Here is a 57,671-nt window from a genome sequence, read left to right on the forward strand (position 1 = left end):
ATTTAATGCGTCCAAGTTTCGGGGCGCAGTTCAAAAACTCAACGGGGGCTTTTTGTATGTGGCATCCTTCAGAAGCCTATTGGCTCACCGGCTTCCGAGCTGGCAACATGCCGATTACTGACCGGGAATCAGGCCGTGAGCAGTAATCAGGAACGGCGGGTTGTGGTTAACAGCCGGGTTAGTCACGTAACCAACACGAGCCGCACGGGTCGGGTGCTTGGGTGCACGCTTCGGCCAGGGCTTTGCCTGCGGGTTCGGGTCCTTCTTGCCCTGCACCATAGCCAGTGCGCTCGCGGCGTTCACAATGCCGGAACCGCAACCGTTCACATCGCAGGTGAGCGGCTTGGAGCTCTGCTTCAGAATCTGCTTTGCACGCTCAGCGTTCAGCGAGGGATCCACGGACTTCATCAGAGCAATCACGCCAGCAACCTGGGGTGCTGCCATGGAGGTGCCGTCGTACTCGGTGTAGCCTGCGCCGGTGGACACGGTGGTACCCAGATCCACGGTGGACATGATGTTGCTGCCGGGAGCGCTCACATCAACAATCTTGCCGTAGTTGGAGAAGTCGCTACGCTTACCGTTCTGGTCGGTAGCACCCACCACGATCGAACCGCCGCAGTTAGCCGGAGCGACCTTGGAAGTGTCCTGACCATCGTTACCAGCAGCGACAACGAGAATCGCGCCGCGCTTGTTCACTTCAGCAATAGCCTTGGAGTAGGTTGCGGGGCAGGTGCCTTCGCCGCCGAGGGAGAGGTTAATGATCTTGGCGGGGTTGGAGTTCGCAGGAACGCCTTCAACGGTGCCGCCGGCTGCCCAAACCATTGCATCCGCAATGTCGGAGTCGTAGCCGCCGCACATGCCCAGGGCACGCACGGGCAGGATCTTGGTGGAGGGTGCCACGCCGACGATACCGCGCTTATTGTTCATAATCGCCGCGATGGAGCCGGCAACGTGGGTGCCGTGCCAGTTCGACTCGCTTGCCTCTGCATCAGCACCGCAGACGCCCGCTTCTTCCCAGTTGCCCTGGTCGGTCGGGTCGGAGTCGCGGCCGTTGCCGTCACGAGCAATGGAGGGCTCGGTGATGAAGTCGTAGCCGGGCAGGACGTTAGCGTCCAGGTCGGGGTGCTTGACGATGCCGGAGTCAATCACGGCAACGGTCACGCCGGCACCCTGGGTGGTCTTCCACGCTTCGGGGGTAGCCAGACCCTTGGTGCCGTGCAGGTTCCACTGCTGCGGGTAGAGGGTGTCGTTCGGCGCCACAACCTGGTTCGACGCCTGGGCAGCCTGGGCTACCTGAGCGACCTTGGAGTTTGCGGCGGTACGGGTGCGTGCGTTGGAGCGGCGCAGCAGGTCGGGCTCAACCGACGCAACGGAGGGGTTAGAGCTCAGCGCTGCCATGTACTTCTCTGCCTGCTCTGCGGTGAGCTTGGAGGAGAGAGTCACCACGGTTGCCTTCTGGGCGGTGGTGCGTACGTAGTTGGTCTTGATTTTGAAGAGGTCATCGACGCTCTTCACCTCGGAGGTGAGGCCCTGGTAGAGGCCGTCGTTCCAGGTGGCGACCTGGGTGCCTGCGGGGCTTGCCCAGTTGATGCCGCCGGCGTTCAGCGCGCTGTCGGTGTAGGTGATGACGAAGCGGTTGAAGCCTGCCTTCTGCTGTGCGGAGCTGAGGGAGGAAATGGTGGTGTGCGCCTTGGCGCGCTCGGCGCTGTTGGCCTGTGCGGGTGCCGCGAAGGATGCGGGGGCGCCCAGGGTCGTGACGAGTGCTGCGGCGGTACCCAGGCTCAGAGCGGTGCGTGCGACACCGCGCGCTGAGGGGTGAGTGGTAAAAGACATCGGGGTCCTTTGCGTATGTGAGTGCCGGAAGCGGCAAGTGGGTTGGTCATCCACTCACATAAATGCACCTTCGAGAAAATATTTGCATTCTTTTGCATATTTGCTTGTGAGGAGCGAATAGAAAAAGAAAATGCACATCACTGCATTGATGTGTATTTTTCTCTAAACTCCCGTGCGGGAGCTCTTCGGAAGTGGTTTATGTGGTGAGATATCGCTATCCTAGCACCTTTTCCTATGTTTGGCGGGGCTAAAACTCGATAGTGTGGCGTAAATAATGAGATTTTTCTTTCATGTAAATGCAGATAAAGAAATGCCTAGTCGGAATATTCTCGCGACTTAAAGTAGTGATTTAAGTTTTACTCATCTATGCATAAAATGACCTGCATCACAAAGGTTATTTTATTCATAAAGTAACTGAAAAAGGGTGCTAGAGTATCTCACGGTGCGTACCCGTGCACGCACATTGTGGAACCACTTCACAGCACACACAATGCACCAACACCTCACTCTTCCGTATTCACTCGTACCGAGCACACGCCCTCAACGCGAGACGGCAACGCTACGCCGCATCGTGCGCACCCGGTACCACTCACCTCAAGGACGTCCATGCTTCGCATTGCTCGCCCCTCGCAGGCACGCTCCTCACAGCGTTCCCTGCTGAGCTTCGTCACCGCAACCTGCCTGCTCTCGGCAAGCGTGATCCCCGCCGTGGCGGCACCCACCGCGCAGGCCACCCACGCAACCCAGGCTTCTGCGGCGGCACAGGCTTCTAACACCACCCAGTCCGCGCCCGTGGCATACAACCGCTTCATCATCACTTACACCGATGAGGCGAAGAACGCCGCCTCCGCTGACGCCACCGCAGACCAGATTGATTGGTCCGCAGCCGCCGGTACCCAGCAGGCAACCTGGAGCGACGCACTCTACGCGGGCATCAGCTCCGAGGTGCAGAGCATTGACGAGCTGCTGAACATTAAGACCAGCTACGTCCGCTCCACCGCGCTGGATGCCAGCGTGGTCACCACCTCCGCGGAGCTCACCCCCGCGCAGGCGCAGCAGTACATGAACGCCCTGAGCGCGAACTCCAAGGTCGCCTCCGTGTCGCCCGATATGCGCCGCTACGCCACCGTGGACAACACCTCGGAGACCGTCAAGATCAACGACCCGAAGATGAACCGCATGTGGTCCCTCACCGGTGAGAAGGGCGTCTCTGCGCTGGAGGCGTGGGGCACCACCCGCGGTAAGGGCGTAACCGTGGCGGTGCTGGACTCCGGCATTACCGCCCACCCGGACTTGGACGTTAACGTGCTGCCCGGCTACGACTTCATTGCCGAGTCGGCGTTCTCCAACGACGGTAACGGCCGCGACTCCGACCCGACCGATGCCGGCAACTGGACCGTAGACAACCAGTGCTTCACCGGTTCGAAGGCGACCGCCTCCGACTGGCACGGCACCCACGTGGCGGGCACTATTGCCGCTATCGCGAACAATAACGAGGGCATTGCCGGTGTGGCACCCGAGGCGAAGATCGTGCCCGTGCGCGTTCTGGGCGCCTGCGGCGGCTTCGACTCGGACATCACCGACGGCATTATTTGGGCTGCCGGTGGTAGTGTGCGCGGTGTCCCCGCAAACCAGAACCCCGCCCAGGTCATTAACATGTCCATCGGTAGCGAGGGCACTTGCACCACCCCGTACCGCCAGGCGATTGCTCAGGCGAATAAGCGCGGCTCCATCGTGGTCGTCGCAGCGGGTAACAACAACTTTGATGCCTCGAAGTCCAGCCCCGGCAACTGCGAGGACGTCATTAACGTGGGCGCAACCGATAAGAACGGCAAGCGCTCCTACTTCTCCAACTACGGCTCCCGCGTGGACGTGAGCGCGCCCGGTGGCGACCGCCGCTACTGGGGTGGCGGTATCCTCTCCACCCTGAACGCTGGTAAGACCGCTCCCGGTAAGGCTGACTACGCCGAGTACCAGGGCACTTCCATGGCGGCACCGCATGTTGCCGGTATTGTGGCGCTCATGAAGTCGGTCGACCCGAAGCTGACGTACGCTCAGGCGAAGAAGGCCCTGCAGTCCACCTCTCAGGGCGTTGAGTGCGACCAGTCCGCGTGCGGTTCCGGCATTGTGAATGCGGCCCGCGCGGTTCAGCAGGTCCGCTCCGACCGTGAGGCTGCGGAGGCTGCCGCAGCTGAGGCGGCACGCAAGAAGGCTGAGGAGGAGGCCGCACGTAAGAAGGCGGCTGAAGAGGCGGCACGCAAGAAGGCTGAAGAGGACGCTAAGCGTCAGCAGGCCCCTGCACCGAAGGTAACCCCTGCACCGAAGGTGACCCCGGCTCCGAAGGCCAGGACCCGCCCGTCCCGCCCGGTGACTCGCCCCTCGTACCCGTCGCGTCCGCGTCACGGCCACACCCCGCGTTACCGCTCCTGGTACGGTGCTTCTGCGAACACCTACCCGAGCAGCGGTTACCCGAGCAGTGCATACCCGAACACTGGCTACCTGGGCTTTGCGACCGGTAACCGCCGCTAGTCGAAACTCGTTTTAGATACGAAAAGCCCCCGATGAGTTCTCTCATCGGGGGCTTTTACTATGCGCTGTCGACTGGGCCTGATGGGGTGTCGGTAGCGGATAGCTTATTGCTCATTGACCTCGCGGGGCTTCTGCGCGGGGTTGGTGACCAGCGGTTCGTCCTGGGTGATGGGCTCGGCGTCACCGTTCAGGTCGTAGACCTGGGCATCTTCGGGGATTTCCATGGCGGGTGCGCCGGGAAGCCGGTCGTAGTCACCGGTGAGGCTCTCGCCGTTGGTTCCTGCCGTGAGAGCTTCTGTGGTTGCTTCGGCTGCCTCGTCGTCGGCGGCTCTATCGGCAATCTTGGTGTTAGATGCGCCTGCGCTCAATCCCTTAGAGATCACCTTGATGGTCTTGCGCGGTCGCAGGTAGGTCACCCTACCGTTCGCGTCCAGGTTTCCAGCCTTTTTAGCCAGGTTGAAGCTGTTGATAATACCTCGGCTGCAGAAATACTTATCGCACTTGATGCGGTTTCCCCCCGCGAGGGTGAACGCCTCCTCGACCTGCTTAGTGGTCATGGAGGTGCCGTTGACCAGCTGCTGCGCCAGCAGAGCGGAGACGTGCGGTGCCGACATGGAGGTGCCGCTCTCATAGTCGTAGCTGAACTTAGTGTTATCAGGGCGGTCGAGGCTGTTCATGGACAGGGTGAGGATGTTTTCACCCGGTGCCGAGATGTTAACCCTCGTGCCGTAGTTCGAGAATGATGCTCGCGTGCCAGCCTTGGTGGTTGCACCAACCGTGATGACGCCCATGCAGTTGGCGGGCGCGTACTTGGACGCCTCCGTGTTGCCGTTACCTGCCGCGGCGACCACGATTGCGCCCTTGGAGCGTGCAATGTTGATGGCGCGCTGGTACGCGGCGGGGCATTGGGTTACGGTGCCGATGGACATATTGATGATCTTGGCGGGGTAGGCGTTGTCCGGTACTCCGTCAACGTGTCCGCCGGCAGCCCAGATGATGGCGTCGGCAATGTCTGAGGTGCGGCCACCGCATCGGCCCAGTACGCGCACGGGCTGCACGCGGGCGAGGTCGGCAACGCCGACGATGCCCATGCGGTTATTGCCTCGGGCACCGATAATGCCGGCAACGCTGGTGCCGTGCCAGGTGGAGGTGTGGGCGTTCGCCTGGTCCTTGCAGAGGTTGTAGGGCGCGTAGTCGCCTTCATCCCTGGGGTTGGGGTCGCGGCCGTCGCCGTCGCGGGCGCTGAGCGGGTCGCTGACGAAATCGTAGCCGTTCGCCATGCCGGTGACCAGGTCGGGGTGCGGCACATAGCCGGTGTCGAGTACGGCGACCTTCACGTATGCGCCGCGGCGCAGGCGTGCGTTACCGGTGTTCTGAACGCCGGTGGTGGGGTTGGTGAGGTTCCACTGCTTGCTGTACTGCGGGTCGTTGAACTGGAAGGTGATGTCGCCCTCTGCGGCGGGGTAGTTGATGTAGTCGGGCTCGACGGAGGCTACGTCCGGGTCGGAGGCGACCTTCGCCATGAACTCCTTCGCCTCGTTTTTGTTGAGGGTTTTGGAGGTCTGGATGACGGCGTCATCGGTGGAGGTGTTGTGCAGGAACTTGGTATCGACGTTCAGCGCTTCGCTGACGACCTCGACGGTGTCCATGATGTCGTCAACAATGCCGCGGACTGCGTCCCAGTCGCCGTCGCGCTGCATTTTACGCTGCTTGGCTTCGTTGGTGTAGGTGACGATGAATCGGTCGAACACCTGCTGGGGGAGCGTTCCGGGTGCCGCCGCGGTGGGGGTGTTGGGGCGTGCCGCGCCGTTGCGCGCGAGGGTGAGGGGGCTGACGGGACCTTCGATCTGGGGTGCCGCCTGAGCTGCTGCCAGGATGGCTTCGTCGCTGGGTGCCTGCGCGAGGACGGCGGGCAGGTCGCCTCCGAAGAGGATGGCGCTGGCGGCGAGCAGGCTCAGTGCTGCGCGTGCGGGGTGCTTGCGGCGGCGGTTATCGGTGCGGCAGTTATCGGGGTAGCGGCGAGGAGGTGTTTCGGTGCGCTGCGCGCCGAAGTATGGAAGCCTCATCTGGTTCTCCTGATGTAGGTGGTATGCGGACTGTGTGATGTGTACTGGTGTTTCCGTCTGTAGGTGCGCGAGGTGCGTATAGGGTTTTTACGGGGCAGTAAAAGAGGCCTTTTTGGGCGCGCTGAAGTAATGAATGGGGTGAGGGAATAGCGTTTCTTTGACCCTTTTTGCGTACCGGAAGAACTCTTTTTGGACGGTGTGCAACGTACATTTCTAAGGTATCACTTCAAGGTGAACTTGAGGGATTTTTGAGGTGCTTTTCACGGGTTAATGTACAGAAAATCAACCTCTGGAGGCTGAATAGCACCCAATGAATGAGAGTTTATATAAGTAAAGCTTGAGGGTTGGAATATGCGAGGCAGGATATGCGGTACCTCTTGCTGATAGGGGAGAAAAATAAATGTTTTAACACTATGGTGTAAGCACTAGAATGCATTAAAAATGCAATTGATAGCAAAAAATAAAAATAGCCCAAAATACGCGTGAAAATAAATAAAAAGCTGGCATCAAACACACGGGACAACGCGCACCGCCGGTAGACACACACAGACCGGGGCGGCCACCGCATGGGTGACCGCCCCGGTCTATAGAATCATCAGCACCAGCAAGCTGGCGCTCGCTACCTACTGGAGAAAGCGTCCTTAGGAAGCGTAGGAGCCCAGCAGGCGAACCGCGCCGCCGTCCACGCCCTTAGCGCCCTGCACGTAATCGGGGTTGTTAGCCTCGGGCTCACCGGCGGCAACAACGTCACCCATAATCCAGGAGGGGATACCGCGGTCGTTCAGACGCTTGGTAGCAGCCTCAGCCACGGAGGGGTCAACGATAGCAATCATGCCCACGCCCAGGTTCAGGGTGCGCTCCAGGTCGGCAAGGGGCACGTTGCCCAGCGAACCGATCAGGGAGAAGATGGCGGGAATCTGCCAGGTGGAGCGGTCCACACGACCCTCCAGGCCCTGGGGCAGAACGCGAGCCAGGTTAGCAGCCAGGCCGCCGCCGGTCACGTGCGAGAAGCCGCGTACACCGCTGCCGGTGGTGCCGTCTTCGCCGTTGACGGGGAATGCTGCCGCCAGGTCCAGGCAGTCTGCAGCGTACACGCGGGTGGGTTCGAGCAGCTCTTCACCGATGGTGCGGCCCAGCTCGTCCACCTGGCGCTCCAGACCCCAACCGGCAACGTTCAGGACCTTACGGACCAGGGAGTAGCCGTTGGAGTGAATACCGGAGGATGCCATAGCAATCAGTACGTCACCCTTACGCACGCGGTCCGGGCCGAGCAGCTCGTCAGCCTCAACCAGACCGGTTGCCGCGCCCGCAACGTCGTACTCGTCTTCTGCGAGCAGGCCGGGGTGCTCAGCGGTTTCGCCGCCAACCAGGGCGGTGCCAGCCTGTGCACATGCGCCAGCGATACCGCGCACAATGTCAGCGATACGCTCGGGAACGACCTTGCCGGTGGCAATGTAGTCGGTCATGAACAGCGGCTTAGCGCCGCAGACCACGATGTCGTCCACGACCATGCCGACCAGGTCGTAGCCGATGGTGTCGTGAATATCGAGTGCCTGCGCAATAGCGACCTTGGTGCCCACACCGTCGGTGGAGGTAGCCAGGTAGGGCTTGCGGTACTTGACGAGCTCGGAGACATCGTACAGGCCCGCGAAGCCGCCCACGCCACCAACGACGGAGGAGTTGTGGGTCGCCTTGATAGCGCCCTTCATCAGCTCAACGGCGCGATCGCCAGCCTCTACGTCAACACCTGCGCTCGCGTAGGTTACGGTGGTGGTGTTCTCGCTCATTAGGATTCCTTCGGGGTAGCGGTAGCGGAGGAGTTTGCGGGGATGCGGTCCTGCTCGGTGAGCAGTGCCTCGAGGTCGGCGTCGGGGCCGGGGTTGCACATGCCGATACCGGCATCGTCTTCGGCAATCTGTACTGCGGAGGGGTCGAACTTCGTTTCGAGAGTTTCGGTGCCTTCGCGGGTTTCAATAGAGACTGCCTCGGCGTGCTCGGGCTTGGAGGGAACGGGGCGCTCCACGGTCACCTCAGCCGCCTTACCGGCGAGAGGTCCGCCCTTGCCCTTTTCTCCAGCGTCGAAGAGGGACTTGCCGCGTCGTTCCTCGCTGGGCAGCTCAATCGGGTATTTGCCGGTGAAGCATGCGGTGCACATGTTTTCGGCGGGCTGCTCGGTGGCTGCCATCATGCCTTCCTGGGAGATGAAGCCGAGAGAATCGGCACCCAGGGAGGAAGCGATTTCGTCCACGGACAGGCCGTTAGCGATCAGCTCCGCGCGGGAGGCGAAGTCAATACCGTAGAAGCAGGGCCACTTCACGGGCGGGGAGGAGATGCGCACGTGCACTTCCTTCGCGCCAGCTTCGCGGAGCATACGCACGAGGGCACGCTGAGTGTTACCGCGAACAATGGAGTCGTCAATGACGACGAGGCGCTTACCGGCAACCACGGACTTCAGCGGGTTCAGCTTCAGGCGGATACCGAGCTGGCGGATAGTCTGCGAGGGCTGAATGAAGGTTCGGCCCACGTAGGCGTTCTTGACCAGGCCGTTACCGTAGGGGATGCCGGACTCTTCGGCGTAACCAATAGCAGCCGGAACACCGGATTCGGGGGTGGGCATGACCAGGTCAGCTTCAACAGCGTGTTCGCGGGCGAGCTGACGGCCCATTTCTACGCGGGATTCGTAGACGCTACGGCCGGAGATGGTGGTGTCCGGGCGTGCGAGGTAGACGTACTCGAAGACGCAACCGGCGGGCTTAGCTTCTGCGAAACGCTGGGAACGCAGACCGTTCTCGTCAATGGTGAGGAATTCGCCGGGCTCCACTTCACGCACGTAGGATGCGCCGACAATATCAAGTGCCGCGGTTTCGGATGCGACAACCCAGCCGCGCTCCAGGCGACCGAGTACGAGGGGGCGTACACCCTGCGGGTCGCGTGCGGCGTAGAGAGTGTTCTCATCCATGAAGGTGAGGCAGAAAGCACCGCGCAGGGTCGGCAACAGGTCGAGCGCTGCTTCTTCAAGGGAATCGAAGTCATGCTCTGCCAGTAGAGCCGTAACGAGTGCGGTGTCGGTGGTGTTACCCTGAGCAAGCTCACCGTGCTTGGGGGGCTTGCCGCCGTTCTTTTCGAGGATACGGTCGTAAAGGTCAGCGGAATTGGTGAGGTTACCGTTGTGCGCCAGACAGAGCGTGCCGTGCGGGGTGGTACCGAGAGTCGGCTGTGCGTTAGCCCAGTGGGATGCGCCGGTGGTGGAGTATCGGGCGTGGCCGATAGCGTGGTCGCCGGGCATGGAGCTGAGAGTGGCTTCGTCAAAGACCTGGGAGACGAGTCCCATGTCCTTGTACACGTGGATACGTTTGCCGTTACTGGTTGCGATACCTGCTGATTCCTGGCCGCGGTGCTGGAGTGCGTACAGGCCGTAGTAGGTTAGCTTTGCCACGTCCTCGCCGGGTGCCCAGACGCCGAAGACGCCGCAGGCGTCCTTGGGGCCGTGGTCAATCGGATCGAGGTCGTGAGTGAGTTTTCCGTCGGGGCGAATCAATTCACTTCTTTTCGACGTTGGGACTGCGGATGCGTCTGCGCAGGCGCAAGACGGACGTGTGTTTCTGTACTCGCACCTGCCTGTGTGTGCGGTAGCATACACCAGACCTTTAAAAGTGTACCGGGTTTCAATGTAGACGTGGTGAAGGATACGCTAAATACCTCAGTATGGACCACTAGAACAGGCAACAAACACGCCAAATTACGAAAACTGCGTGGACCTGCGGGCTCGTAGCAAATTCTAGAAGAGCGGAAGAAGCGCCGATAAATCACTACGCTCACCCGACGCATCCAGCGCACCGGCACTCACCGCCTGCGCCCACGAACAGGCACCCAGAACCAGCGCCGCCCACACGAGCGGAGGCGCCTCCACCACGGACGGCGGGGTACCGCGCGTATGGCGAGGACCCGCCACGCACTGGGTCACGCCCAGCGGGGGTACGCGCACCTCCACACTATTGCCGGGGGCGAGGGTTGCCAGCTCTTCAAGGGTGAAGCGAACGAAGGTCGCACGCACCGAACGGGGGAGCGCGGCAAACGCCTGCTCCACCTCCGGGCTATTCAGCAAGTAGCTGTTCAGCAGGTACTCGCCTCGGGCATGCGAATCTGCAAGTTCACCGGCTGCCGCACGCTGCGCCTCAAAGAAGGCACGCACTTCGCGTACCGCCGCCATGCCCGCTTCTTCGCTAGTCTTACGTCGAATCGCCACAACTAGTTCCCTTCCTGGGTACCGAGAGTCAGATTCTCGCGAGTGAAGAGCTCCTCATGTACGCGCAGCTCACCCACCACAACAGGCTTGCCGTCCACGTAACCGCCGGTCACCGGGCGAACCACCAGCGCGAGTAGGCGCTCGCATTCCTCGGCGCTCAGGTAGCCGCCAGCAACAAGAGCACGCAGAGCCACGACGTACATGGCGCGGTGCGAACCGTCGCTCATCTTCACCACCACGGACGCGCCCGAACGCAGACCAATGCAGAGCACACCCTCCGCGCCGCCCTTGACGATTGCGTCCAGTTCTTCGCTGAGCACGGTGTCGGGGGAGCCGGGCGCCTGAATCAGTTCGGGGTAATCCACCATGGCGGTCGCGACCGTGGAGGCGCGCGCATCCGCCCCGAGGTTGCGGATTGCCGAGCCGAGGGTCGAGTAGGCGCGTGCGGCACCGGCCAGGGAGACGGCGTGCACGGGTGCGCCGCAACCGTCAACGCCGATGGCGGCTACCGGCTCGCCGGTGAACGCCTCAATTTCTTCGGTGATGACCTGCTGCAGCGGGTGGGCGGGGTCGAGGTAGTTGTGCAGAGTCCAGTTCTGCGAGCCCTCTTCGAGGTCGCCGCGCTCAAGCTTGGCGGTGCACGCCCACAGGAATGCGGCGTGCTTGCCGGAGCAGGGGTGCGCCAGGGCAGTAGCGGCGAGGTTCGCCTGAGTCATTGCCTGGCGTGCCTGCTTATCGGCAGGGAGCGTGGGCTTGAGCGCCAGGTTTGCCGGGGTGAGCGGGTTGGCTTCGGTGCTGCCCTGGGTGAGTACGTCCTGCACGGCGCGCATCTGCTCGAAGGTGCCTCGATGCGAGCCGCAGGCGATGGCGACCTGGGAGCCGCGCAGGGGTGCGCCCGCCTTCATAGATCCGATGGCTTGCAACGGCTTAGCGGCGGAGCGCAGGTAGAAGGGCTCGTGAATGTCGCCGAGGGCAAGCTGTACTTCGCCGTCGGGGCCCAGCAGGATGAGGCGGCCGCGGTGGCGTGCCTCAATGAAGTTGTTGCGGGTGAGCTGCGCGAGTTCTACGTCGAAGGTGCTGCTGTGGTCGGTGGTGTGAGTGGTTGCCTGTGGGGTGGTGCTGTTGGTCATTCTTCTAGTTTAAGGGGTGTATTGTTCTGCCTTATGTACGCGGTTTTACGCGTATAGGGCGGCTCAGAATGGTATCCCCGCAAATATTTCCGTGCAGAACGTTGCTTGTAAGGGTGGGGCGGATTCATCCTTATTTTTGGATGTTTATGTGATATTTTTTGACCGACAGTGAGCTGTATATGTGATACCTCTCATATTAATTGGTGGTAGGGGTTACGTCTTTAGCATGGGGAGGAATAGAATATTCGTGGAGTATACCCGTGAGGTCTGCGCATACCTCTCAAAATGGGAGCGGCCCCTTCCTAGCGCCATGTATCCTAGCGCCACCTATCCTGGAGCCACCTAGAACAGATCCTCCCATCATCTACGTCTCCACTGTTTGCGAGAACGACAGCACCAGATAATACGCACACTAGATCATCAGAAATAGGTAATTTTATGGCAGAGCAGAACAACTCTTCTTCCACCACCCCTAAGAACACCGCAGAAAAAAGCGGCATGAGCGCTGAATCTGAATTTCACGCCAAGTTTTTCCCCATTCTTGCGCGAGTCGCTTCGATTACTGCCGTGCTCATGTATGTCTTCTACTTCCCGCAGATTATCGGTAACCTGAACGGTCACAAGGGCGACTGGATTCAGCCCCTGGTAGCCGCTATAAACTGCACTCTATGGTTGCTGTACGGCCTGTGGCGCCCCAAGAAGGACATACCAATTGTCATCGCTAATGCCCCCGGCATTGTTTTTGGTGGTCTTGCGGCTGTGACAGCATTGGTTTAACCCGAATCAAAGCCACCTATGTTGTGGTGAATACTCACCCGATGCGGTTCTTCTCTGATAGGCATTCTTTTGAGCGTGCCGCTAGATGAGAAGAGCCGCATTTTTAGTGTTCCCAGCTCACATTTTTAGCGTGATAGCGGGTACCCTGAATAGCATGAAGGTTTTGGTACTGGGCCCCGGCGGCCGCGAACATGCAATTATCCGAGCGCTTCTGCGCGACCCTGAGGTAACTGAGGTGCACAGCGCCCCCGGCAACGCCGGCATTGCCCAGGATGTTCCCGTCCACGCAATTGACGCAAATGATCCCGCCCAGGCAACCGCCCTGGCACGCGAACTGAACGCCGACCTGGTTGTTATCGGTCCGGAGGCGCCGCTGGTCGCCGGTGTCTCCGATGCACTGCGTGAGGCGGGTTTTGACGTTTTCGGCCCCTCCGCAGCTGCCGCACAGCTGGAAGGTTCCAAGGCTTTCGCTAAGCAGGTCATGGAAGAGGCTTCCGTGCCGACCGCCCGCGCCTACGTGGCAAAGAACGCCGCTGAGGCGCAGGCTGCGCTGGACGAGTTCGGTGCACCCTACGTGGTGAAGGACGACGGCCTGGCTGCGGGTAAGGGCGTTGTGGTGACCGAGGACCGCGCCGCGGCACTGGAGCACGCTCAGGCATGCTTCAACGCTGGCGGTACCGTGGTCATCGAGGAGTTCCTGGACGGCCCCGAGGTGTCCCTCTTCGTCATCTCTGACGGTAAGAACGTTCTGCCGCTGTCCCCGGCTCAGGATTTCAAGCGCATCTTCGACAACGACGAGGGCCCGAACACCGGCGGTATGGGCGCCTACACCCCGCTTCCCTGGCTGCCCGAAGGCTTCGTGCAGGAGGTCGTGGAGAAGGTGGCACGCCCGACCGTTGCACGTATGGCTGAGCGCGGCACCCCGTTCGTGGGCGTGCTCTTCTGCGGCCTGGCTGTGACCAGCCGCGGCGTGCGCGTTATCGAGTTCAACGCCCGCTTTGGCGACCCTGAAACCCAGGCTGTTCTGGCGCGTCTGCGCACCCCGCTGGGTCAGCTGCTGCGTGCGGCTGCTCGCGGTGAAATTTCTGAGGGCGCCGAGCTGGATTGGGATCCCCGCACCGCAGTGGACGTGGTCATGGCAGCCGAGAACTACCCGGATACTCCCCGCAAGGGTGACGTCATCTCCGGTCTGGATGAGGCGAACGCTCTGGAGGGCGTGCACGTGATTCACGCGGGTACCGTGGTTTCCGGCGAAGAGATTCACACCGCTGGCGGTCGTGTGCTGGCTGTTGTGGCGCTCGGTGAGAACCTGGGCGCTGCCCGCGCCGCCGCCTACGAGGGTGTTCGCGCTATCTCTTGGGCTGGCGCGCAGTACCGCACCGATATCGCGCTGAAGGCTGTGGAGAATCGCATCCAGATTCCCGCCCCGCGCGGCTAAAACCTAAGGTGACCGGCTTCCCCGCTTGAGGGTGGGGGAGCCGGTCGCTTCTTTGCCACTCGCTTCTTAGCTTTGTGCCGCCTCAGCTTTTCCCGGGTTCATTTCCTCAGCTCGGGGTGCTGTCGGCGGCGACCGGGGTAGGTTGGGCTCTCAAGATTGTGCCGTATTGATGACTGATGGCACTATCGGGAGCCGCGCCTGTCGCGGTATTGTAATTACACAGACTTTTTGCATCCACATCACACCACCTCATCAGGAGAAATTCTCATGACTTCTCGTTCTAACCCCGTGGAAATCCCGGGCTGGACTCACATTTATTCCGGCAAGGTCCGCGACCTGTATGTTCCGAATGAGGAACGTTTTGACGCTACCGGCTTGACCGTCAATGATGACGCTGAGCTGCGTGCCGGTTCGGTCATGGTTGTCGCCTCGGACCGTATTAGCGCTTTTGACCGTATTCTGCCCACCGAGATCCCGGATAAGGGCAAGATTCTGACTCAGATGTCCCTGTGGTGGTTTGAGCAGCTCAAGCAGGTTCCGAACCACGTGCTGTCCACTGATGTTCCGGATGTTGTGGCTGGTCGCGCGATGATTTGCCGTTCGCTGAACATGTTCCCGGTGGAGTGCATTGTGCGCGGTTACCTGACTGGTTCGGGCTTGGCGGCGTATAACGAGACCGGTGAGATTGCTGGTGTAAAGTTGCCTGCGGGTCTGGTGGATGGTTCCCGCCTGGACACCCCGATTTTCACTCCGACCGGTAAGGCTGAGGTGGGTGAGCATGATGAGCTGGTGACCCGTGAGGAGCTGTACGCTGAGGTGGGTCAGCCGGTGGGTGAGCGCCTGGAGGAGCTGAGCCTGAGCCTGTACACCACTGCCGAGAAGATTGCTCGCGAGCAGGGCATTATTCTGGCGGATACCAAGATGGAGTTCGGTACCGATTCGTACCGCGGCGAAATCACCCTGGGTGATGAGGTGCTGACCCCGGACTCTTCGCGTTTCTGGGATGCGACCCAGTACGAGCCGGGTCGTGCACAGCCGAGCTTCGATAAGCAGTATGTGCGTGACTGGCTGCGTTCCCCGGAAGCGGGTTGGGACGGTTCGGATAACGTGCCGCACCTGCCTGAGGAGGTTGTGGAGAAGACTCGTGCCCGTTACGTTGAGGCGTATGAGCGTCTGACCGGCACGAAGTTCTAAACTCAATATTTCGGACCGAATAAGTCTTTGAGATAGCTAAAGGGCAGTGCCCCGGAAGGTCATTCTTCCGGGGCACCGCCCTTTAATCCATAAGCTCTTTTACATGCATTCTTATAGGTGCTATACGTCATAAATACATCTTGTGTATCTATTGTTCGGGGGGGTAGCACTCTATCATGTTAGTAATCGGCTCACTACGCTTCTACTCCACGAAACGCAGGTTCACACCATATAGCAGGTCTGTAGATAGCATCCACGATACGCCCGTATCACTGCCGATTCTCGCCCATCAATGATGCTTGAGAAAGGTGAAGTCCATGGCAAAGAAGCCCTTCGCACCCCTCGCCCTTATCGGTATTGCCTGTTGCCTGGGCGTATCGAGTTGCTCCACCACCGTTGAAGTTAAGCAAGACATTCGTAATGTCCTGGCAAGCTACGAGAATCCCTCCCCGGATATTAACGTGGCCCTCGTCAACGAGGTCAAAAAGTGCATGAGCGAGAAGTCCTTCACCTACTCCGGTAACCAGAATATTATTTACGGCGCCTCCGTTCATGAACTTGCGATGAGTGGCGCCCACTTCGCCAACGAAGAAGCGGCCACCCAGGGATACTGGTCCACCCGGCAGGGCAACGCTAGCTCCAGCAATGCACCCGCGATGGAAAACCCGGCATATCAGAAGGCGTTCCTAGGCGACCCTCAAGCCCCAGACAGTAAAACTATCACCATCACCATGAGCAGCGGCGCCCAGGTCGGCATGGCAACAGATTCATGCATCGGACGTGCGGCAGAAGCTGTCTTCGGCTCAGCAGAAAACTACCTCAAATACACCAACTTCGTTAACGAACTCATCACGGGCGGATCCAAAAACAACGCGGTAGAAGAAATGGGGAAATACTACCGTAATGACACCACCTACGGTGCATGCATGAAAGAAAGCGGATACGCCGATATCCAGCACTTCGGAGATGCTCCCAGCTACGCAGAGAAAACCTGGGGTAAGTACAAGGCAGCCAATGTAGCCGCCAATGCGGAAGAGCAGTCCCTAGCTCACGCCGACTACAACTGCCAAAAGTCCACTGGAATCCTGACTAAGGCACAGAATATCTACTACGAAAAGGCTGCGACCTGGCTCAATGAGCATGAGCCGCTCATCCTTGAAGTACGCGATATCGAGCGCCAGGCCCAGGAGCGCGCCGCAGCTCTACTCAACGGCAACTAGCCAACGGCAAATAGTAAATGCTGATTCCTCGTTGGACATTTTCTAGCGAGATTTTTCTACCGGTCCTCTGCTCTCAACCGCTTTCACCCGCGGATGAGAGCAGAGGATACACCCCTTTATTCCCCCCGCCCCATATTTCACCGTAGAAAGGTGAACCCATGAACACGCAGCAGAGTTCAGAAAACCCCCGCCGCGCCGCCACGACGGCAACCATACGCGCCTACCTGGTTCCGGTGCTCGTCATTCTGCTCGTCATCACCGGCGGGTTCTCCATCTACGCCCTTAATACGGGGCTACGCACCAATGTTGAATCCAATGCGCAGCCGTCCCGCGCCGCGCAACTAACAACCCGAATCAGCACTCAGACTGTTACCCGCACCTACTCGGGAGAAGTTAGCGTGTCGTCTGCCCGAAGCTACGCCGTGGGAACCCCTCAAGGAGTGGTGACCAGGGACGGCGCCAAAGCGGGCACCCAGCTGAGTAACGGCTCAATTATCACCACTATCAACGAACGTCCCATCATTGCGTTCAAAGGTAGCATCCCCGCCTACCGCGACCTCGCCGTAGGCGCTCGCGGCGATGATGTTAAACAGCTCCAAGAAGCTCTAGAATCACTCGGCTACAGTATCTGGGATGAGGAAGGAAACTACGGTGAAGCAACCGCCAACGCTGTCTACCGTTTCTACCTGGACCGTGGCTACTACCCTCCCGGGGATACTGACCGAACCGAAGAAGGACGCTACAGCACCGCACTGCCGCTCTCTGAATACCTCTTCGCTGACGGCAATGAATACACCGTAGACAACAGCTGCGGCACCAAAGGCCAAACCTCAACTCCGGCGCTGTGCACCCTATCCGCGGGTGGATACCGTCTGGTACTCTCGGCGGACGGTAGCGCTCTCAGCAATGAACTCGCTGAGGGACAGAAAGTCCAGATTCTTACCGATAACGGAAGCCCGCGCGAAGGCACCCTGGGCGCGGCCCTCACGCCCGAAGGCTCAACTAACGCTGACGGCGGCGCTAACGCAGGTGCCTCCAACGGCGCGCAGAACAGCGCGCGACCTAACAGCGATACCTCCGCACAGGGAGCTACCGCACGGAAACGCTACCCCATCACAATCGACTTGCCGGAAAACACGACGGCATCAACACGTTTTCAAGCAACCGTCACTCTCAACCGAGGCGCTGAAAACGCCCTCGCAGTGCTCGAAGCCGCCGTCAAAACTGAAGAAAACGGAACGCACTCCATCACCCTGGAGAACGGTCAGAGCGTTCCCGTCACCCTCGGTGTATGCTCCGCCGGAATCTGCGAGCTCGTCAACCCCGCAGCAGAACTCAAGGCAGGCACCGTCGTAAAGCTGAAGGAGCGCTAAAATGCCTCATCACGAGACAGAACGCGCCTTCCCCGCAAGCGCTACCGCCTCAAAACCTAATATCGAGTGCCACAATATTGCGCGTTTCTTCCCGCCCTCCACCTGGGCGCTTAAAAACGCAACCCTCAGCATTCATGAAGGCGAATCGGTGGCCATTACCGGCGCCTCCGGAAGCGGAAAATCTACGCTCCTCTCTATCATCGGGCTACTCGATCAGCCCTCTGAAGGTGAGCTGAAAATATTGGGCCAAAACATGGGCACCGCCAGCGACGCCGAGCGAACTGTAGCACGCCGTGAGCACATCGCTTTTGTCTTTCAGGCGTACCACCTCATTGCTCATCTGAACGCCACCGAGAATATTGCCCACACCCTCCGGATGCGCGGCGTACCGGGCCGTCAGGCACATCAGCGTGCGTTGCAGGCACTCGAACAGGTCGGGTTGGGGCACCGTCTGGAGGTTCTTCCACGCAACATGTCCGGTGGTGAACAGCAACGAGTCGCGGTTGCGCGTGCGTTAGCCTGCGCCCCGCGCATCCTACTGTGCGATGAGCCTACAGGAAACCTCGACACTGAAAACTCTCACAAGGTGTTGGATCTGCTCCTCGCCGGCCGCGCGGAGAAACAAAGCCTGGTCATCATCACCCATGAACCCGATATCGCGGCTCGCTGCGACCGGCAGCTACACATGGTCGATGGGATGCTCGTTAGCCCCGAACTCACTCGTCCCGAAGAGCCTGCCCACCAATCGCTCAAAGAACCCGTTGTCAGGGGAGGATAGATGCTAAGGAATAACCTTCACTACGCTCTCCTTGCAGTTGTTCGCCGTTGGCGCCGCAACCTGCTCACGGTACTGGCGATGCTCGCGGGAACAACCACCATCATCATGCTGGTGGGCGTCAGCGAGTCATCGGCGCTCAATACGAGCTCGCAGCTGGCCAGCTACGATTCCACCCGGCTCGGTGTGCGCCTCCAGCCGCAGACCTGGGATATACCGGAGGATGAACTGCTCTGGCGCGTTAACCAAGTTCCAGAGGTCAAAGCTGCCGGTACAGTCACCATCGATACGCAGACAACGCGTCCACAGGTCAACAGGCCGGGGCAGGAGGGCCAACAGACACCCCTCGCAATCGTTTCAGAAGCAGGTTTGAAAGCACGAGGTGCGCACATTGTCGAAGGGCACTTTTCGGAGCCTGCCCGCGAACGCCCCGGTGAGCCTACCGTCTATCTGGGCGTTGCCCTCGCAAAAGAGCTAGGGGTCAGTACTGAGCCCGGGCGGAACATGATTGAGGTCAACGGAATGCGAGCCTACGTGCTCGGCATTATCCGTGACGGCGGCAAAAACGCTGCTCTCAGTAGCGCTCTTATCCTGCCGACCACCTCCACTTTCTTGCCGCAAGCCCACACCCTGCAACGCGGTATGGACGTTATCGTGAATCCAGGAAGTGCAGATACGGTCGCGGAACAGCTCAAGCAGGTACTCGATCCGCAGCGCGCCCCCGTTGATACAAACATTGAGATTCCGCCTTCACCGGTGACTCTTCGTGCTTCCTTGACGAAGGATAGCCGAGCTCTTACGACCATTATTCTGGTGGTTCTTATCGTCTCGACAAGCTTCGGCATTGTGATGACCATGCAGATTTCGGTCTGGGAACGCCGCAGGGAAATCGGCATTAACCGTGCATTAGGGTTGGGACGGCGAGATGTGGCGGTGAGCTTCCTGGCGGAGGCGGCTCTCCTCGGGGCCCTGGGCGCTCTTGGAGGCTTCATCCTCGGTATTCTCGGTTCCTGGGTTGTGTGCCTTCTCAACGGATGGGCGCTATCTCTGCCGCCCCTTATCCTAGGGATTCCTTTCCTCGGCTTGGGTGTGGGCATCGTGGCGGGTGCATTGCCCGCCTACGCGGCAACGAAGGTTCAGCCGCTTGAGCTGCTACAATAACTGCCCAGCGAATAAGGGCGGTGCCCCGGAAGGTCATTCTTCCGGGGCACCGCCCTTTAGCTATGTGGGGTTATGAGGTTGAGTGGCACATCCTAGCCGGCGTGAATGTTCTCGTGGCATAAATCCTCGTGCAGAATATCCCGCGCCGGATGCTGCCGCGCCCGCTCCTCCGCAGCCCGGTCAGACAGCGAATAGAACCACGTAATGTGCTCACACACCCGCTCATAGGCTGCCTGCTCATCGTGAGAGGCAATCGCCTCAATAATGCCGTAATGCTGCTGCTGCAACGTGCGCTTGACCGCTTCCCAATCCTTCAAGAAAGGAACTGCCTCCTGCACATAGCTCATCGTCGCCATGTGCAGAGAGTCAATCACCGTATCAAGCACAATATTGCCGCCGAGCTTCGACAGCTCATAGTGAAAACGCGTATCGCAGAAATGGAAACGCTCATCGCTGATCTGCTCATCCATCTCCGCCAGATGTACGCGCGCCCGCTCCAACGCTGCCGCACGCTCCGGGGTGTCCGGCGCGGCAGCCGCCGCACGCGCCGCAGGGCCCTCCAGTAGCAGACGGGTTGAGACAACGTCCTTCACCGGCAGGCTACGGGTCGCAATGTGCATGCGCAGCGCCCAGCTGAGTGCATCCGACGGCTCCGAAATGATAATCGCGCCCGACTTCGGTCCCGAACCGGTACTGGAACGAATCAGACCCAGTGCGTTCAAAACCCGAAGGCCCTCACGGACCGAGGGACGGGAAATACCGTGCCGTGCCGCCAGCTCACGCTCGGAGGGGAGCTTATCGCCCACACGCAACTCACCCAGGCGCAGGCGCCGCTCAAAGGTCTCCAGAATGATGCTGTAGCTGCGGTCCGCCAGAATCGGCTGGCGCTCAACCACAGGGGGCGCCTCTGCAGGCTGGGTGTCGTCAAAAGAACGAGGCATACTCTCTCCTGATAACGAGGCGGATAACGAAAAGAAGTCTCGACTCAGCATGTTCTCCCAAACTATTGGGGCAACCTATCGAGTCATAAGGGGCATAAAAAGCGGGGCGGCGATACCGGAAAGGTACGCCGCCCCGCTGTGGCCTCCGGTCAAACCGGGGCGAATGTCCTACTGTTCGTGAAGCGGATGCTTCAGGAACTCTCTAAAACCTGAGCTTCAGATTAGGGAATCATGAAGGACAGCACGTTGGTCTGCAGGAAGACCAGGACGCAGACGAACAGGAGCATAGCGAAGGACCAGGGGAGGACAGCCTTGAGGATGTCGGATTCCTTGCCTTCCATGTCCACGGAGGTAGCAGCAATAGCCAGCGACTGCGGGGAGATCATCTTACCGACCACACCACCGGTGGTGTTAGCAGCCAGCATGAGCTCGGGGGTTGCGCCGTGGATACCTGCGTGCTGCAGGTTCTCAGCAGCAGACACCTGCAGCTTGGAGAACAGTGCGTTGGCGCTGGTGTCCGAACCGGTCACAGCGGTACCGATCCAGCCCAGAGCCGGTGCGAGGAACGCGTAGACGGTGCCCAGGCCTGCCAGGAAGGTACCCATGGCAATGGTCTGACCGGAGAAGTTCATGACGTATGCCAGTGCCAGAACCGAAGCAATGGTCAGGATGGACCAACGCATGCGGTAGACAACGGAACCGAACTCGGTGAAGATTGCCGGGAACTTGAAGGCGTAGCGGCCCTTCTCGTTGAAGAAGAAGTAGACGACAGCAACAACCAGACCGGAGATGATCAGCAGGGTGCCGGGGTTGGACATCCACGCGAAGTTGTAGACAGCGTCCTTGACGGGCTTGCCGTCAGCGGTGACGAGGCGGGAGCTCAGAGCCTGGATATCAATCTTGATGACGAAGCTCTTCAGCCATGCCTTCAGGCCAGCGTGCAGGTTAGCAACACCGAAGATTGCAACGACGATGACGTAGGGCAGCAGTGCCATCCAGATGCGAACTGCGGGCAGAGCTTCCTTCTCTTCAGCCTGTGCGGGCAGACCGTAGCGTTCACGAACGCCTGCGACGCCGCGCGGCTTCCAGAACTGCAGGAAGACAACAGCAACACCCATGGAGACGATGCAAGCAACAACGTCGGTCAGGTTGTATGCGGGGGTAGCAGCGGTGACCCACTGTGCAATTGCGAAGGAGACACCGATGACCAGTGCGGGCAGCCATGCGTCCTTCAGACCCTTCATACCGTCAAGGATGACGAGCAGGATGAGCGGAACGAGCATTGCCAGGAACGGAGCCTGGTGACCAACGATGGTTGCGATAACGTGTGCGTCCTTGCCGCCAACGTCAGCTGCGGTGGTGATCGGGACAGCAACTGCGCCGAATGCCACGGGTGCGGTGTTAGCGATCAGAACGGTGACAGCAGCCTTAAGGGGCTTAACGCCCAGGGAGAGAATCATGGTTGCGGTAATTGCAACGGGAGCGCCGAAGCCAGCCAGTGCCTCGAGCAGACCGCCGAAGCAGAATGCGATGAGGATAGCCTGGATGCGCAGGTCGCCGCCGCCGAGGCGGTCGAAGACGCGGCGCAGGTCTTCAAAGCGGCCGGAGAGAACGGTGAGCTGGTAGAACCAGATTGCACCGAGGATAACCCAGCAGATAACCAGGCCGTAGATGCCACCGCGGACGGCGCTCAGACCGGCGAGGTCAGCGGGCATGTGGAAGCCCAGGACTGCTACGAGGATGGATGCTGCCAGTGCCACGAGTGCGGACCAGTGAGCGCGTGCCTTAACGCCCAGTAGCATCACAAAGAAGGTGAGGAGGGGAATGGTTGCCACGAGTGCGCTGAGGCCGAGGCTACCTCCCACTGCATTGGTTACAGCGGTATAAGTTTCCACTGGAACTCCTTTGGTTCAGGGTGTGTCTTGTGTGTGGTCAGACCATAGATAATCCCGCTGGGGAACGGGTCATTGTTTCCCATGCGGGGATGTGGTCAGACCATTGATCGCATGTTTAGAAGAGTACCGGATAATGTGGTGTTTCACCAAAAGTGACCTGACTCATTTTTGTGGAAGGCGACCGGAACCTGGGCTCGCTTCCAGTGAAACTGCCGAAATATTGCGGTTCTGATAGTTAATTCCAGGTTCTGAAACTCGAATATTTTCAGATACATCACGAGTTGGGTGTATGGGTCATTGGTTTACCCAGGGGAGAGTCTTCATTTGGACGCATATACCCGAAAAGAATGTTGTTTTAAAAAGGAAAAGCCCCATAAAACAACCATAAAATCTTCAGAACGGCGGATTTCTAGGGGGTTTATGGTCCACTTCTGTGTGTTTGATAAATGTTCAATCTGCGAAAAGAATATAGGGGTCTTACGGGGGGTGCATGGGAGATGAGGTCACATGTACCGGAAGGTAGGGAAATATACCTTAAGGTCAGGTCGACCTAACCGGTTATTTAACAAGGAAAGTATGTGCTATTCCAACTAGAGAAAAGCCGCCCAACGGTGTTAAATGGCTAGAAAGATAAAAGACATCACCACGGTTTCTGATCCCACCGCATCCCACCTCCACTTGGGGCGCGCACATCAGCCGGAACCTACCGGCCCAGCTTCCCCGACTCAATACATCTGAGTCGCCTCTTTGGAAGACCGAACTTATTCGGACTGTGCCCCGCCTGCCCCAGACGCAGGCGGTGAGACCGAGAAACTCTGAACACAGAGGAAAGGACGGACAAGTCATGCGCATTGCACTCTTCTCCACGTGCATCGTTGACGGCATGTACCCCCGCGTAGCACGCGCCACCGTCGAAATTCTTGAGCGCCTGGGCCACGAGGTTGTCTTCCCCCCGAACCAGACCTGCTGCTCCCAGATGCACGTCAACTCCGGTTACTTCGATGACGGCTACGAAGTCATCAAGAACCACGTCGAGGCATTCGACTCCTGGGACTGGGACGTTGCTGTTGCACCCTCGGGCTCCTGCGTTGCCTCCCTACGTCACCAGCAGGCAATGGTTGCTCGTAGCCGCGGCGACGAAGCGCTGGCTCTGAAGGCAGAGCAGATTGCTTCCCGCACCTTCGAGCTTTCCCAGCTGCTAATCGACATCCTGGGCATCACCAACGCTGCCGAGCAGCTCGGCTCCTACTTCCCCGAGCACGTCACCTACCACAGCTCCTGCCACGGTATGCGTATGCTCGGCCTGGGCACCCGCCAGCAGGACCTGGTCCGCACCGTCGAAGGCATCAAGTACACCCAGCTCGAGGGCATGGACCAGTGCTGCGGCTTCGGTGGTACCTTCTCCTTCAAGAACGCTGACGTCTCCGGCGCAATGGTCAACGACAAGGCAGACAACGTTGAAGCAACCGGTGCTTCCGTCTGCACCGGCGGCGACTGCTCCTGCCTGATGAACATCGGCGGTGCGCTGATGCGTCGCGGCTCGGACGTTCAGACCATCCACTTCGCTGAGATCCTCGCATCCACCAAGGAAAACCCGCTCAAGATTAACTCCGAGCGTGTTGAGCTCTCGATCGGCTAAGGAAAGATAAGACCTCATGACCGCTATTCAGCTTGGTATGCCCAAGGTCGTTCACTACGGCGAGGGCAACATTTTCGAAGAAACCCCCTTCCCCAAGTACGCGAAGGAAGAGCTCAAGAACGAGCAGCTACGCGCCAACCTGCGCTTCGTGACCCACGCGATCCGTAACAAGCGCGCACGCGTCACCGCAGAGGTGCCCGACTGGCAGGACCTGCGTAACACCGGTGAGTCCGTCAAGAACTACGTTCTGGCGAACCTGCCCGAGCTGCTCGAACAGTTCGAGCGTAACTTCACTGCCGCAGGCGGCCACGTGCACTGGGCACGCAACGCCACCGAGGCAAACCAGATTGCTTTGGACCTGATCCGCGAGCAGGGCGTGGACGAAATCATCAAGATTAAGTCCATGGCAACCGCAGAGACCGGCCTGAACGAATTCCTCGAGGAAAACGGCATCAACGCTATTGAGACCGACCTCGCGGAAGAAATCGTCCAGCTCGGCCACGACCGCCCCTCCCACATTCTGGTGCCCGCAATTCACCGCAACCGCCGCGAAATCCGCGACATCTTCCTGCGCGAAATTGAGGGTATTAACCCGGACATCACCGATGAGCCGGCAGAACTGGCAGAGGCATCGCGTAACCGTCTGCGTAACAAGTTCCTGAACACCACCGTGGCAGTCTCCGGCACCAACTTCGGTATTGCTGAGACCGGTACCCTGACCATCGTGGAGTCCGAAGGTAACGGCCGTATGTGCCTGACCCTGCCCGACACCCTCATTACCTTCATGGGTATTGAGAAGATTCTGCCCACCTTCCAGGACTACGAGGCATTCCTGCAGCTGCTGCCCCGCTCCTCCACCGGTGAGCGCATGAACCCCTACACCTCCATGTGGACCGGTGTGACCCCCGGTGACGGCCCGCAGAACATGCACGTCATCCTCATTGACAACGGCCGTACCGCTGTTCTGGCTGACGAGCTCGGTCGCCAGGCACTGCGTTGCATCCGCTGCTCCGCTTGCATGAACGTGTGCCCCGTGTACGAGCGCGCAGGTGGTCACGCCTACGGCTCCACCTACCCGGGCCCCATCGGCGCGATTCTGTCCCCGCAGCTCTCCGGTATCGAGGCTGCAGAGAACAACTCCCTGCCGTACGCATCCTCCCTCTGTGGCGCATGCTACGAGGTCTGCCCCGTGAAGATTAACTTCCCCGAGGTCCTCGTGCACCTGCGCGCTAAGGACGTCGAGTCCAAGCACGCTATCCGCGAGTTCGAGGGCAACAAGAAGGCTCCCTTCTCGCAGATGGACGGCATGATGCTCGGTGCGAAGAAGCTCTTCACCTCCGGCAAGATGATGTCGATTGCAGAACGTGGTCTGCCCATGTCCCGCCTCATTAGCGGCCGCAAGCACAAGATCACCGCTGTTCCCGGTATCGTCGGCGGCTGGACCGCATACCGCGACATCCCCGAGCCCCCCAAGGAATCCTTCCGCAACTGGTGGAAGAAGGAGAAGGGTCAGGCTCCGGCACGCGATAACGCACAGCGCGTTGACATTCAGGCCCTCATCGAGGCTAACAAGGGTAAGGCAGCTGAAGCGGCTGCAAACGCTAAGGCTGCTCAGGAAGCCCGTGAAGCTAAGGAGAACAACTAATGTCCTCTGCTAAGGAAGATATCCTCGCACGTATCCGCTCGTCCCTGGCTGACGCACCCGTCGCCCCCGAGCCCGTACGTAACTACCGCCGCGTCAGCGAGCTGAACGAAGAGCAGACCATTGAGATGCTCGTCGACCGCCTCATTGACTACAAGGCAAACGTGTTCCACGCGAACAAGGAGAACATCTCTGAGGTCATCGCAGAACGCCTGGGCGAAAAGTCCACTTACGTGGTTCCCGAGGGCCTGAACATGGAGTGGCTGCCGGCTGACACCGCTGACCGCAAGCGCGTCACCGACTCCGGTAGCACCCTCAAGCCCGGCTGCCTGACCCTGAAGGAACTGGACGCAGTTGACGCTGTGGTGACCGGTTCGACCGTCTCCTGCGCAGAGACCGGCACGATCTTCTTGAACACCAACCCCGATGAGGGTCGCCGCGCCATCACCCTGGTGCCCGACCACCACATCTGCGTGGTGCCCCGTTCCACCGTGGTGGAGCTGGTTCCCGAGTCGATCGAGCGTATCACCTACACCCGCCCCGTGACCATGATTTCCGGTCCGTCGGCAACCAGTGATATCGAGCTGATCCGCGTGGAGGGCGTGCACGGCCCCCGTACCCTGGACGTCATCATCTACGACGCCTAAGGTAAAGCGCCAGAAGGCAAACCTCTAAAGAAACCGCCCGAGAGCTAAGGCTCCCGGGCGGTTTCTTTATGCCCTCTTGGCTTCTGCATCTTTCAGAGCAGTAGAAAGCGGCGGAGAAGATAAGCGAACGGTGGCGGGCCCATGTTTCCCGCCACCGTTCTGTGCTTTATAGGGTGGTGTATCGACGGTTAGCGTCGTAGCGCCCCGTAAAGGTGCTTAGGCGCGTGCGTCGAAGTGCTGCAGACCGGAGTCCTCGCGGCTACCGCCCTGGCCATCGCCAACATCGTGGTAGTCCTTGATCCACTCGATCTTCTGAACCCACTTGACCATCTTGTAGCCGTGCATGGAGTCCGCACGCAGACGGAGCGGGCCACCGTACACATCGGGCAGGGGCTTGTCGTTCATGCCCCACGCCAGGATGGTCTCATCTTCCATTGCCATGGAGATGTCCAGGCACTCGTAGTAGGGTTCGGTCGGGCGGCCGTCGTAGGTGTGGCCCACGTGGCCGAAGGAGGTCACCATAACGTAGCGTGCCTCGTCGGTCTTCTCGACCAGTGCGAGAACGTCGCGCAGGCGCACGCCCTCCCACTTGGCGATGCCGGTCCAACCCTGCATGCAGGTGTGCATGGTGATGTTGACTTCCTTGCCCAGCTGCTTGAGCTCGTCAATGCTCAGGGACTTGGATTCCTTCACCAGGCCGCCCAGCTCGAGGCGGTAGTCAACGAACTCGTGCTCCTTCAGGCGGTTCCACTCGGTGCTCTCACGCTCTGTCGGCGGGCGAGTGTTAACCCAGTGGAAGGGCGAGATGTCGGCATCGGTGAAGGTCTTCTTCTGCACCTGACGGGAGGTGATACGGTCCAGCAGGACGTTACGAATCGGCTGGGTCAGACCCCAAATGAAGGTCTGGGTGAATCGCAGGTCGCGCAGGGACCAGTACGAAGCGAAAATCCACAGAGCCACAGCGAAGACAATGCCGCCAATGAGCATGGTGACTGCCTGAGCGAACTGTGCTGCGTCGACCTCGTTGTAGGGCTTGTTCAGCATCATGTGGGCGATGTTGTACTGGGGGTGAACCACGAACACCAGCGCCACGTGAATGACGGTGAAGACGCAGTAGAACGCCATGCCCAGGAAGTGGATGGAACGTGCGGTCTGGCGGTTACGGAAGAGGCGCACGTAGCCGGGGAAGCGGCCGCAGAATGCCGGGCTCATAATCGGGCCGGTTGCAATCATCAGCGGTGCCACGATAAACACCACAGTGAAGTACATGATTTGCTGCAGAGCGTCGTACGGCTGGAAGTGCTCAATCGAGGGAATCTGGAAGCCAGCGTAAATCTGGATGGATTCCCACGCCTGCGGGATGATGTCCCAGCTGGTCGGGACGATGCGGCGCCACTGACCGGTCAGGAACAGCAGGGAGACATATACCAGACCGTTAACGATCCAGATGACGGTGACCAGTGCGTGCCATGCGCGGCCCAGACCAATCTGAGCCTTACCGGGCAGAGAAATCAGGGGAGACAGGGTGCGCTGGTCATCGCGCGCAGTAAATGCGCCGGGGGTGGTAGGGACCTTGTCCTTGGTGAACTTAATCCACTCAGAACCCGGGGTGCAGTGGTTGTTCCAGTACAGGCGGGGGTGAGAGGCGAGAACTTCCCAACCTGAACGAATCAGGAAGCCCATCATAATGAAATTGATGAAGTGCGTAATTCGGAGCCAGGCCGGGAAGTCCAGCTCTACGCCACCAGTGCTCGCGGTGAGGAGTAGTTGGTGCATGATATTTCCTTCGGAAATGACTGTGTGTGCAGACAATCTTTAGGATTCAGTGCGAGGCCTTGAGATAAGAGGTTAGAAATAATTACCTTTCTGACCCATATGATCCTCCTCCGTGGTTGGGAGCCGCCGGGGGTATCGTCACGGATACTCCCGAAAGGGGCGCCTCCCGTGTGTGAGAGGGGAGGTGCTCCAGCTCCCGCTGGGGCGGAAGCGACTCTGTGTATGTATGTTGGTTTATGTGTGTTTTAGGGAAATTCCCTGTCCGCTTTCAATTTTATAGGACAAAGTGTCAGTCGTGAAAGCTAAGACACGTCATGTTCTGTAATATTTGCATAAAAAATCCGAATTTAAGGAAGATTCTCATCTTTCCGCGGTTTATAGGGTCTTTCGGGTGCAAAAAACCCACCGCAGCCTCAAGAGGGGATGCGGTGGGTTTTGATCCTATATGTGGGATGCATGTTGGTTTGCAGGGCTTTAACTGCCTGGTATTGTGTGGTTTTATAAATTCAATCCCACATAAGGTTGCGGTGACTGTAAGCGAGATACCCGCTCAAACCGGTTTGTAACCCGACCTTGAAAACGCCGAAGGCAACCGTACCGTAGCCGCTACTAGATCTCTGCAGAACCCGTATTTTCCGCAGAACCCTTACGCTTCTTTGCCTCAGCCCGAGAGGCTGCTCGGGACGCAACACTAGAACCAGCGGAAGTGTCCGTAGCCTCGGCAGAGCCGGGCTGAGCATCGGCCGGGGATTCAGAATCGGGCTGGGACTCAGAATCGGGCTGGGTCTCGGAATCAGCCTGCGACTTCAGCTGAACCACCGGAATCATGCCCGTGGCAAGCTTCGCCTGCGCATTACGCTGAGCCTTCAACGCATTCATCTGCTCCTTACGGCTCGGCTCCTGCTGAGCCGGCTGACCAGAACCAAACGCCTGACGAATACCCAACGCCCACAGCGGGAACAGTAGAACCGTCAGCGCGCCACCGGCAACCAGCAACGATGCCGTGGACTCCTCCAGAAGACCCGAACTGGTCGCAACCTCCGTCACCGCCACAATAATCGGCAGACCCGCAGCTGAATACAACGCCAACTGCGCCTTCTGTGCGCGAGTAGTCAACCCCGAACGGGTATCGAAGAAATGCTCCGCCAAAAGCACCGGAACACCACGGCACAGCAGAATACCCACCACCACGGCAAGCAGACCCAAAGGCTTAGCCACCACGGCAGAGACATCAATACCCATACCGCTGACCACAAAGAACAACGGAATCATGAACGTAAAACCAACCACCTCAAGGCGGCGAGTCATCATATGCAAAGCCGCCGGAGGGGTCAGAGTACGCAGAATCAGGCCCGCCGCGAACGCGCCCAGCACCGCATCCAAATCGAAGAGTGCGGTGCACATGATCAGGGTCGCCAGCAGGAACATCGCAAGACGCAGAACCGTCTGACCGGTAGTGTTCGCCTCCGCAGCCATAATCTGACGCAGACCCGGCACATGCGCAAACAGACGGTGAGGAATCAGCGCCACAATCACCGCAACCACCATAAACGCCAGCAGCACCACAAACGCCATACCCGGCGAACGCGAAGACAGCAGCAACGAAATAGCGAAAATCGGCAGAAGCTCACCCACAGCGCCGTGCACCAGCACCGCATTACCCACCGGCGTGCCAGCGGCACCGTGAGACTTCAACATCGGCAGCAGCGTACCCAACGCCGTGGAACTCAGCGCCACACCCACCGCAACATACGTATTCAGCTCACGCGAGAACGACGTAATCACCGCCGCACCCGCCATACCCAAGGCAAAACACACAAACCACGTGGCAATAGCGCTATAACCCTGGCGGCTACGCAGCGAGGACACGTTAATCTCAAAGCCCGCAATCAAAAAGAGCATGCCCAGACCAAGCTCCTTCAGCAGCGGGATGCCGCCCTCACTGCTGGCAAGATTGAACATATTCGGGCCAATGAGCAGACCAAAAATGAGCAGGAAGACCACATCCGGAATCTTCTTACCCGTCACGCGGGAAAGAATCGGGGAAAGCAACGCAACCAACGTAATCCAGAAAATGGACACAAACTGGCCGCTATCGTGGCTCGACCCTTCCGAGAGGGTCGTACCCGAGGCAAGAAGAGCACCAGACGCCCCCAAATCCGTCAAGAAAAGCGGGGAAAAAGTCGAAAACATAAAACCTCAACGTGGTGTGTGCAGGTGGGGCGCGTTTGGGACAGTAAAAGGAGCGAAATCATGCTCCCGCGGGATTGCCCCACCTTTAAGAACGTACCAATGGTACACACCTAACCTCGTGAACAACACTTGAACAGCACGTATCGAGCGCCTGAACACCGAAAATAACCGCACGAGGAAACCACATGAGAGCAAAACCTCCGCGCCACCACCGGACCAGACACAGCTTCCACCGTTACACTTAACACCTATGCCAGAGCATCCGACACACACCACCGGATGCGGCAGATACCCTGGCAGCGCACATCCCCTGGCACGGGCACACACCCCTGGTAGGGCGCGCAGACTCTCAAACACGGCACTACAAGGAGCGAGGACATGGCAGCAGGGCGCACTCAACCCATCCCCACCGTCAGCAGCGGGGCACGCGCCGCCTCCCTCGGAGGCACCCGACGCGACCTCGGGCTCGACCTTGCCCGCGCCTTCGCCGTGCTCAGCCTGCTCATCCCCTTCGGATACTGGCTGCAACTGATCCCGGTGTCCTGGAAGTTCTGGATCCCTCAGACCCTCGTACCTGCAGAACCGCTCTTCGCCGCAATCCTGGGTGCCGCCGCCTGGCGCTACGCCCGCACCGCAAACTTTCCGCAGCTCTTCGCCGGAACCATCGTGCGATTCCTCGCGCTACTCCTGCTGGGCGTGGCACTCATGCAGGGCATCACCTACCTGCCGCAAGCTGACGTGACCGTACCCGCGCAGGGCTTCTCCTACTCCCTGCCCTTCGACATGCTCGTGCACCTGGCGCTACTCACCCTGCTAACCCTATTCGTCGTGCACCTGCCCCTGTGGGCAATCGCAGTGCTAGCGGTAGTCACCAGCCCCTTCATTACCTGGACCTACACCCTCCTCATGGACGTAGCCGCTCGGGCCGACCAGTGGACCGCTACCCAGCTGCCGTTCCTGGCAAACCACGGCGTCAACCACGCGCAGAGCGCCCAGCTCATCTGGGTCATGTGCCTGGGCATCGTGCTCGTGCGCCTCTACGACAACCTGCAGGCAAAGCTCGCAATCCCCGTAGTACTCGCCGTGCTGGCGCTCGCCGTCTACCGCACCTTCAACCCCTACACCGAGCTCGGCTTCCTCAACAGCCCGCAGGTGCTGCTAACCCTAAACCTCGCGGCAACCCTCTACTTCTGGGCCGAATGCGCGCGCCTGCTCTCCGCACAGGCGGGAATGCTCACCCCCATCGCCCGCCTGGGCCAGATGTCGCTGAGCGCCTCCATTGTGCTGAGCGGAATCATCATCTACGCCGGACCCACCATCAAGGCATTCACCGTCGGCGAGCACTACGTCGCCACCGGAGGCTGGGGAACCGCCGTGTACTGGAGCGCCTTCCTGCTGCTCGGTACCGCAATCGCCCTGGGCTTCTGCACCCTCTGGGCGCGTATGGCGCGCTCCATTGCCGGACGCGGCCCTCTGGAGGCGATTCTCGCCCTCATCTCCGGGCGCGGCTAAACGGAACTGAGCTCGATACGAAAGCGACCCCCTCGCCCGAGTTCCTGCGCGGGTAGGGGGTCGCCTCTATGTGCTCAACATCTGCAACAGAAATACTGCGGGTACGACAAAGCCCCGGTCCAGAGGACCGGGGCTAGCTGTCGGGATGACAGGATTTGAACCTGCGACCTCGTCGTCCCGAACGACGCGCGCTACCAAGCTGCGCCACATCCCGATGTTGACCTATCAGCGAATACCGTAGGCAACTCACCTAGGATAGCCCAAAAAAATTCAGAACGCAACACAGCGGCACGCCACCGGTCGAGGAGTGGCAAATAAAGGTTCTAGGCTTCAGCCTCCTGAACCTGATTCAGCTCATCCCACGAGGCGTACATCGCCGCAAAACGACCGCCGGAGGCAATCAGTTGCTGCGGGGAGCCATCCTCCATTACGGAGCCCTCATGAATCACCAGCACACGATCAGCACCCAGAACCGTCGAGAGGCGATGCGCAATCACCAGCGCCGTACGCCCCGCCAACACGGTTCGTAGCGCCGCCTGCACCGCACGCTCACTCGGGATGTCCAGCGAAGCCGTCGCCTCATCCAGAATCAGCACCCGCGGATTCGCCAAGAACACGCGAGCAAAGGACACCAGCTGACGCTGACCCGCCGACAGGGTAATACCGCCGCGGCCCAGCTGCGACTCGTAGCCCTCACGCAGACGCTCAATGAACGCGTCAGCACCCACCGCCTTTGCGGCAACCTTCACCTGCTCATCGGACGCCTGCGGGTTACCCATGCGGATATTCTCCAGAATCGACGCGGAGAACAGGAACACCTCCTGGGTGAGCATGAGCACCTCACGGCGTAGCTGCACATCCGCCAGTTGGCGAACGTCCACGCCGTCAATACGCACCTGACCGGCTGAAACATCGTAGAAACGAGCTACCAGCTTAGCGATAGTCGACTTGCCAGCACCCGTAGCACCCACCAGCGCCACGGTCGTACCCGGCTCAATGCGCAGGGTCGTCTCCTTCAACGCGTGACGATCCGACGTGTACCCAAAGACCGCCGAATCCAGCTCCACCAAAGCGCCCTGAACCGAGCCGGACGCGCCCTCAGCAGCACTAGACTCAGCAGCAGACTCTACAGCGCGCTCATGCGGATGATCCGGCTCAGCAACCTCCGGCTCCTCAGCCAAGAACGACGACAGCTTCTCCAGCGCGGACATCGCCGACTGGAACATGTTGTAGAACTCGGACAGCTGCATGACCGGCTCAAACACGCGGTTCGCGTAAATCACCAGCGCCAGCAGGGTACCGATCTGCATGGTGCCGCCCAGCACCGCATAACCACCCAGCACTAGCGCACCGGCAATAAACACATTGCCCAAAAGCATCAGCACGGGTGAGTAGACGCCGAAAATCTTAATGGAATCCATCACCGCAAGGCGGTAACGCTCCGACGCCTGAGCGTACTCATAACGCATCTGCGCCTCCGCACCAAACGCCTTCACCGCACGGATACCCGTAAAAGTCTCCACAAAACGGCTCGTCAAATGCGCAGACTCGGTACGCATCGTACGGAAAACCGGCACCGCGGTCTTCTGGAACCAGCGCGTCAAGAAGTAAATCGGTACGCCCATGACCAGCATGAACAGACCAATACGCCAATCCAGAAGGAAAATAGCGACCGCAGAAATCACCATGGACAGCAAGGTAATCGCCAACTGGCTGATGCCGCTGTCCAAGAAGCTGCGGACCGTATCAATATCGCTGGTCAGACGCGAAATGACCTTGCCCGAGGTGTACCGCTCATGGAACGACACGCTCAGCGACTGCGCGTGGCGGAACACCCGCTTACGCAGGTACACCACCACGCCCAGCGACACACGCACCGTGTACGCCACGTTGACCCACGAAAAAATCGCGGTCACCGCGGTAGCCGCCACAAAAAATACCAGCAGGGTCAGCAGGGGAGAAACGTCACCCTGCTTGAGCGGCTCAATGGAACTATCCAGGACGCGGGCAATCAGAATCGGCGCAATCGCCGAGGAACCCGAGACCAAAAGCACCGAAATAATCGACAGAGCCAACGCCCCACGGTGCGGGCGCAACATCTGGCGCAGTAGAGCCATCGAGCGTTCACGGGTCTCCGCGCGCTCCTGCGGGCTCATCTGCTCCCGCGGCTCCGCCGGACGATGATGGGCCATTAGCCCTCCTCCATCGTCATCAGCTGACGGTACTGCTCCGAAGAGTCCATCAGCTCAGCGTGAGTGCCCTCAGCGACCACGGCACCATCAACCATCAGCAGCACGCGGTCAGCCAGAGCTACCGTGGAGGGGCGGTGCGCCGTCAACAGGGTAGTAGCGCCACCCAGGCCCTCCAGACCCTCACGCAGGCCGGTAATAATACGCTCCTCGGTGTTCACATCCAACGCCGAGAACGGGTCATCCAGCAGCAGCACGGAGGGGCGCTTCGCCAAAGCACGCGCCAACGACAGACGCTGACGCTGACCACCCGAAAGGCTCAGACCCTCCTCACCAATGACGGTATCCAGACCCTGCGGAAGCTCCGCCACGAAATCGCACGCAGCCAGCTGCAGTGCGGTCTGGAGGGTCGCCTCCAGCTCTTCTGCGGCGGGGTAGTCCTCATCCTCGGTGCCGCGCTCGTACTGCTCGGCAACGCCCATCAGCACGTTCTCGCGGACCGTGCCGGAGAAGAGCACCGCCTCCTCAAAGACGAACGCGGTCTGGGCGCGCACCTCCTCAATGGACATGTCGGCGGTATCTCGGGTGCCAAAACGCAGGGAACCGGAGGTCGGCTCGTAGAAACGCGGCACCAGCGACAGTACGGTCGACTTGCCGCTACCTGTTGCACCCACCAGCGCCAGAATCTCGCCCGGGAAGACCTTGAAGTTTACGTCCTTCAGCACGGACACCTCGGGTGCCTTCACCTCAGAGTTTGCCTCAACATCAGAGCCTGCGCCGGTAGCCTCTGCAGGAACAGTTGCCGGCGCCTCGACTGCGTCGTAGCTGAACTGAACGTGATCAAAAGTGACAGATACTGCGCCACCACTGGGGTACTGCATAGTTTCCTTCCCGGAGCCGCCCTCGGCAGACACTCCAGCTACTGTTGACGAATCAGAAGCACCCTGCGGATGCACGGGCTCAGACACAGCCCCGGAGCCACGAACCAGCGGCACGGCCTCAAAGCCGGGCTCGTCCATGACCTCGTTGTGGCGTTCGAGCGCCACCTTATAGCTCAAATAGGCAGACATCAGCGCGGTCGAGCGCGTCACGTGGCTGAGCACGGTCGTCTGCACCGCAAAGTAAGCGGTCATAGCGCCCAGACTCAAGGTGCCCGCCGCAACCTGCGAAGCGCCCACAGCCAGCGCCACCGCCGTAGAGACACCCACAATCAGGCCCTGGTACAGGGCAACACGAGCCACCAGCATCGACCTGCCGTACTCGCGCACCTGCAGGGCATCCACCGACTCGGAATATTCCTGAATCTGCTCGGGGGAGCGGCCCAACGCCTTAATCACGCGGATGCCGCGCACCGACTCCTCAATGCGGGTGGAGAGATCGCCCGTCATCTGCTGAATCTCATGTGAAGCGCGGTAGTACTTGCGGGTGAAGTTCACCAGTGACAGCACCAGAATAGGCACGGTCACCACGAACACTAGCGCGAGCGACGGCGAAGAACGCAGCATGAAGAAGCCACCGACCAGGAACATCACCGCAACAGTCAGCAGCTGCACAATACCGAAAGACAACCAACGGCGAATCGTACCCAAATCGCTCATGGAACGGGTCAGCAACTGACCGGACGGCCAACGGTCCAGCAGAGAAAGCGGGGCGCTGAGCAGGCGATCAAAGAAGTTCATGCGCATGGACAGCTCAATCGTGGAGGTCGGGTCCACAATCAGCCAGCGCCTCCAATACATGAAGGAGGCGTGCGCAATACCCAGCAGAAGCACCAGGCCTCCGGCAATCCAGATGGCGCTCTCGGTGGTGCTCTGCGAGAGATGATCCACAATAATCTGCAACATCTGCGGGATGGAAATCTCAAGGGCACCGGCACCGAACGCCACGAGCAGGCCCACGCCCCAGCGCACACGAATCGGACGCGCATACGCGGCGAGGGTGCGTGGGGCACGCTGACCGTGCGCGTAGTCGATCGGGTCGGGGGTCGGTTCGCTCGCCGTCTCCAAGAAGGGGTTGCGGCGGCGCTTAGTCGTGCGTGCTGTAGAAGCCTCAGACATTAGCGGCGGCACCTTTCGAAGCGTCGGCTTCACCCTTATCGCGAGCCGTGAGGGTCACCAGGATTGCCTCCGGCGGGCAGAACAGACGCACCGGCGCAAAACGAGAGGTGCCCAAGCCGGCAGAAACCTGAACCGGAATACCGGACTGCTCACTGACACCCTTCGCACGCGAAGGCGGCAAATCGCAATTGCTGACCAGAGCATGACCGCCGGGCAGGCAGACCTGACCGCCGTGCGTATGACCGGCAAAAATAGCCTGCGCACCGTCCTGCACGAAGCGGTGCAGGGTACGCATATAGGGGGCGTGCGCCACGCCGATACGGACGCTCGGCTCCTGCCCTTCGTCGAAGGCGCCGGGGGCGAATCCGGGGTGCTCATCGTAACGCAGGTGCGGGTCATCTACACCGGAGAACTCCAGGCGCAGACCCTTGAGATTCAGCGTATCGTAGCGGTTGACCAGGCCCGTCCAGCCGCGCGACTCGAAGGCGTCGTGCATCCGCTCAATGGGCAGTGCTACACGCGAGCCCTCCTCAATCATCTGCGGGGTGCGCGGCTGCCACAGGTAGCGTGCCGGGTTCTTGAAAACCGGCGCGAAATAGCAATTCGAGCCGGGCACAAATACGCCGGGGAAGTCCATGAGCGGGTCGAGTGCCTCCAGTAGCGGGCCCATACCGTCCACGTGGGAGAGGTTATCGCCCGTGTTCATCACCAAATCCGGCTCCAGGGTAGCCAGCGAGTGCATGAAGTCAATCTTCTTCTGCTGGCCCGGAATCATGTGCATATCCGAAATATGCAGAATCCTGAAGTCGGGGCTCCCGGCGGGCAGCACCGGCAGGGACTCGGTGCGGAGCTGAAAATTGTTCAGCTCAATAAAGTGCCCATACGCCGCCGTGGCGGCCCCCAAGGCTGCAGTGGCGGCTACCGCCCCCGCTACCTTCTTCAGGAGCGGGGAGGAGCCGCGTGCGCCGGGGACCGCCACGGGGACGCGGGCGTTGACTGCGTTTTCACACATTATCAATCGCCTTTCAGGCTTCAGCTGGTGAGCTGTGATTCTAGCTGTACGACAGAATCTTATCGCTGGGGGCGGTGAAGTCCTTCGTGTTGTACTTCGGTGCCATCGTCTTCATGAACGACTGCCACTGTGCACCCGCGTAGGTTGCACCATCGACGTACTCGAGGACTCGACCGTTAATGCCCACACCGTTCAGGGAGCGGAAGCCGAGGTTGTTAGAACCAACCCAAGACGCGGTGGACAGGCCACGAGTGTAGCCAACCTGCCAGGTCTGGGAGGAGTTATCGTTCGTACCGGTCTTCGCAGCCGAACCGTTCGGCAGACCAATACCGCGCTGAGAAGCGGAACCGCCAGGCTGGATAACACCCTTCAGAACCCAGCTGACACCGTTCGCGATGTCCGGATCCAGGACCTGCTCACACTGGTTCTGGTATTCCTTCATGGTTTCACCGTTGGTCTTGGTAATCTTCTCAATCGGGCGCGGGGTGCAGTACTTACCCTCGGAAGCGAAGATAGCGTACATGGATGCGCTGGTCAGCGGGGAGATACCGTACTTGGTACCACCAATGTTGGTACCCAGGTCGGGGATGCTGTGCAGCGGTTCGCCGGTACCGTCCAGGGCGTGCATCTTGATTGACAGGTCGTGCACATCGCACAGGTCAATCTGGGAGAGCATGCCGTACAGGTACGAGTTCAACGACTGGCGAATACCGTACGCAGCGGTACCGTAGGTCAGACCGCCGTTGACTGCGTTCTTATAGGACCAGCCGTTCGGCTGACCGGTGTAGTAGTACTTACCGCCGTCGTAGCACTTGGCGTTCCAGCCGAAGCTGGTGGGCCAGAACAGCTGGGTACCGTTCACGGTAGCGTTAGCGCCGCGGCCGCTGATGAGCCACTGAGCCAGAATAATCGGTTTGAACGTCGAACCGGGCTGGAAGCCGCGGGTACCACCGTAGGCGCTATCAACGTTGTAGTTGTACTCGGTCTTGGAGTGGTCGTTTGCGTCTGCGGGGCTACCGAGCTCGGTGTTCTGTGCCATCGCGATGACGCGGCCGGTGCCGGGCTCAACACTGGTCAGCGCGGAGTTCACGTCGTTCCAGTTGGTTGCTGCCGGCTGGGTGGAGTCCACAGCCTGCTTTGCCGCGGTCTGAGCCTCGGGGTTCAGGGTGGTGATCACCTTCAGGCCGCCACGCTTGATGGCGGTGTTACGCAGCTCAGCGGTTGCGCCGAGGGACTCATCCTGCAGCAGGTAGTTGACCACATAACGGCAGAAGAACGCCTTATCACCTGCCAGGGAGCAACCCTGGGACTTGGTGTGGACGTTGAGCTTAATGTCGCTGGCGATGGCGTCGCTGTATTCCTTGTCGGAAATCTTGCCGTCGCGGAGCATGGTGCCCAGAACGATGTCGCGGCGTTCACGGGCGAGTTCGGGGTTCACGGTCGGGTCGTACACGTTCGGTGCCTGCACCAGACCGGCAAGAAGGGCGGACTGTGCCACGTTCAGGTCCTTAGCGGAAATACCCCAGTAGTACTGTGCAGCAGCCTCAACACCGTAGTTCGAACCACCAAGGTTCACGATGTTCAGGTAGCCTTCAAGGATTTCGTCCTTGGACTTGTTCTGCTCCATAGAAATCGCAAGCTTCATCTCGCGAATCTTTGCGGCGTAGGTCTTGTTACCGTTCAGGGTTGCGGTAGCGTCCTCACCACGAGCCACAGCGGAGTCAACAATGAGGTTGTTAACGTACTGCTGGGTCAGGGTGGATGCACCCTGACGGCGGCCGCTGTTGGAGTTAATGATGTTGTTCAGGAACGCACGACCGATACCGATAGCGGAGACAGCACCGTGATTGTAGAAGTCACGGTCCTCCACCGAGACGATAGCGTTCTTCATGTGCTGAGAAATCTGATCCAGCTTGACCGGTTCACGGTTCTCTTCGAAGAAAGTCGCGATTTCGGTCTTGCCGTCAGCAGCGTAAATAGTAGAAGGACGGGAGGAAATGCCATCGGCAATGTCGTCAGGAAGGTCCTGGAACCATGACATCGACGCGTTCGTGACCATACCCAAGCTCACGGCAGGGGGTACGACAATAATTGCCGCAAGGAAACCGGCAATCACGCTGAACGCGAGGAACTGCAAAAAATCTCCCGGGCGGCGACGCGCACGGGTTTTCTTAGATGAAGCCATTCATTCAGTTTATCCCATGAAGCTGTGAGAGGAAGTCCGGTTCGGCACCCCACAGGGAGGTGGGCGCCTCAGCGCTGAGAATAAAGCCCCCAAAAGCGCCGGACATTGACCGAAACCATAGTGAATCCCTTTTACTTATTCGACCCTGAAAGCTAGTCTAGAGGGTATGAAGAAATGGGAATACGCAACTGTACCGCTGATGATCCACACGACCAAGGCAATCCTCGACAACTGGGGTGAAGACGGCTGGGAGCTCGTAACTGTTCTCCCCGGCGCATCCGCACCTGCTGGCGCAACCCCCGCGTCGAACATGGTCGCTCCGACTCAGGGCAACCCCATCGCCTACTTTAAGCGCGAGAAGGCTGACTAAGAGCAACGTACCCGGCGGTCACCTCGCTATCCCGGCCCTCCTATAACTAGGGGAGCGCGGGAATAGATGAGGAAGACCGCCGGTTAGCCATTTAACAGCTGCCTGAATATCAGTAGCGTTTAGATTTACAGCATTTCCCCTATCACCGTTTGGGTGCCAGCACCCGCCATCCTTCTGGAGTAATCATGACTGAATCCCGTATTGAAGCACGTATCCGCGAACTCGGTTACGAACTGCCCGTAGCACCCGCCCCCGTTGCAGCCTACGTTCCGGCTGTTACGTCCGGCTCCTACGTGTACACCTCCGGTCAGCTGCCCTTCGTTGAGGGTGCTCTGCCCGAAACCGGTAAGGTTTCCGACTCCGGCGCTGAAGGCTCCGTGACCCCCGAGAATGCGAAGAAGTACGCGGGTATCAGCCTGCTCAACGCCCTGGCAGCGGTCAAGTCCGTCATTGGCGACCTGGACCGCGTGCAGCGCGTCGTGAAGGTTGTCGGCTTCGTGGCATCCGAGGTGAACTTCACCGCTCAGCCCGCCGTCATTAACGGTGCCTCCGAACTGCTCGGCGAAATCTTCGGCGAGGCAGGCCAGCACGCCCGCTCCGCCGTCGGCGTTCCCGTTCTTCCCCTGGACTCGCCCGTAGAGGTCGAGATCATTGTTGAATATGTCTAATCTGTACACCGGCGCGCTGCCGCTGTCTGCTATTCGTGCTGCCCAGGCTCAGCGGGCGGCGCAGGACGCTCCCGATAAGACTGCATACACCGCATCCGCACAGGACAACGGCACCGCCCAAAACATCAAGACTCTACCCCAGCCGGTGCAGGAACGCCGCTTCGGCACTCCCACCCCGGCTGAGGGCGTGGAACGCCCCCGCGTGTTCACCGGCCGCCAGTCAGGCCCGCGCACCGCATCCATCCAGCGTCTCTACACGATTCCCGAGTTCATGCGCACCGCCGCCGAAAGCTGGCGCGAATGCGGCAACGAAGGCACGACCGGCTGCACGATGCGCCAGGCGGCATCCGTCATTTTTGTGCGCGACGGCGACAACGGCCTCGAAACGATTCTGACCTACCGTCCCGGCACCTCCCCGCTGGGCGTGGTGGCTTTCCCCGGCGGTACGGCTCTTCCCGGTGATGATGAGTCCGCCTCCTGGGTGGGTCCCGGCGCCGACTACTGGCAGGAACAATTCCACTTCTCCGATATTGCGCAGGCACGCCGCAGCGTCATGGCAGCCGTGCGTGAATCCTTTGAAGAGACCGGCATTCTGCTTGCAGGCGAGGACGAACAGGACGTCGTGGAACGCTCCAGCACCCCTGAGCTCATGGCGTGGCGTGAAGCGGTTGCCGAGCAGGACAAGAGCTTCTCGGACTTCTTGACCTCCAGCGGCTTGAGCGTGCGCGCCGACCTGCTGCGCCCGGTCGCGCGCTGGCAGTCCCCGGACTTCTTCCTCAAACGCTACGATATCGCCTACTTCACCACGGCGTTGCCCGTCGGTCAGGACCCGAAGCTACTGCTCGGTAAGGGCGTGTGGGGTGACTGGCTGAACGTGCGTGAACTGCTCGAAGCCAAGGACACCAGCGAACTGGGTGACCGCATCGGCCAGCCCAACACGGTGGGCCGTACCCTCGACCAGCTCATTACCCCCGGCGTGATGTGCATGCTCGAATCGCTGGCGAAGGCTCAGACCTCCGTCGCGTGGCTGTCGAAGCGCCGCAAGATTGAGGTGAAGAAGCCCGTGCTCGTCACCCACAACGGTGCGTGCATGCTCTCCTTCACCGAGGTGGTTCCGGCTACCACCGGTTCCATATACACCGGCGCGATGGGTGCGCTCTAAGAGGGTATTGCAGCCGTTCGCTCGTACGATGAAGCGTTAAAGAAATCAGGAGCCGTTTCCCCATGCAGAGGGAAACGGCTCCTGATCTATTTAAGCTGTGCGTCTTTCAGCGAGGGCGTCCTAGAATGCCCTAACTCAAAGAGACCTTAGCGGGAACGCTGGCGCAGGCGGGGCAGGTCCAGAATGACAACTGCGCGTGCCTCCAGACGGATCCAGCCGCGAGAAACGAACTCGGCAAGAGCCTTGTTCACGGTCTCGCGGGATGCGCCAACCAGCTGTGCCAGCTCTTCCTGAGTCAGCTCGTGAGCAACGAGCACGCCGTCGGTTGCGGGGCGGCCGAAGCGGTCAGCCAGGTCCAGCAGCGCCTTAGCGAGGCGGCCGGGAACGTCGGAGAAGACCAGGTCAGCCAGTGCCTCGTTAGCGTGGCGCAGGCGGCGAGCCAGAGTCTTAATAACCTGATCGGAGATAGTGGGATCGAGCTGCTGTGCACGCTTGAAGGACTCGTGCTTGATGGCAGCCAGGCGAGTCTCAGAGACAGCCACAGCGTTGGTCGAACGGGGCGAAGGATCGAAGAGAGCCATCTCGCCGAAGACGTCACCGGGACCCATGATTGCAACCATATTCTCGCGGCCGTCAGCGGCGGTGCGACCCAGCTTGACCTTACCGGAGAGTACAGCGAAGAGCTGGTCGTCCTGGTCACCCTCGTAGAAGAGGACGGCGTTGCGGGAGAGGTCAATCTCCTGAATGTCATCGGTCAGCAGAGCGAAAGCTGCGTCGTCGAGGTTAGCAAAGAGAGGGGTACGACGGAGGATCTCGAGATCCATAAAGTTCTCCTAGATATGAGGTGATGAGCCGAAACTCGTAAATGTTCAGTGAGTGAGCCCGAACCGGTGTCATGCGTCTCAACATCTGAAATGTGAGAAGGCTCAAGCTAGTGTGACATATTCAACTGATACGAGCGTACCCTAAAAAAGCGCTTTATGCATTCCGATACAGCGAGCTTTACACCAAAAGTTATTTCTTCCGAGAAAATTCAAAGCTTCCCCACAGGTTTACCACCTAATATCAGGCATTCAGGTGTGTACTTTTATCGGTACCAAGCACGCTGACACCCTCATGACAAACAGGCACCCGCCTCCACACGCGGTACGATGCGACGAGGCAGAAACCCGGTCTCAACAACCCCGGAACCGCCCGTCACGCCCGCCGCAGGGTACAGCGTGCCACCACACTCATCGGGCACAGCCCGCACCAATCACATGGGCACACCGTGACCACTTCTACCCACCAAGGAGGCAATTAGTCGTGACGACCGGCATCAACCTGCTTGATATTGCTATCCCCATCATCCTGCTGCTCTACTTCCTCGCCGGAGTCCGCAGCGGATTCTTCACCACCCTCGGAACCTTCCTCGGTCTGGGCCTGGGCGTCTGCGCCGCAGCCTGGCTCGTGCCCCTCGCCGTCGCCTCCGTGGGGTCGCAGTGGAGCCTCATTACCGCCGTCGGTGTGCTCATCATCTGCCTGACCATCGGACAGTGGCTCGGCCTCATTGCCGGACGCACCATTCGCCGCGTCACCGACATCACCCCGCTCAAGGGCATTGAGCGCTTCTTCGGCGGTGTGCTGAACCTTGCCGCCTGCGCCCTGGTCATGGTCGTGCTGACCATCTCCATGCGCACCGTACCCATCCCGCAGCTCAACACCGCGCTCAGCGAATCCAAGACTCTCTCCTGGATGGTCGCCTCCACCCCCGAGGTCGTCAAGGACCGCATCAACACGGTACGCAATGACGTGCTCGCCTTCGGAACCATTCCGGAAGTCAGCCAGCTCATCGCCCCCGAAACCAGCGCCCCCACCCAGACCGTAGAATCCGCGGCACTGGACCGGGCGGCTGCCTCCGTCGTTGAGATTCTGGGTGCCGCAGAGCAGTGCGGCTACACCTCCACCGGCTCCGGCTTCGTGGCGGACAACGGCCTGGTCGTCACCAACGCCCACGTGGTCGCCGGCGTGACCTCCCCGGTCGTGCAGGACTCCCGCGGCCGCACCTGGCCCGGCACCGTCGTCTACATGGATACCGAACAGGACCTCGCCTTCATCAGCGTGCCCAAGCTGCCGCTCGAACCGCTGACCATCGGCACCAACGCCACCGCAGGTAGCCTTGTAACCTTCATGGGCTACCCCAAGGGCGGCCCGTTCAAGGCACTGCCCGCCACCGTGCAGGGCATCGGCAACACCCAAACCATCGATGCCGACACCGGCCGCGCCAACGCCATGCGCCAGGTCTACCAACTGGCAGCCGACGTGCAGCACGGCAACTCCGGCGGCCCCGTCCTCGACGAAAACGGCAACGTGGTCGGCGTGATCTTCGGTAAGGCAACCACCGGCCAGACCGGCTACGCCATCACCGCAAGCACCCTCAAGCAGGCACTGGCTGAAGGTGGCGACAACACCGCCGCAGTCTCCACCGGCACCTGCCGCAAGTAGCTAACAAAAACATTCAGGCTCCCGAACCTCTAGCGAGGAACGGGAGCCTGAACTATTTAACGAAAGGAGGCGGCGCGCTGTTATTCCGCCAGATGCTGCGCCAGGAAATCAACCGCCATGACATAGCCGTACGCACCCGCACCGGCAATCACCGCGGTAGCCTGCGGCGACACAAACGAATGATGACGGAACTGCTCACGACGATGCACATTCGACAGATGCACCTCAACCACCGGAAGCTCAGCCGCCTCCAGTGCATCATGCAGCGCCACCGACGTGTGGGTGTACGCCGCCGGGTTGATAATAATCGCCGCGCCACGAGTACGAGCACGCTGAATCTCATCCACCAGCGCGCCCTCATGATTCGACTGCATAAACTCAACATCAAAACCATGATCCGCCGCGCGCTCACGCACCATACGCTCAATATCGTGCAGAGTGGTGTAGCCGTACACCTCGGGGCGGCGCTGCCCAAGCAGGTTCAAATTCGGTCCATTAAGCACAAAAATCGTATCTGACATAAAACCAGTGTGGCACAGCGAGCGCCCGCTGAGCGCTAGCCGACGCGAACTGCCCAGAAAATGATGCGGAGGAGGGGAGAGCGCAGGCGCGTGGCGGATGCGCATCCCCGCATACGGGGGGCGACGCGCGCCAAGTACGGTGAACCTCGCTACCGCCCACACACCTAAGCCCGGTACCCTCGCGCTATGACCGAGAACGCCACCCAGCCCGCAGCGGGCGCACAGAACACCGCGGCAGAGAACGCCGAATCGCTCCTACAGATCCGATTCGTTCCCGAATTCAAAGCCGCAGCCGCCGCACGCCGCCTCAACGCCCGCGCACCCGAAAGCCACCTCGCCACTGTGCGCCGCGCCCGAAAGATTAACCGCATCCTCGGCGAAACCTACCCCTACGCCGTCGCAGAACTCGACTTCGACAACCCCTTCGAGCTACTCATCGCCACCGTGCTCTCGGCACAAACCACCGACGTGCGCGTCAACTCCGTCACCGGTGCACTCTTCGCACGCTACCCGGACGCCGCCGCGCTCGCCTCCGCACGTACCGAAGAGGTCGAACCCTACATTCAGTCCCTCGGCTTCTACCGCGCCAAGGCACGCTCCATCGTCACCCTCTCCCAGCAGCTCGTCGAACGCCACAACGGGCAGGTCCCCTCAACCCTCGAAGAGCTCGTAGAACTCGCCGGAGTCGGCCGCAAAACCGCGAACGTGGTCCTCGGAAACGCCTTCGACGTGCCCGGACTGACCGTAGACACCCACTTCGGACGCCTCGCCCGCCGCATGGGATTCACCACTGCAGACGCCCCCGAGACGGTCGAAAAAGACGTTGCCGAACTCATCGAACGCAAAGACTGGACGCTCTTCTCACACCGCATGGTCTACCACGGCCGCCGCATCTGCCACGCCAAAAAGCCCGCCTGCGGCGTATGCCCCGTCGCCGACCTCTGCCCGTCCTACGGCGCCGGGGAGACGAACGAACAAGCAGCACGTAAACTCATGAAATACGAAATGGCACCCGGCCGAGAAGACCTGCACCTGCGATTCCTGCAGGGCGCAACCCGCCGCGAACTCATGGCAGAAGGCTACCCGCTCAGCGCCTAACGGCGACTGAGCCGAACCGGAATGTAGCCGCGCAGAAGAGAGGTACACAGATGAGCGAAAACACGTCCCAGCAGGAGGCGCAGCACCCCGCCCAGCAGGCACTGGCGGCTCTCGCAGAGGGCGGCGTGGAATTTGACGTCCAAGCCCTACTGCGCAGCGCACCCGCCAGCCCCCTCAGCAAAGAAGCCGCCGTGCTGATCCTCTTCGGAGTGCTCGACAACTCGCCCTCCACCGGCGAATTTGACGGCTGCCCCGAAAACGTCAGCGCCGACCTGGATGTACTGCTCCTCGTACGTGCCGCAACCCTGCGCTCACACGCCGGTCAGCCCGCCTTCCCCGGCGGCAAAATCGACCCCGAAGACTATGCACTCGCCGAAACCACCGGCGAACCCGTCGCCCACATCGCCGCCCTGCGCGAGGCGGTCGAAGAAACCGGGCTCGACCCCGCCGGCGTGCAGATCCTCGGCCAGCTGCACACCCTGCCGCTACCCATCAGCAACTTCATGGTCACCCCCGTCATCGGCTGGTGGAACAGCCCCGTGCCTGTCGAAGTCGTTGACCACAACGAGTCCGCGCTCATCGCCCGCGTGCCCGTGCGTGACCTGCTCAACCCCGCCAACCGGCACACCGCCTACGTCAAACGCGGCCGCACCTCACACCGCACTCCCGCCTTCGAGGTGCGCATGCCCGGCGGTGAAGAGTTCACCGTCTGGGGATTCACCGCGATTCTGCTGGACCGGATCTTCGACTCGCTCGGCTGGACCGTGCCCTGGGATACAAAAAAGATGCGCACGGCACCCGGCTACGAGGAGTAAAGCTCTTCGCAGAATAAACGCCTGACCAGCGGATATAGGGTGCAGATAGGGGCGGCAGGTAGCTTGAACGAAGCTACCCGCCGCCCCTATTTTTTGTTGCACGGTGCCGCCTATATGCCGCTGATTATTTACCGCTGGTTACTTACCGTCTGCGTAGTTGCGCACCCGCGCCACCGACACTGGAAAATCAACCGGCACCCGACCGAACAGCAGACGCGCCGCCTCCGCAGCGCCCTCACGCACAATACGCTCCACGCGATCCGCCTCCAGCTCGGGGCCGCACAGCAGAAGCTCATCGTGCAAAAAATACACAATGCGGGTGCGCATCGGCATACCAAAAATCCGCTCCGACAACAGACGAGAACGCACCGCGCCCATCCAACACAGAGCCCACTCAGCCGCCGTACCCTGCACAATAAAATTGCGGGTCATACGCCCGTGCGCACGCGCAGTCGACACCGCACGCGACTCAGCCGCCGGCGAAGACCGATCAGCCACAATCTCACGGAAACGCTCATCCACCGGCGGGGACGTACGACCCAAAAAAGTCGTCACCTGACCGCCCGCCTCACCAATACGAGCCGCACGCTCCGTAAAGTCCATCGCCTGCGGAAAAAGCGCCGCCACATGCGGCAACAGGGCGCCAATCTCACCGCTGCGGCCGCCATACATAATCGCCAGCATGCCCACCTTCGCGTGGGAACGCCCCGTCAAACCCACACCCTTCAGGCGCGCCAGCTCGGCAATACCCGCATACAGGTCAGCGCCACGACCCGCCGAAGCGAGCGCCTCATCACGGCTCAACGCCGCCAAAATACGTGGCTCAATCTGCGAGCCATCCGTCACCGTCAGCACCTGACCCTCCGGCGCCTGCACCGCCTGACGAATCTCCGCCGGAAGCTGCAACGCACCACCGCCGGAAGCGCCCCAGCGCCCGGTCGCGGCTCCACCCACCTCAAGATGCGGGCGGAACGCACCCTCAGAAACCCAAGTATCAGCCCACGTCCAGCCGTTAGCAGTCCAAATACGGTACAGCTTCTTATAACGCAGAATCGGGTCAATCAGCGCCCAACGCTTCTCCCTTTGAGCCGGAATCGCATCCGCCCAACTCTTCAACTCCCACGAACGCGTAGACTTCACCGAAACCCCCGCAGACTGCAGAGCACGCAAAAGATCCTGCGGCGAATCCGGGTTCAACGACGGCATAAACAGCATGCGCTGAATCTGCTCCGCCAACTCCTGCATCTTCTGCGGACGCTCCCCAGGCACCGGGCGCGGACCCAACAACTCGCACAGATGCTCATGATGCGCCTGCACATTAAACGGGATGCCGTAATAACCAATCTCAGCCGCCACCAACGTACCGGCAGACTCAGCCGCCGCCAAAAGACGCAACCGCTCCGGGTGCCTCGACTCGCTAATAGCGCGCGCCTGCGCCAACCACTCACGCATCAGCACACGCACCACCGGATGCTCCGGAAGCAGAGTCACCGGGCCTGCCGCCAACTGCGGGGCAAAAGGCTCGTGAGGTGCCGCCTCCAGGAAATCGGGGGAGGAATCTGCAGAGGAATCGGCGGGTGCGGCGGAAGAGGTGGCGGGGGCACTCAAAAAATCAGCGCCGAACAGCTCCTCCTGACCCTGAATCTGCCGCGCCACCGGCAGATACCCCTGAGGCTCCACCGCCTCACGCACATCAGAAAGATCCAGCACCGGGCTGTACTCCACAAAACCGCTCGGATGCGTAGCGGCAGTCGCCAAAATTCGCTGCACCAGACGCAAATCATGGCATAGATGCACCCGCACCCCGCGGCGCAGAAGCAACGAGTCAACGTGGCGGGTATCAGCCCAAATCCAGCGGGGGAAACGCGCCTGCGCCGAATCTGCCGCCTGCCGCTCTACCTCTCGCACATACGCCGGAAGATTCGCCGCACTCACCCGATCCGCACGCGTAATCCGCGGAATAAAGGTCGGGTCCTGCAACTGCTCAGCGGTCGGCGCCGAAAAATGAAAAGCACCCCATGAAGTTACCGGCTGAGCACCGCGCGGGGACGCACCCGCGGCAATAGCCGACGTGACCGGGTGCGCGGGGGTGCCGGTCTGGGCGGTAATACCCGCGCCGGTGGCAGGACTGAGCAGAACGTACATTCTTCCATTATCGGTGACCGGGTGCGAAGGCGCGTGGTTTGTGGTCGCGGGCGGGCGGTTTGCGGAAGAGGCAGGGGAGGGCTGAATGCGCCGCGGTTTGTCATAAAAGCGCCGGATGCGTGCGTTTTGTTCGTTTGAGGTGCGTGCATCGTGGATATTTCGGGGTGCGCGAGGAGTTATCCACAGAACGCTCATTCTCATAAAAATTCGGGGCGGGCGCAATGCTCTCCTAGAGCCATGAACCCCGTCATGAATCCCTCCAGCAATCCCGCCGGGCACCCTGCCAACAATCCCGGCAACCCCAACGGTTGCTCGCCGCGTGCCGCACAGGGCGCGAATCAGCCGGGCGCACAGAATATGGGTGTCCAGAACACCCGCGCGCACTCGCTACCCGCCCTGCTCATTCCCGAAGACTATCGCGCCCGCGCCGTCGCCCTGCACGCCCGCGAGCTGATTCTGCGTTCGCCGCAGATGAGCGCTATCGCCCTGGGTGGTTTTAGTGGCGGGTTCAGTGCCGGGTTCTGTGGCGGACCCAGTAACGGATTCAGCGCCGGGGCCGAGCGGGCAGGGGAGCGGCCGCCCGCAGAGGGCGTGGTTGCCGCGGGCAGTGCAAACGCTGCGAGTGCCGCGGGCGGTGGGCTACTCCAAGAATCCCAGCCCCTCCGCGAGATTCTCGAAAACGCCGTGGACGAGGCAATCTGCGCCATCGACGGCGGATGCCAGGGGAATGCTCGGGGGAACGCCTGGGGGAACACGAGTGCAGAAGTAACGGGCGCAGACGGAACTAATGTGACGAAGCCCCGAAAATTCCGTGTCAAAACTGCACCGCCCACCTCCTGGAGCTACCCCAGCGTGGAATACGTGCCCGTCAACCGGCAGACCGCGCTGCGCTACCTCGCCGCGGAACTCTACGGCCTCGGTGCCCTCGACCTGCTCCTCGACGAGGGGCAACGCGCCGGAACCATCACCGATATCTACGTGAACTCGCCCTGCGATATCTGGGTGGGCATCAACGGAACCGTCCGCCCCGTGGCGCTAAGCCTCGGCAATGAGCGGCGCGTGCGTGACCTCGCCGAGCGGCTCATCCGCAGGCACGGCGGACAGCTGGATGCCGCGCATCCGGCAGCTGACATTAGCGACGCGCAGGGTCGGCGTATCCACGCGATTATCCCTCCGCTGAGCGAACGTACCCGGCTCTCCGTGCGCCTACCCGCCCGCGAGCGCCCCACCCTGGCGCAGCTGCAGGCCGCCGGGCTGTGTGATGAGGCGACCGCCGCCTACCTGTGCCGCATGATTGCCGAACGCCGCGGATTCCTGATTAGCGGGGGCACCGGCACCGGCAAAACCACCCTGCTCAACGCACTGCTGGGGCTGTGTACGCCGCAGGAGCGCCTCATTTTGCTCGAAGACACCCCGGAACTTGCGCCGCAGCATGAGCAGGTTATTGCCCTCAAAACCCGTGCCGCCAACTCCGAAGGTGCCGGTGAAATCGGGTTGGGTGAGCTGATTGTGCAGGCGCTGCGTATGGGCCCGGATCGGCTCGTGGTCGGCGAGTGCCGCGGTGCGGAGGTGGTGCACCTGCTGACCGCCATGAATACCGGTCACCGTGGCGCCGGAACGACCCTGCACGCCAATAGTGCGCAGGCGGTGCCCCTGCGTTTGTGCGCCCTGGGTGCGCTCGCCGGACTGGATAGTAGAACGGTCGCTCTACATACGGCGACGGCTTTTGAACGCATTATCCATCTGGAACACCGGGACGGACGCCGCCGCATCGAGGGCGTCTACAGCCTGCACCCCGCAGTTGAGGGGAGCGAAGAGTATCTGCAGGTCAGGCGTATTTCTGTGGGCTCCGAAGTTGGGTACTAGCCCCCGTAAAGGGGAAACGGAAAACGTGAAAGGAGGAACCATGAAAAGGGAAGAAACGAGTCGAGGAAGCCTTCGCGAACGCTGGGCTGAGCACCTCGCCGGAGCAGCCAGCGCCGAGGAAATGCGCATGTGGCCGCTCATGCTACGCACCCTCGCCCTGAACCTGCGCGCCGGTATTCCCCTGCAGGAGGCGGTGCTCGCCAACCCGGGCTCCGGGCAGTCCGGCGAGAATCTGGAGTCGGGCACGGGGAAAACGCCCGCGAAGAAAACCGCCACGCGGAAAAGCACCCGACCCCGACGTACCAGGGGCTCCTCGCCCCTCTCCGAAGAGTACGGGCAGAAGCGGTGCGCCGAAGATATCCGTCGTTTCACGCAGGCGCTTGCCGCACTTGCCTCCTGGGGCGCACCCGCACACCTCGCCTGCGCCCAGCTACTCGAAAACAGCAGCCGGATGCGCCCGCACAGCCGCGACCGCCTGTACGACCTGCAGCTGAGCCTGCGTATGAGCGAGAGCGCCGGTGCGCCGCTCGCCACGAGCCTGGAACGCGCCGCAGAACACGCCGAAGAACGCATCGACGCGCTCCTGGGGCGGCAGAGCGCCCTTGCCGCGCCGCGTGCCACTGGCAGGATTCTCTCCTGGCTGCCGCTACTCGGCCTGGGGTTGGGTGTGCTCATGGGAAGTGACCCCGTGGGCGTGCTGACCGGCTCCATCCTCGGGGCGCTTACCGGTTTGTTCGGGCTGGGGCTCGCCTTCGCCGGGCGCCGCTGGACCGCCGCGCTCGTGCATCGGGCGGAGGTGGAGAGCACACGAGCTGGGCATACAGGAGGCGAGCAGGCCTTGAATGCACCGACTGTTGATACCGCCCTCGTACTGGAACTACTCGCCGCGCAGTTGAGAGCCGGGCTTGCACCGCTCGCCGCCTTGGGTACCCTCGCTGAGGCGCTCAACAGCCGACCCCTGTATACGGTCTGCCAGCGCCTACAGATGGGCAGTAGCTGGGGGAGCGCCTGGTCGGGCTCCGCGGCGGGAACCTTCGGTGAGCTTCGGGATGCGCTCGCTCCCGCCTACACGGGTGGCGCACCCAGCACTGCGCTGCTGCTCTCCCTTGCCGATGCGCACCGCCTCAGCGAGCGCCGCGCGGCAGAACGCGCCGCCGGAAAGCTCTCCGTAGCGCTCGTGGTACCCCTCGGGCTGTGCTCGCTGCCCGCCTTTATCTGCTTGGGTATTGTGCCCATCATCATTTCGCTACTACCCACGCTGACGGGCTAAAGAACCATGCGCATAAGCGCTGTTGACCAGCTGAAATGCCGAAAAGTTTAGACCCCCGCCCATCTGCAGCGAACGCGGATGAGCACCCACCCCGCCCCGCATGTTTAGGGCACAACGAAAGGAAAACCAATGACGAACACCCTCTGCGAAGCAATCCGCCACGACCTGCACACTGCCGATGTTCCGGTCGGCACTCCGGTCAACGCCCCGGCCGGTGCTCCGGGTGGCATTCCGAGCGAAATTCAGCCCGCCGCACCCGGCGCAGAAGCGCAGACCATTCTGGGCCCCGTGCCGCTGTCCGTTGCCATTGCAACCACCATGAAGCAGCTGCGCGAAGAATGCCCCGAGCTCTTCAACGATGCCGAGCTTTTGAGTGATGCTGAGCTGAACCACACCGGCCCCAGGATTGACCCTAACGAAATGGAGATTGATATGAACACGAACAGCCTGAGCCCCGAGCAGGCGCTGACCATTGCCCGTGCGCTCGCCGAGGGCTGCACCCTGGACGAATGCGGCGCCACCTGCCGCAGCCTGGGTGAGCACGCGCCCGGCTGCACCGAATATGTACCAGCTGAGAGCGACGATAAGGTACTCGAAGAGTACGCCCCGGCGGGGGACCCGGAGGAAGGCGCCTCCACCGCGGAGTACGGCATCGTGATGCTCGCGGCGGTCGGTTTCGCGGGCCTGCTGGTGCTGATTCTCAAGTCAGATGAGGTGCGTTCCATGCTCCTGGATATTGTGCGTAACGCCCTGTCCATTGCGGGCAATACGGGACTGCTCTAGAGGCCTTAGTCTAGAGGTATTGGAAAACCCGCCGTAGGGTTTTGTCCCTAGATGCTAGGTTCTTTGGAAAATCAAGCCAGAAGGGAGGAATAAAGAATGAACGCTCATGTGAATTTGGGTGCTTTGCGGCGCACTTGCTCCGCAGGGAAAACCAGTGTGGACCCGACACTCTCGACCCCGCACAAGAGCCCGGCAGAAGAGGGTGTGATCACCGCCGAATTTGCGGTCGCCCTACCCGCCGTGACGGTGGTGCTCGCCCTCTGCCTGGGTGCCGCCTCCACGGGGGTTGCGCAGCTGAAGGTGGAGGAGTCCGCGCGAACGGCTGCACGAGCCGCCGCCCGCGGAGACTCCGAGGCGCAGATTCGCTCCGCCGTCAGCCGCATCGACCCGGCGCAGAGCGTGCAGATTTCTGTTTCTCCTGATAGCGCAGTTGATGCAGGGGAGGGGCGCGCCCGGCAGGTGCACGTGCGGGTGAGCCGCCCCGCCCCCGGCGTGATTGGATCGGCGACCGGCTGGGTGCTGCGGGCGGACGCCCACGCCCGCGTTGAAGGCGGCGCTGGCAGTCAAGAAGACACTGGCACTCAGGAAAGCGCTGACAGCGAAGAAAGCACCGGCAATGAAGGCGAATAAAAACGCGGTTATTGCCAGCCCCGCGGACGAACACTCCGAAGAGGGTAGCGGCACCGTCCTCGCCCTCACCATTATTGCCGCGCTATTGGTGGTGACCGTGGTGATTGCCGGGCTCATTGGGGTGGTGTCCGCGAATCGCAGGGCGTCCGCCGCCGCAGATTTGAGTGCGCTCGCGGCGGCGGATGCCTACCGAGGGCTCACCGAGGGGGACCCGTGCGCGGTGGCGGCGGATCTTGCCGCCCGCCACGGTGCGCACCTGGAGTCCTGCACGTTTCCGGATCGTCCCGAAACGGTGGAGGTGACGGTCGCTGTCCCCGTCGCAGGGCCCATGGGTGTGCTGGGTCCGGCGAGGGTGCGTGCCCGCGCCGGGGCTGAGCACCCCGAGGAAGAGCGTCCCGAAGAAGAGCAGGCTGCGGCGGGGAGCGCGGAGGAGCTGAGCCCCGATGAGGTTGCCGAGCTGGAGGAAGAGCTGGGAGCCGAGTGGGACTCGGTGCCCGAATCTCCCGAGCCGGAAAAACCCACGGAGCCAGAAAAACCCAGCCGACTAGGCTATTCGCCTCGACTGGGAGTTATTGTCCCAGCCCGCACAGCCTATGTCCCTGCGCCACCGCCCCGCCCTACGCCCGCAGTACCCTACACCTCCGCCATGCTCCGCAGCATTGCCGTCAGGAGCGCCCGCGCGCCGTGCTTGCTGAGCGGCTCGTTGCGGTTGCCGCACTTGGGTGAGTGCACGCAGGAGGGGCAACCGTTGTCGCATCCGCAGCTTTCGATGGCTTCGAGGGTGGCGCTCAGCCACTGCTGAACCGCGTTGAAGCCGCGCTCGCTGATGCCCGCGCCGCCGGGTGCGGCGTCGTAGACGAAAATGGTGGGCCTGCCGGTGTCCACGTGAAGCAGTGTGGAGAGTCCGCCCAAGTCCCAGCGGTCGCTGGTGGCGATGAGCGGCAGCAGTCCGATGGCGGCGTGTTCGGCGGCGTGCAGGGTGCCGGGACCGTCCTCTTCGGTCACACCCGCGCCGAACAGGTAGCTGGGCTCGAAGGTGAACCAGACCGCCTCGGTCATGAGCACTTCGGGAGGCATGGGTTGCGCCTCTTCGCCCAGGTACTCGCCGCCGTAGACGGAGAATCGCCGGTAGCCGGTGACCTGGTCGGTGACCTGAACTTGCCCGCGGTGCATGGTGAGCGGGGCGAGCTGCTCGCCGGTTTCGGGTGCAGGGTCAGGAACAGTATTCGCAACGTCCTGTCCAGTAATTCCAGCTGGCACACCGTAACTAACTCGCGCCCGCTCTGCGAGAATACGCACCTCCGTGTTCTCAACGGCGCGCGTGTAGTAGTCCGGGTAGACGCGGCTGAGCAGAATCACGCGCTCGCCCTCGCTGAGGGATTCGACCACGTACTGCGCGCTCTGGTGAATGTAGATTGCGCCCGGGTGCCCCTGGCTCATGGCGTGCGCGGCGTCCATGGTGCCAACCAGGGTGCCGTCTTCGGCATCGATGAGCTGGTAGGGGCCGCCGCCGGTGCCGCGGATATCGACCAGGTCGGCGGCTGATTCGGCGTGCGTCCAGTACCAGCCGTCCGGGCGGCGACGCAGGTACCCCTGCTGCACCAGCCGATCCAGCAGAGCCGCGGTATGCGGACCGAAGAGACTCAGTTCTTCAGCGCGGATGGGTGCCTCCTGCGCTGCGGCGCACAGCTGCGGTGAGAGCACATACGGGTTCGTCGGGTCGAATACGGTTGCCTCAACCTCCTGCCCGAAAATCGCCTCCGGGTGGTGCACCAGGTAGGTGTCGAGTGGGTTGTCGTCGGCAATGAGCACTGCGAGCGCGTCCTGACCGCTTCGACCCGCCCGGCCCACGCGCTGCATGAAGGAGGCGCGGGTACCCGGCCAGCCCGCCACGAGTACGGCGTCCAGTCCGGAGATGTCAATGCCCAGCTCCAGTGCGGAGGTGCTCGCCAGGCCGAGCAGTTCGCCGTTGCGGAGTTTGCGTTCGAGTTCGCGGCGCTCTTCGGGGGTGTACCCGGCGCGGTATGCGGCGACGCGGTGGGCGAGGCCCGCCTCCACCTCGTCGAGGTAGCGTTGGGTCTTCTGCGAGAGGATTTCTACGCTGCGGCGCGAACCGGCGAAAACCAGGGAGCGGGTGCGGGAAAGCACCAGGTCGGTGAGCATTTGCGCGCCCTGCTCCACGGGGGAGACGCGGCGCGGCGCCTCCTGCTCAGCCTTCGACTGGACCGCCTGCTGCTGGGTGCTGCGGGTGCCCTTGGCGAGCTGATCGTGCGCCTTGGGCGGCATGAATTCGGGCTCCCAGAGTGCGACGGTGGTTTCACCGCGTGCGGAGGTGGACTCGGTAATGGCGGTGACCGCCTGCTGCGGCACGCCGATGAGCTTGGAGAAAGACTCGACCGGGTTGGAGCTGGTCGCGGAGGCGCCGTAGAACACGGGCACGGTGCGGTAGAGCGCGCAGACGCGGCGCAGGCGGCGCAGCAGGTTGGCGATGTGCGCGCCGAAAACGCCGCGGTAGCTGTGTGCCTCGTCGAGCACCACGTAGCGCAGCCCGCGCAGGAAGGATGACCACTGCCGGTGGTTGCTCAGGATTGAGTAGTTGAGCATGTCCGGGGTGGTGAGGATGAAGTTGGCGTGTTCGCGGATCCAGCGGCGTTCGCCGGTGGGGGTGTCGCCGTCGTAGCTTGCCGCGTGGAGTCCTGGCAGGTTGTAGGAGGTGAGGGCGGTGAGCTGGTCGGCGGAGAGTGCCTTCGCCGGTGAAATGTAGAGAACGTTCGCTCTATTATTGAGGTTTTCTGCTCCCGAATACGCGGAAGTTGAGCTCACTGGCTCGCCACACGATGCACGGTAGATTGCGTCCAGGGTGGGCATCAGGTAGCTCAGGGTCTTGCCTGAGGCGGTACCAGTCGCCACAATCACGTGCCCGCCGTTGCCGGTGCTCTTCGCGTCTTCGGCGTGTGCGGGAGTCGGCGCTTCAACGCGCCCAGGCTCAAGACGCTCAGCCTCAATCCGCCCCGCCTGCCAGCCGTAGCGCGCCGCACTCGCCGCCAGCGCCGCATCAAGACCCGCGTGGGCGGCGTCTGCCGCCTGCACCTGGTGGGCGTAGGGCTCGGCAATGCCGAGCGATTCGAAGGCCTCCACCACGCGCGGATGCAGCCATTGCGGCCAGGGCGCGTAGCTCGCCGCCCTAGCGGCAATGGTGTGAATATGGGTCACCTGCTCGGGCAGGGTTCCGGTGCGTTCTGCCTCCGGCAACAGGGATGCCAGCACCTGCTGTGCGCTCGCGGGAAGCTCGCGGTAGCGCAGCGTTTTTGGGCGCGCCGCAGACTGCCCCTGCGGCTGTTCGGGCTGGTGTACAGACTGATGCGTGGGCTGCTGTTCAGGGTGCTGGTTGGCGTTCTGCGAGGAGATGCTGTGCGGCATGGGTTCCATTGTAGAGCGGCGGGCTAAAACCCGACCTGCCACCGGTCACGCGCTACCCTGAACGCTGGCTCCGAGCCCGGCTCCGAACCCGCTCGGATCCTGCCCCGACCCAGAGCCTAGCCCCTAACCTAACCCCGCCCTAATCCTGTCCCAGAACCGCCCCCAGCACCGCTTCTGTGCCGCCGACCCCGTAGTCAGTGCACACATATCAAAAAATCTGCATGCGTTAGGCGCATATGACGATAAAATAGTTTCGTGGCTCAAAATAAGATTATTCTGTATTACCAGTTCGCCCCCATCGCCGACCCGCAGGCGGTCATGCTCTGGCAGCGTGCCCTCTGCGAGAAGCTCGGCCTGCGCGGGCGCATCCTCATTTCCAAGCACGGCATTAACGGCACCCTCGGCGGCGAGATTAACGCGGTCAAGGCGTACACCAAGGAAACCCGCAAGTACCCCGGCTTCAAGAACATGGAGTTCAAGTGGTCCGAGGGTGGCGCGGAGGACTTCCCCCGCCTGTCCGTGAAGGCTCGCGACGAGATTGTGGCTTTCGGTGCTCCCGACGAGCTGCAGGTGGACGAGAATGGCGTCGTTGGCGGCGGCGTACACCTGAAGCCCGAAGAGGTAAATAAGCTCGTCGAAGAACGCGGTGACGAGGTGGTCTTCTTTGATGGCCGTAACGCGTTCGAGGCGAAGATTGGCAAGTTCAAGAACGCTATCGTTCCCGACGTGCGCACCACCCATGACTTCATCCGCGAGATTGAATCCGGCAAGTACGATCACATTAAGGACAAGCCGGTCGTCACCTACTGCACCGGCGGTATCCGCTGCGAGATTCTCTCCGCGCTGATGAAGAACCGCGGCTTCAAGGAAATCTACCAGATCGACGGCGGCATCGTGCGTTACGGCGAGAAGTACGGCGACAAGGAACTCTGGGAAGGCTCGCTCTACGTCTTCGACAAGCGCATGCACATGGAGTTTACGCCGGACACCGTCACCATTGGCAAGTGCG

General features: G+C 61.0%; 41 protein-coding genes, 1 tRNA gene and 1 pseudogene (1 of these 43 running past the window's edge). 24 read left to right on the forward strand and 19 right to left on the reverse strand.

Features of this window, described 5'->3' with window-relative positions; all coding sequences use genetic code 11:
• Window positions 1–114: 114 nt before the first annotated feature.
• Window positions 115–1,833, reverse strand: a complete 1,719-nt coding sequence (locus HMPREF2919_RS01735) for a S8 family peptidase (protein ID WP_070665949.1) — start codon at window positions 1,831–1,833, stop codon at window positions 115–117.
• A 606-nt stretch (window positions 1,834–2,439) separates the two neighbouring features.
• Between HMPREF2919_RS01735 and HMPREF2919_RS01740 the strand changes: the two genes are divergently transcribed.
• Complete coding sequence (locus HMPREF2919_RS01740; RefSeq protein WP_070665952.1) at window positions 2,440–4,362, forward strand: S8 family peptidase; 1,923 nt, start codon at window positions 2,440–2,442, stop codon at window positions 4,360–4,362.
• 104 nt (window positions 4,363–4,466) lie between these two features.
• On the opposite strand, the gene HMPREF2919_RS01745 is transcribed toward HMPREF2919_RS01740, so the two are convergent.
• The 5 genes from HMPREF2919_RS01745 to HMPREF2919_RS01765 form a co-directional block, all read right to left on the reverse strand.
• Entirely contained in the window at window positions 4,467–6,428 is a 1,962-nt protein-coding gene (locus HMPREF2919_RS01745; protein WP_070665955.1) for a S8 family peptidase, read from the reverse strand.
• Between the two features lie 641 nt (window positions 6,429–7,069).
• Window positions 7,070–8,215 carry a phosphoribosylformylglycinamidine cyclo-ligase gene (gene purM / locus HMPREF2919_RS01750; protein WP_070665959.1) on the reverse strand — a complete coding sequence of 382 codons (1,146 nt, stop codon included), beginning with the start codon at window positions 8,213–8,215 and terminating at the stop codon, window positions 7,070–7,072.
• Window positions 8,215–9,966 (reverse strand): amidophosphoribosyltransferase, encoded by a 1,752-nt coding sequence (gene purF, locus HMPREF2919_RS01755; protein ID WP_070665962.1) that lies wholly within the window; start codon window positions 9,964–9,966, stop codon window positions 8,215–8,217. The genes purM and purF overlap by 1 nt, the downstream gene beginning before the upstream one ends.
• Window positions 9,967–10,206: 240 nt before the next feature.
• Complete coding sequence (locus HMPREF2919_RS01760; RefSeq protein ID WP_141753024.1) at window positions 10,207–10,674, reverse strand: sterol carrier family protein; 468 nt, start codon at window positions 10,672–10,674, stop codon at window positions 10,207–10,209.
• 2 nt (window positions 10,675–10,676) lie between these two features.
• Window positions 10,677–11,804, reverse strand: a complete 1,128-nt coding sequence (locus tag HMPREF2919_RS01765; RefSeq protein ID WP_070665965.1) for an asparaginase — start codon at window positions 11,802–11,804, stop codon at window positions 10,677–10,679.
• Window positions 11,805–12,242: 438 nt separating this feature from the next.
• Between HMPREF2919_RS01765 and HMPREF2919_RS01770 the strand changes: the two genes are divergently transcribed.
• From HMPREF2919_RS01770 to HMPREF2919_RS01800, 7 genes are all read left to right on the forward strand, one after another.
• Window positions 12,243–12,581: a PQ-loop repeat-containing protein gene (locus tag HMPREF2919_RS01770; RefSeq protein ID WP_049351963.1), complete on the forward strand. Its 339-nt coding sequence runs from the start codon at window positions 12,243–12,245 to the stop codon at window positions 12,579–12,581.
• 154 nt (window positions 12,582–12,735) lie between these two features.
• The gene (purD, locus tag HMPREF2919_RS01775) at window positions 12,736–14,019 is read left to right on the forward strand and encodes a phosphoribosylamine--glycine ligase (protein WP_049351960.1); all 1,284 of its coding nucleotides are present in this window, start codon (window positions 12,736–12,738) and stop codon (window positions 14,017–14,019) included.
• 267 nt (window positions 14,020–14,286) lie between these two features.
• Window positions 14,287–15,213: a phosphoribosylaminoimidazolesuccinocarboxamide synthase gene (locus HMPREF2919_RS01780; RefSeq protein ID WP_049351957.1), complete on the forward strand. Its 927-nt coding sequence runs from the start codon at window positions 14,287–14,289 to the stop codon at window positions 15,211–15,213.
• Window positions 15,214–15,530: 317 nt separating this feature from the next.
• Window positions 15,531–16,433 carry an adenylate cyclase gene (locus HMPREF2919_RS01785; protein ID WP_070665968.1) on the forward strand — a complete coding sequence of 301 codons (903 nt, stop codon included), beginning with the start codon at window positions 15,531–15,533 and terminating at the stop codon, window positions 16,431–16,433.
• A 158-nt stretch (window positions 16,434–16,591) separates the two neighbouring features.
• The gene (locus HMPREF2919_RS01790; protein WP_070665971.1) at window positions 16,592–17,806 is read left to right on the forward strand and encodes a peptidoglycan-binding domain-containing protein; all 1,215 of its coding nucleotides are present in this window, start codon (window positions 16,592–16,594) and stop codon (window positions 17,804–17,806) included.
• A gap of 1 nt (window position 17,807) precedes the next feature.
• Window positions 17,808–18,584 carry an ABC transporter ATP-binding protein gene (locus HMPREF2919_RS01795; RefSeq protein ID WP_070665973.1) on the forward strand — a complete coding sequence of 259 codons (777 nt, stop codon included), beginning with the start codon at window positions 17,808–17,810 and terminating at the stop codon, window positions 18,582–18,584.
• On the forward strand, window positions 18,585–19,742 hold the full coding sequence (locus HMPREF2919_RS01800) for an ABC transporter permease (protein WP_070633714.1): 1,158 nt from the start codon (window positions 18,585–18,587) through the stop codon (window positions 19,740–19,742).
• Window positions 19,743–19,834: 92 nt separating this feature from the next.
• On the opposite strand, the gene HMPREF2919_RS01805 is transcribed toward HMPREF2919_RS01800, so the two are convergent.
• Window positions 19,835–20,683 carry a FadR/GntR family transcriptional regulator gene (locus HMPREF2919_RS01805; RefSeq protein ID WP_049340966.1) on the reverse strand — a complete coding sequence of 283 codons (849 nt, stop codon included), beginning with the start codon at window positions 20,681–20,683 and terminating at the stop codon, window positions 19,835–19,837.
• 221 nt (window positions 20,684–20,904) lie between these two features.
• Window positions 20,905–22,578: an L-lactate permease gene (locus tag HMPREF2919_RS01810; RefSeq protein ID WP_070665976.1), complete on the reverse strand. Its 1,674-nt coding sequence runs from the start codon at window positions 22,576–22,578 to the stop codon at window positions 20,905–20,907.
• Between the two features lie 844 nt (window positions 22,579–23,422).
• On the opposite strand from HMPREF2919_RS01810, the gene HMPREF2919_RS01815 reads away from it, so the two are divergent.
• The 3 genes from HMPREF2919_RS01815 to HMPREF2919_RS01825 are packed head-to-tail and all read left to right on the forward strand — an operon-like array spanning window position 23,423 to window position 26,506.
• Window positions 23,423–24,217, forward strand: coding sequence for a (Fe-S)-binding protein (locus HMPREF2919_RS01815; protein WP_005504630.1), 795 nt, complete (start codon window positions 23,423–23,425; stop codon window positions 24,215–24,217).
• A gap of 16 nt (window positions 24,218–24,233) precedes the next feature.
• Window positions 24,234–25,862, forward strand: a complete 1,629-nt coding sequence (locus HMPREF2919_RS01820; RefSeq protein ID WP_070665979.1) for a LutB/LldF family L-lactate oxidation iron-sulfur protein — start codon at window positions 24,234–24,236, stop codon at window positions 25,860–25,862.
• On the forward strand, window positions 25,862–26,506 hold the full coding sequence (locus HMPREF2919_RS01825; RefSeq protein ID WP_049351951.1) for a LutC/YkgG family protein: 645 nt from the start codon (window positions 25,862–25,864) through the stop codon (window positions 26,504–26,506). Before HMPREF2919_RS01820 ends, HMPREF2919_RS01825 begins: the two co-directional genes overlap by 1 nt.
• A 216-nt stretch (window positions 26,507–26,722) precedes the next feature.
• Here HMPREF2919_RS01825 and HMPREF2919_RS01830 read toward each other — a convergent pair whose 3' ends face one another.
• Together HMPREF2919_RS01830 and HMPREF2919_RS01835 are read right to left on the reverse strand one after the other, a co-directional pair.
• A complete protein-coding gene (locus HMPREF2919_RS01830; RefSeq protein ID WP_005504634.1) occupies window positions 26,723–28,282 on the reverse strand; it encodes a molybdopterin-dependent oxidoreductase in 1,560 nt (519 codons plus the stop codon).
• 609 nt (window positions 28,283–28,891) lie between these two features.
• Window positions 28,892–30,475: a cation:proton antiporter gene (locus HMPREF2919_RS01835; RefSeq protein WP_049349832.1), complete on the reverse strand. Its 1,584-nt coding sequence runs from the start codon at window positions 30,473–30,475 to the stop codon at window positions 28,892–28,894.
• Between the two features lie 378 nt (window positions 30,476–30,853).
• On the opposite strand from HMPREF2919_RS01835, the gene HMPREF2919_RS01840 reads away from it, so the two are divergent.
• Window positions 30,854–31,987, forward strand: coding sequence for a hypothetical protein (locus HMPREF2919_RS01840; protein ID WP_049351947.1), 1,134 nt, complete (start codon window positions 30,854–30,856; stop codon window positions 31,985–31,987).
• 140 nt (window positions 31,988–32,127) lie between these two features.
• Here HMPREF2919_RS01840 and HMPREF2919_RS01845 read toward each other — a convergent pair.
• The 5 genes from HMPREF2919_RS01845 to HMPREF2919_RS01865 form a co-directional block, all read right to left on the reverse strand.
• Window positions 32,128–32,201: transfer RNA gene (locus HMPREF2919_RS01845), tRNA-Pro, on the reverse strand.
• Window positions 32,202–32,310: 109 nt separating this feature from the next.
• Complete coding sequence (locus HMPREF2919_RS01850) at window positions 32,311–34,179, reverse strand: ABC transporter ATP-binding protein (RefSeq protein ID WP_070665982.1); 1,869 nt, start codon at window positions 34,177–34,179, stop codon at window positions 32,311–32,313.
• On the reverse strand, window positions 34,179–36,233 hold the full coding sequence (locus HMPREF2919_RS01855) for an ABC transporter ATP-binding protein (RefSeq protein WP_070665985.1): 2,055 nt from the start codon (window positions 36,231–36,233) through the stop codon (window positions 34,179–34,181). The genes HMPREF2919_RS01850 and HMPREF2919_RS01855 overlap by 1 nt, the downstream gene beginning before the upstream one ends.
• The gene (locus HMPREF2919_RS01860) at window positions 36,226–37,245 is read right to left on the reverse strand and encodes a metallophosphoesterase (protein ID WP_070634916.1); all 1,020 of its coding nucleotides are present in this window, start codon (window positions 37,243–37,245) and stop codon (window positions 36,226–36,228) included. The genes HMPREF2919_RS01855 and HMPREF2919_RS01860 overlap by 8 nt, the downstream gene beginning before the upstream one ends.
• Window positions 37,246–37,285: 40 nt before the next feature.
• Window positions 37,286–39,430, reverse strand: a complete 2,145-nt coding sequence (locus HMPREF2919_RS01865) for a transglycosylase domain-containing protein (RefSeq protein ID WP_070593809.1) — start codon at window positions 39,428–39,430, stop codon at window positions 37,286–37,288.
• Window positions 39,431–39,596: 166 nt separating this feature from the next.
• Between HMPREF2919_RS01865 and HMPREF2919_RS01870 the strand changes: the two genes are divergently transcribed.
• The 3 genes from HMPREF2919_RS01870 to HMPREF2919_RS01880 all read left to right on the forward strand — a co-directional run bounded on the left by HMPREF2919_RS01870 (window position 39,597) and on the right by HMPREF2919_RS01880 (window position 41,630).
• Window positions 39,597–39,800, forward strand: a complete 204-nt coding sequence (locus HMPREF2919_RS01870) for a DUF4177 domain-containing protein (protein WP_005504647.1) — start codon at window positions 39,597–39,599, stop codon at window positions 39,798–39,800.
• A gap of 185 nt (window positions 39,801–39,985) precedes the next feature.
• Window positions 39,986–40,468 (forward strand): RidA family protein, encoded by a 483-nt coding sequence (locus HMPREF2919_RS01875; RefSeq protein ID WP_049349843.1) that lies wholly within the window; start codon window positions 39,986–39,988, stop codon window positions 40,466–40,468.
• A complete protein-coding gene (locus HMPREF2919_RS01880) occupies window positions 40,461–41,630 on the forward strand; it encodes an NUDIX hydrolase (protein WP_049349846.1) in 1,170 nt (389 codons plus the stop codon). The genes HMPREF2919_RS01875 and HMPREF2919_RS01880 overlap by 8 nt, the downstream gene beginning before the upstream one ends.
• Window positions 41,631–41,776: 146 nt before the next feature.
• On the opposite strand, the gene HMPREF2919_RS01885 is transcribed toward HMPREF2919_RS01880, so the two are convergent.
• Window positions 41,777–42,454: a Crp/Fnr family transcriptional regulator gene (locus HMPREF2919_RS01885; RefSeq protein WP_012902921.1), complete on the reverse strand. Its 678-nt coding sequence runs from the start codon at window positions 42,452–42,454 to the stop codon at window positions 41,777–41,779.
• 481 nt (window positions 42,455–42,935) lie between these two features.
• Here HMPREF2919_RS01885 and HMPREF2919_RS01890 point away from each other — a divergent pair, with 481 nt between their 5' ends.
• The gene (locus tag HMPREF2919_RS01890) at window positions 42,936–44,114 is read left to right on the forward strand and encodes a MarP family serine protease (protein ID WP_070593807.1); all 1,179 of its coding nucleotides are present in this window, start codon (window positions 42,936–42,938) and stop codon (window positions 44,112–44,114) included.
• Window positions 44,115–44,194: 80 nt separating this feature from the next.
• Here the strand turns inward: HMPREF2919_RS01890 and aroQ are convergent, their stop codons facing one another.
• Window positions 44,195–44,635 carry a type II 3-dehydroquinate dehydratase gene (gene aroQ / locus HMPREF2919_RS01895; protein ID WP_005504658.1) on the reverse strand — a complete coding sequence of 147 codons (441 nt, stop codon included), beginning with the start codon at window positions 44,633–44,635 and terminating at the stop codon, window positions 44,195–44,197.
• A gap of 186 nt (window positions 44,636–44,821) precedes the next feature.
• Between aroQ and nth the strand changes: the two genes are divergently transcribed.
• Both nth and HMPREF2919_RS01905 read left to right on the forward strand, forming a co-directional pair.
• On the forward strand, window positions 44,822–45,733 hold the full coding sequence (gene nth / locus HMPREF2919_RS01900) for an endonuclease III (RefSeq protein ID WP_070593806.1): 912 nt from the start codon (window positions 44,822–44,824) through the stop codon (window positions 45,731–45,733).
• A 50-nt stretch (window positions 45,734–45,783) separates the two neighbouring features.
• Window positions 45,784–46,548 (forward strand): NUDIX hydrolase, encoded by a 765-nt coding sequence (locus HMPREF2919_RS01905; protein ID WP_070593804.1) that lies wholly within the window; start codon window positions 45,784–45,786, stop codon window positions 46,546–46,548.
• Between the two features lie 138 nt (window positions 46,549–46,686).
• Here HMPREF2919_RS01905 and HMPREF2919_RS01910 read toward each other — a convergent pair whose 3' ends face one another.
• Entirely contained in the window at window positions 46,687–48,693 is a 2,007-nt protein-coding gene (locus tag HMPREF2919_RS01910) for a bifunctional 3'-5' exonuclease/DNA polymerase (RefSeq protein WP_070593803.1), read from the reverse strand.
• Window positions 48,694–48,942: 249 nt separating this feature from the next.
• Here HMPREF2919_RS01910 and HMPREF2919_RS01915 point away from each other — a divergent pair, with 249 nt between their 5' ends.
• The 5 genes and pseudogenes from HMPREF2919_RS01915 to HMPREF2919_RS09255 form a co-directional block, all read left to right on the forward strand.
• Window positions 48,943–50,559 carry a TadA family conjugal transfer-associated ATPase gene (locus tag HMPREF2919_RS01915; RefSeq protein WP_070593830.1) on the forward strand — a complete coding sequence of 539 codons (1,617 nt, stop codon included), beginning with the start codon at window positions 48,943–48,945 and terminating at the stop codon, window positions 50,557–50,559.
• A 40-nt stretch (window positions 50,560–50,599) separates the two neighbouring features.
• Window positions 50,600–51,829, forward strand: coding sequence for a type II secretion system F family protein (locus HMPREF2919_RS01920; protein WP_070593801.1), 1,230 nt, complete (start codon window positions 50,600–50,602; stop codon window positions 51,827–51,829).
• Between the two features lie 129 nt (window positions 51,830–51,958).
• Window positions 51,959–52,612 carry a DUF4244 domain-containing protein gene (locus HMPREF2919_RS01925; RefSeq protein WP_070593799.1) on the forward strand — a complete coding sequence of 218 codons (654 nt, stop codon included), beginning with the start codon at window positions 51,959–51,961 and terminating at the stop codon, window positions 52,610–52,612.
• A gap of 156 nt (window positions 52,613–52,768) precedes the next feature.
• Window positions 52,769–53,242 carry a TadE family type IV pilus minor pilin gene (locus HMPREF2919_RS01930; RefSeq protein WP_246823511.1) on the forward strand — a complete coding sequence of 158 codons (474 nt, stop codon included), beginning with the start codon at window positions 52,769–52,771 and terminating at the stop codon, window positions 53,240–53,242.
• Window positions 53,229–53,555, forward strand: a pseudogene (locus HMPREF2919_RS09255) (Rv3654c family TadE-like protein); the annotation flags it as partial. The gene HMPREF2919_RS01930 and the pseudogene HMPREF2919_RS09255, both read left to right, overlap by 14 nt.
• 320 nt (window positions 53,556–53,875) lie before the next feature.
• On the opposite strand, the gene HMPREF2919_RS01935 reads toward HMPREF2919_RS09255, so the two are convergent.
• Window positions 53,876–56,671: a DEAD/DEAH box helicase gene (locus HMPREF2919_RS01935; RefSeq protein WP_070665988.1), complete on the reverse strand. Its 2,796-nt coding sequence runs from the start codon at window positions 56,669–56,671 to the stop codon at window positions 53,876–53,878.
• 246 nt (window positions 56,672–56,917) lie between these two features.
• Between HMPREF2919_RS01935 and HMPREF2919_RS01940 the strand changes: the two genes are divergently transcribed.
• On the forward strand, window positions 56,918–57,671 hold the 5' portion of the coding sequence (locus HMPREF2919_RS01940; protein ID WP_070665991.1) for an oxygen-dependent tRNA uridine(34) hydroxylase TrhO. 158 nt of this gene lie beyond the right edge of the window; only the first 754 of its 912 coding nucleotides appear in the window; the start codon lies at window positions 56,918–56,920; the stop codon falls past the right edge of the window.

Source organism: Rothia sp. HMSC068E02, from assembly GCF_001813565.1.
GTDB lineage: Bacteria > Actinomycetota > Actinomycetes > Actinomycetales > Micrococcaceae > Rothia.

Excerpts from the sequence above, each read along its gene's own strand:
- HMPREF2919_RS01735 (WP_070665949.1), bottom strand. The coding sequence starts at position 1,833 with ATGTCTTTTACCACTCACCCCTCAGCGCGCGGTGTCGCACGCACCGCT.
- HMPREF2919_RS01740 (WP_070665952.1), top strand. The coding sequence starts at position 2,440 with ATGCTTCGCATTGCTCGCCCCTCGCAGGCACGCTCCTCACAGCGTTCC.
- HMPREF2919_RS01745 (WP_070665955.1), bottom strand. The coding sequence starts at position 6,428 with ATGAGGCTTCCATACTTCGGCGCGCAGCGCACCGAAACACCTCCTCGC.
- purM (WP_070665959.1), bottom strand. The coding sequence starts at position 8,215 with ATGAGCGAGAACACCACCACCGTAACCTACGCGAGCGCAGGTGTTGAC.
- HMPREF2919_RS01765 (WP_070665965.1), bottom strand. The coding sequence starts at position 11,804 with ATGACCAACAGCACCACCCCACAGGCAACCACTCACACCACCGACCAC.
- HMPREF2919_RS01770 (WP_049351963.1), top strand. The coding sequence starts at position 12,243 with ATGGCAGAGCAGAACAACTCTTCTTCCACCACCCCTAAGAACACCGCA.
- purD (WP_049351960.1), top strand. The coding sequence starts at position 12,736 with ATGAAGGTTTTGGTACTGGGCCCCGGCGGCCGCGAACATGCAATTATC.
- HMPREF2919_RS01780 (WP_049351957.1), top strand. The coding sequence starts at position 14,287 with ATGACTTCTCGTTCTAACCCCGTGGAAATCCCGGGCTGGACTCACATT.
- HMPREF2919_RS01785 (WP_070665968.1), top strand. The coding sequence starts at position 15,531 with ATGGCAAAGAAGCCCTTCGCACCCCTCGCCCTTATCGGTATTGCCTGT.
- HMPREF2919_RS01790 (WP_070665971.1), top strand. The coding sequence starts at position 16,592 with ATGAACACGCAGCAGAGTTCAGAAAACCCCCGCCGCGCCGCCACGACG.
- HMPREF2919_RS01795 (WP_070665973.1), top strand. The coding sequence starts at position 17,808 with ATGCCTCATCACGAGACAGAACGCGCCTTCCCCGCAAGCGCTACCGCC.
- HMPREF2919_RS01800 (WP_070633714.1), top strand. The coding sequence starts at position 18,585 with ATGCTAAGGAATAACCTTCACTACGCTCTCCTTGCAGTTGTTCGCCGT.
- HMPREF2919_RS01805 (WP_049340966.1), bottom strand. The coding sequence starts at position 20,683 with ATGCCTCGTTCTTTTGACGACACCCAGCCTGCAGAGGCGCCCCCTGTG.
- HMPREF2919_RS01815 (WP_005504630.1), top strand. The coding sequence starts at position 23,423 with ATGCGCATTGCACTCTTCTCCACGTGCATCGTTGACGGCATGTACCCC.
- HMPREF2919_RS01820 (WP_070665979.1), top strand. The coding sequence starts at position 24,234 with ATGACCGCTATTCAGCTTGGTATGCCCAAGGTCGTTCACTACGGCGAG.
- HMPREF2919_RS01825 (WP_049351951.1), top strand. The coding sequence starts at position 25,862 with ATGTCCTCTGCTAAGGAAGATATCCTCGCACGTATCCGCTCGTCCCTG.
- HMPREF2919_RS01830 (WP_005504634.1), bottom strand. The coding sequence starts at position 28,282 with ATGCACCAACTACTCCTCACCGCGAGCACTGGTGGCGTAGAGCTGGAC.
- HMPREF2919_RS01835 (WP_049349832.1), bottom strand. The coding sequence starts at position 30,475 with ATGTTTTCGACTTTTTCCCCGCTTTTCTTGACGGATTTGGGGGCGTCT.
- HMPREF2919_RS01840 (WP_049351947.1), top strand. The coding sequence starts at position 30,854 with ATGGCAGCAGGGCGCACTCAACCCATCCCCACCGTCAGCAGCGGGGCA.
- HMPREF2919_RS01850 (WP_070665982.1), bottom strand. The coding sequence starts at position 34,179 with ATGGCCCATCATCGTCCGGCGGAGCCGCGGGAGCAGATGAGCCCGCAG.
- HMPREF2919_RS01855 (WP_070665985.1), bottom strand. The coding sequence starts at position 36,233 with ATGTCTGAGGCTTCTACAGCACGCACGACTAAGCGCCGCCGCAACCCC.
- HMPREF2919_RS01860 (WP_070634916.1), bottom strand. The coding sequence starts at position 37,245 with ATGTGTGAAAACGCAGTCAACGCCCGCGTCCCCGTGGCGGTCCCCGGC.
- HMPREF2919_RS01865 (WP_070593809.1), bottom strand. The coding sequence starts at position 39,430 with ATGGCTTCATCTAAGAAAACCCGTGCGCGTCGCCGCCCGGGAGATTTT.
- HMPREF2919_RS01870 (WP_005504647.1), top strand. The coding sequence starts at position 39,597 with ATGAAGAAATGGGAATACGCAACTGTACCGCTGATGATCCACACGACC.
- HMPREF2919_RS01875 (WP_049349843.1), top strand. The coding sequence starts at position 39,986 with ATGACTGAATCCCGTATTGAAGCACGTATCCGCGAACTCGGTTACGAA.
- HMPREF2919_RS01880 (WP_049349846.1), top strand. The coding sequence starts at position 40,461 with ATGTCTAATCTGTACACCGGCGCGCTGCCGCTGTCTGCTATTCGTGCT.
- HMPREF2919_RS01885 (WP_012902921.1), bottom strand. The coding sequence starts at position 42,454 with ATGGATCTCGAGATCCTCCGTCGTACCCCTCTCTTTGCTAACCTCGAC.
- aroQ (WP_005504658.1), bottom strand. The coding sequence starts at position 44,635 with ATGTCAGATACGATTTTTGTGCTTAATGGACCGAATTTGAACCTGCTT.
- nth (WP_070593806.1), top strand. The coding sequence starts at position 44,822 with ATGACCGAGAACGCCACCCAGCCCGCAGCGGGCGCACAGAACACCGCG.
- HMPREF2919_RS01905 (WP_070593804.1), top strand. The coding sequence starts at position 45,784 with ATGAGCGAAAACACGTCCCAGCAGGAGGCGCAGCACCCCGCCCAGCAG.
- HMPREF2919_RS01910 (WP_070593803.1), bottom strand. The coding sequence starts at position 48,693 with ATGTACGTTCTGCTCAGTCCTGCCACCGGCGCGGGTATTACCGCCCAG.
- HMPREF2919_RS01915 (WP_070593830.1), top strand. The coding sequence starts at position 48,943 with ATGAATCCCTCCAGCAATCCCGCCGGGCACCCTGCCAACAATCCCGGC.
- HMPREF2919_RS01920 (WP_070593801.1), top strand. The coding sequence starts at position 50,600 with ATGAAAAGGGAAGAAACGAGTCGAGGAAGCCTTCGCGAACGCTGGGCT.
- HMPREF2919_RS01925 (WP_070593799.1), top strand. The coding sequence starts at position 51,959 with ATGACGAACACCCTCTGCGAAGCAATCCGCCACGACCTGCACACTGCC.
- HMPREF2919_RS01935 (WP_070665988.1), bottom strand. The coding sequence starts at position 56,671 with ATGGAACCCATGCCGCACAGCATCTCCTCGCAGAACGCCAACCAGCAC.